Consider the following 56,057-nt stretch of genomic DNA (forward strand, 5'->3'; position numbering starts at 1 on the left):
CAGCACGGCTCGACCGGCGGAGGGGCCGGCGGAGGGCCGGAGGCGGCTACGCCTCCGGCTGGCACCTCGGGCACCACTGCACCTGCCGCAGCATGCCGTCCTCCATGCCGAGCATCGCGTCGCGGATGCGCGTGCCGCACCGCAGGCACGGCCGCCCGCCCCGCCCGTAGACCCACGTGCGCCGGCCGTTCCGCGTGTCGCCCGTGAAGGTGCGCTCGACCCGGTCGCGGTTCGCGACCATGAGCCGCCGCGCGAGCGCGACGAGCGGCTCGACCGCGACCTCGGCGATGGGCGTCGTCGGGTGCAGCCCGCGCAGGAAGCACAGCTCGCCTCGGTAGACGTTGCCGAGGCCTGCGACCGCGCGCTGGTCGAGCAGCGCCACTCCGACGGGCGCGCCCGTGGCCCGCAGCCGGCGCGCGGCCTCGACGGCCATCGCGTCGTCCCACGCGGGGTCGAGCAGGTCGGGCCCGAGGTGCGCCACCGCATCCCAGTCCCGCTCCCTCGGCAGCAGCTCGAGCACCGGCAGGCTCGACCCGACGATCTCGTGCTCGGCGGTCGCGAGCACGACGCGGATGGTGTGGGTCGCGACGGGCGCGCGGCGTCCGGGCTCGAGCACGTGCCAGAGGCCGTCCATGCCGGCGTGCGAGTGGATCGTCCACCGCTCGCCGCGCATGAGCAGGTGCTTGCCGACGCTGCGCACCTCCTCGATGCGCTCGCCGGCGAGGTCGGCGGTCGCGAGCGCCGGCACGCGGAAGTCGCTGCGGGTCAGCTCGCGGCCGGCCATCACCGCGCCGAGCCGCACGGCGGCGCGGTGGATCGTGTCGCCCTCGGGCATCAGCGGCCCCCGCCAGCCGCAGCGGCAGCGGCGCTCACGGCCCGATCCTGAAGCCGCGCGGCGTGCGCCGCAGCCCCGCGCGCTCGAGCAGCGCGGCGACGTCGTGGTCGAGCGACGAGCGGCCGTCGACCTCCTCGATCACGCGTCGCTTGCGGCTCACGCGCAGACCCGCGTCGACGAGGCTCTCGAGCGCGCGCACGAGCGTCGCCTCGTCGTCCGTGAAGGTCACGAGCGAGCGGCCGCCGCGCTCGAGGTGCAGCACGGCGCGACCGCCGACGATGGTGGTGAGCGCGCCGACGCGCCGGGCGGGCCGCTGGTCGCCGCGCGGCTCGGGCCAGGGGAGCGACGCCCCGAACGGGTTGGCCGGGTCGACGGCCGGCACGGTCGCCACCGCATCCGACGGGCCGCTCGACTGCCGCGCCCGCAGCGCGTCGACGACCGGCGAGTCGGCGAACTGCGCGGCGCCGAGCCCGTTGACGAAGTAGCCGCGGCGGGTGTGGCCGGCCTCCTCGAACGCCTTGAGCACCTGGTAGACGCCGTGGAACCCGCCCGGCACGTCCTCGGCGACCACGCTCCCGCGCGTGACGACCCCGTAGCGCGCGAGCAGCGCATCCGCCGTCTGCGCGGCGCGCTCGGTCGCCGACCCGGCGGGCGCCGAGGCGAGCAGCCAGCGCCCCGCGAGCGTCGGCAGCGCCTCGGTGCGCATGGGCCGCGCGGTCGCGAGCCGCCGGCGGCTCACCGGCGCGGCACGGCGGCTGGGCGCGGGCGCGGTGCGCGCGCGGGCGCCCAGCAGGTGCGCGCGCAGCGGCGCGATCGTGTCGTTCGTGATGCGCCCGGCCCACACGAGCGGCCACAGCACCTCGCCGAGCTTCGCGAGGTCGAAGGCGAGGATGTCGCTCAGCTGCTTGGCGAAGAGCGCGCCCCCTCCGCCGAGCGCCTCGAGCAGGGCGGATGCGTCGGGGTCGTCGTGCGCGGTGTCGAGCCGCTGCTCGACGGTGTCGGCGGGGCGCAGCACGACGCGGCCGTCGCGGCCGGTGAGCGCCCCGGCGCCCGCCCAGGTCACGAGGCCGGCGGCCGTGAGCTCGTCGAGCATCGACGGCCGGTAGTCCTTCACGCGCGAGGGCAGGATGAGCGTCTCGAGCGCGCTGAGCGGCAGGGGCACGCCGTCGAGCCGGTCGATCGCCTCGAGCACCCCGTCGGTGCCGGCGAGCGGGCGCGTGACACGCTGGTGGGCGAGCAGGTGGTCGGCGAAGACGGCGTGGTCGACGGGCTCGACGTCGCTGCGCAGCGCCTGCAGGCTGCGGCGCTTGAGCCTCGAGAGCACCTGCGCGTCGATCCACTCCTCGCCCGTGCCGTGCGCGCGGTAGGCGCCGGGCACGACGCGCCCCTGCGCCTCGAGCGCCCGCAGGGCGGACCGCACGACGGCGGGCGCGAGGGTGAGCCGGGCGGATGCCTCCTCCACCGTGAACGGCCCGTGCGTGCGCGCGTGCCGGGCGACGACGTCGCCGATCGGGTCGGCGACGGTCTCGAGCAGCGCCGAGGGCACGCCCTGCGGCGGCGGCACGCCGAGCGCATCCCGGAGCCTGGCGACGTCCTCGATCGCGGCGTACGGCTCGCGGTCGCCGATCCGCACGCGCACGACGCGGCGGGCGGCGACGAGCCCGTCGGCGAGCGCCGTCGCGGCGGCCTCGTCGAGCGGCCCGTCGTCGCCCTCGAGGCGCTCGGCGAGCTCGGCGGCGGTGAGCGGGCCGAGCAGCCGCAGCAGGTCGGCCGCGCCCTCCGCGCCCTTCGCGCGCCGGTCGGGCGCGAGACGCTGCAGCTCGAGCTCGGTGCGCTCGACGATCGCGGGGTCGAGCAGCTCGCGCAGCGCCGACTGGCCGAGCACCTCGGCGAGCAGCGCCGGGTCGAGCGTGAGCGCGGCGGCCCGGCGCTCGGCGAGCGGCGCGTCGCCCTCGTAGAGGAACGCGCCGACGTAGCCGAAGAGCAGGTGGTGCGCGAAGGGCGACGGGCTCGGCGTCTCGACCTCGACGACGCGGATGTCGCCGTGCTGCAGCCGCTCGGCGATCGACCGCAGCGCCGGCAGGTCGTAGGCGTCCTGCAGCACCTCCCGCAGCGCCTCGAGCACGATGGGGAAGTCGGGGTAGCGCTTCGCGACGTCGAGCAGCTGCGCGGCACGCTGCCGCTGCTGCCACAGCGGCGCGCGCCGGGCGGGGTCGCGCTTCGGCAGCAGCAGCGCCCGCGCCGCGCACTCGCGGAAGCGGCTCGCGAACAGCGCCGTGCCGCCCGCCTCCGTCTCGACGATGCGCTCGAGCTCGTCGGGCTCGAACCGGATGAGGTCGGCGCCGGGAGGCTCGGCGTCGGAGTCGGGGATGCGGATCACGATGCCGTCGTCGGAGGCCATCGCGGCCGCGCCGAGGTCGCGGTCCTCGCGCAGCCGCCGGTCGATGGCGAGCGCCCACGGCGCGTGCACGCGGCGGCCCCACGGGGAGTGCACGATGAGCCGCCAGTCGCCGAGCTCGTCGCGGGAGCGCTCGACGACGAGCTGCGCGTCGGTCGGCACCGCGCCGGTCGCGGTCAGCTGGTCGCGCACGTAGGCGTCGAGGTTGCGGATCGCCCGCTCGTCGGAGTGCGGCAGGTCGATGCCCGTGCCGGCGGCGAGCGCCGCGGTGGCGCGGCCGATGGATGCGCCGAGGTCGGCGGGCCTGCCCTCGGCGTCGCCGTGCCAGAAGGGCAGCTTGCCGACCTCGCCGAACGCGGGCACGACGAGCACGCGGTCGTGGGTGATGTCGACCACCCGCCAGCTCGTCGCGCCGAGCGCGAAGACGTCGCCGGTGCGCGACTCGTAGACCATCTCCTCGTCGAGCTCGCCGACGCGCGCGCCGGGCTTGCCCTCCTGGCCCGCGAGGAACACGCCGAACAGGCCGCGGTCGGGGATCGTGCCGCCGGAGGAGACGGCGACGCGTTGCGCGCTCGGCCGCCCCGTGAGGGTGCCGGCCTCGCGGTCCCACACGACGCGCGGCCGCAGCTCGGCGAACTCGTCGCTCGGGTAGACGCCCGAGACGAGGTCGAGGGTCGCGTCGAACGCGCCGCGCGGCAGCTGCGCGAAGGGCGCGGCCCTGCGCACGGTCTGGAACCACGCGTCGACGTCGAGCTCGTCGATGGCGGCCGCCGCGACCGTCTGCTGAGCGAGCACGTCGAGCGGGTGCCGCGGCATGCGGATCGGCTCGAGCTCGCCGCGCGCCATCCGGTCGGCGACGACCGTCGCGTGCAGCAGGTCGGCGCGGTGCTTCGGGATGATCACGCCGCGCGAGGCGTCGCCCACCGAGTGGCCGGCGCGTCCGACGCGCTGCAGGCCGCTCGCGGTGCTCGGCGGCGACTCGACCTGCACGACGAGGTCGACCTCGCCCATGTCGATGCCGAGCTCGAGGCTCGAGGTGGCGACGACGCAGCGCAGCCGCCCCGACTTCAGCTGGTCCTCGATCTCGGCCCGCTGCTCCTTCGAGACCGAGCCGTGGTGGGCGCGCGCGAGCGGCGGGGCCTCCGCCTCGGGGCTCTCGCCGTGCTCGCGCGCCGCGGCGCGCTCGGCGAGGCGGAGGCGGATGTGCTCGGCCACGTCGCGCAGGACGACGCCGTCCCCGGCGCCCTCCGGCGCATCCGCCGCCTCCGCCTCGAGCGCGTCGAGGCGCTCGGCGTCGAGCTCGTTGAGCTTGGCGGTGAGCCGCTCGGCCGCGCGGCGCGCGTTGACGAAGACGATCGTCGAGCGGTGGCGGTCGACGAGCTCGAGCACCTCGCGCTCGATGTGCGGCCAGATCGACTGCTGCTCGGGCTGGTCGACGGCCCCGAAGGCGCTGCCGGTCGGCGGCGAGCCGGCCCGCTCGCGCTGCTGGGGCGCGCGCAGGTCGGTCATGTCGTCGACGGGCACGGTGATCGTGAGCTCGATGCGCTTGTCGCTGGGCGGTGCGACGACGGTCACCGGCGCCGGCCCGCCGAGGAACGCGGCGACCTCCTCGATGGGCCGCACGGTCGCCGACAGCCCGATGCGCTGCGCCGGCCGCGCGAGCTGCGCGTCGAGCCTCTCGAGGCTGAGCGCGAGGTGCGAGCCGCGCTTGGTCGGCACGACCGCGTGGATCTCGTCGACGATCACCGTCTCGACGGTGCGGAGCGTCTCGCGGGCGCGGCTCGTGAGCAGCAGGAACAGCGACTCGGGGGTCGTGATGAGGATGTCGGGCGGGTGCTTCGCCTGGGCGCGGCGCTCCTCCTGCGGGGTGTCCCCGGTGCGCAGACCGATGCGGATGGGCGGCGGCTCGGCGCCGTCGGCACGACCCTGCGCGGCGATGCCCGCGAGGGGTGCGCGCAGGTTGCGGTCGACGTCGACGGCGAGCGCCTTGAGCGGCGAGACGTAGAGCACCCGCACACCGGGCTCCCGCTCGGCGTGCGGCTCGGCGTCCTCGCGGTGCAGCCGGTCGATCGACCAGAGGAAGGCGGCCAGCGTCTTGCCGGAGCCGGTGGGGGCGACGACGAGCGTGTGGTCGCCGCGCGCGATCGAGGTCCACGCCTCCTGCTGCGCGGGGGTGGGAGCGGCGAAGGCCCCCGTGAACCACGCCCTGGTCGCGGGGGAGAACAGCTCGAGCGCGTCGCCCACCGGCTCAGTACAGCACAGCCGCCTTGGGGGACGACCGGGGGAGGATGGGGGGATGCACGCGCTCGCCCACTCGGCCCCGATCCCGCGCTCCGCCGCCGTCGAGGCGGCCGGCGCCGACCCCTCGCCAGCGGCGGCGGTGACGATCGATCGCGGCACCGGCGCGGCGCTCGCGGCGGATGCGTCGGGTGCCCTCCCGAGCGACGTGGCGGCCGCCCTCGCGGCCGCGCCGGCGCTCGCGGCCGCCGTGCCGCTGCCCGCGGCCGGCGCGACCGCCGAGCGGCTCGAGGCGCTCGCGACGCTCGGCGCCCACGACCTCGAGGTCGCGCGGGCGGTCGAGCCGCACCTCGACGCGATCGCGATCCTCGCGGAGGCGGGCCTCGGGCCGCACCCCGGCGCCTACGGCGTCTTCGCCGCAGAGGGCCCCGGCATGCGCCTCGAGCTCCAGTGCGGCCGGCTGACGGGCGAGAAGCCCTGGTGCTCGCTCGCCGACCGGCTCGACCGCGCGCTCGTGTCGGCGTGGCAGGGCGACGAGCGCGTGCTCGTCGACGTCGACCTGCGGCAGCCCGGCGTCGAGGCCGCCGCCGGCGCCTGGCACGCGCGCGGCCTCGTCGGCATCCCCTCCGGCCCCGTGCGCTTCGACGGCGCCGCGGCGACGCCGGTGGGCGAGCCCGGCTGGTACCTGCGCCGCCCCGGCTTCGCGTGGGGCGGCATCGGCGTCGCCGCGTGCTGGCACGGCGGTGCGGTGGCCGTGGCGCGGCGGCTGCTCGACGGCGCGGGGGATGCGCCGCTGCGGCTCGCGCACCTGGGCGCGGTCGACGAGGCGCTCACCGCCTCCCGCCTGGCGCTCGCCGACGCGGCCCGACGGATCGACGTGGGCGACGTCGACGACCCGGGCGTGCTCGCGCTCCGCACTCGCGGCATCGTCGCGCGCGCGGTCGAGGAGGTGCTCGCGCGCGTCGGCAGGGCGCTCGGCCCCGGCCCGCTCGCGCTCGACGCCGAGCACGCCCGCCGGGTGGCCGACCTGCAGCTCTACGTGCGGCAGCACCACGCCGAGCGCGACCAGGCGTCGCTCGGCGCCGCGCTCGTCGCCGACCGCGCGGGCCGCGCGTGGTGAGCGCGACCGGGCCCGCCGGCAGTCCGCCGCGCTTCGACGGCGCCGACGCCGGCACCGCCCACGCCGACTGGCTCGCGAGCGCGGCGCTCCGCGAGGCGCCGGTGCTCGAGGCCGAGCCGAGCGCGCTGCTCGTCGTCGCCGCGCACCCCGACGACGAGGTGCTCGGCGCCTACGGCTCGATGCTCGCCGCCGCCCGGCGCGGCGCCGCCGTCACCGTCGTGGTCGCGACCGACGGCGAGGGCTCGCACCCGGGGTCCCCTACCGTCGACCCGACCGCGCTCGCGCGGCTCCGGCGCGCCGAGCACGAGGCGTCGCTCGCGGGGCTCGGCGCCCGCATCGTGCGGCTCGGGCTGCCCGACGGCGCGCTGCAGGAGCGGCGGCGCGAGCTCCTGACGGCGATCGCGCCGCTCGTCGCCGCGCTGCCGGAGGACGGCCTCGTCGTCGCGCCCTGGGCGCACGACGGGCATCCCGACCACGAGGCGGTGGGGGATGCGTCGGCCGCGGTCGCGCGCGAGCTCGGCCGCGCGTGCGCGTGGGCGCCCATCTGGTCGTGGCTGTGGGGCGAGCCGGGGCTCTTCGACGGCGCGGCGCTGCGGCGGGTGCCGCTCGACGACGTCGCGCGCGCCGCGAAGGCGACGGCGATCGCCGCGCACCGCTCGCAGGTGGCGCCGCTCTCGCCGCACCCGGCAGACCGCGCCGTGCTCACGCCGACGATGCTCGAGCGGTTCGCGGGCGACGAGTGGCTGCTGCTCGCGCCGCCCGCCGGCGCGACGGCCTTCGACGACCGCTACGCGGGCGAGGGCGACCCCTGGGCGACCCGCGACTCCTGGTACGAGCGGCGCAAGCGGCAGGTCGTGCTCGCCGCGCTGCCCGAGGAGCGCTACCGCCTGGCGCTCGAGGTCGGCTGCGGCACCGCCACGCTCACCGCCGAGCTCGCCGGCCGCTGCGACGGCGCGCTCGGCGTCGACGCCTCGATCCCCGCGCTCGCCGAGGCGCGCCGCACGATCGCGGGCGCGGCGAACGCCTGGGTCGAGCACCGCGCGGTCGAGCAGGGCCTCCCGGCAGCCGCCGTCGACCTCGTCGTGCTCAGCGAGATCGGCTCCTACGTCGAGCCGCGGGTGCTCCGCGGGCTCGTCGAGCAGGCGCGCGACCGCGGCGCGCACGTCGTGCTGTGCCACTGGCGCGGTGAGGGCGACGACCTCCTCGCCTCGGCCGACGAGGTGCACGCGCTCGCCGCCGGCGTGCCCGGCCTCCGCCGCATCGTCGAGCACCGCGACGCGCGCTTCCTCGTCGACGTGCTGGTGCCCGCGTGAGCGCCCCGCGCATCCGCCGCCTGCTCGTCGTCGTGCCCGCGCGCGACGAGGCCGGCACGGTCGCCACGTGCGTCGCGAGCGTTCGCGCCGCAGCGGCCGCGCTCGCCGAGGCGAGGCCCGAGATCGAGGTGCGCCTCGTCGTCGTCGCCGACGCGTGCGCCGATGCCACGGCCGCCGTCGCACGCGCCGCGGGCGCCGACGTGCTCGAGATCGACGCCGCCGCCGTCGGCGTCGCCCGCCAGCGCGGCGTCGAGCACGGACTCGGCGCCGATCCCGCCGACGGTCGCAGCTGGATCGCGACGACCGACGCCGACAGCGTCGTGCCGCGCTCGTGGCTGCTCGACCACGCCGACGCCGCGGAGTCCGGCGCCGACCTGCTCGTCGGACGGGTCGAGCCCGACGCCGCGCACCTGCCGCCCGGTGCGCTCGCCGCGTGGCGCGCGGCGCACGACCACCTCCCGGTGGGTGCGTCGGTGCACGGGGCGAACCTCGGGGTGCGGGCGGATGCGCTGGCGCGCGTCGGCGGGTTCGCCCCCGTCCGCCTGCACGAGGACGTCGACCTCGTCGCGCGCCTCCGCGGGGCCGGCGCCGTCGCCGACGCGGTCGAGCGCGCGCCGGTCGTGACCTCGGGCCGCACCCGCAGCCGGGTGCGCGGCGGCTTCGCGAGCTACCTCGCCGCGCTGCCCGACTGCGCCTGACCGGCCTCGGAGCGCGCGTCCGCGGCCGCCGCGGCGTCGCGGTAGCCGCGCCGCTCCCGCTCGCCCGGTGCGAGGTCGGCTGCGGCGCGGAAGCACGTCGCCGCCTCGGCGTCGCGGCCCAGGCGCGCCAGCAGGTCGCCGCGGGCGGCGTGCAGCAGGGGGTGCGCGTCGAGCGCGGGGCGCAGGCCGTCGAGCGCGTCGAGACCGGCGGCGGCGTCGCCCGCGTTGGCCTGCGCGATCGCGCGGTTCAGCGTCACGTGCGGCGAGGGGTCGATCCGCTCGAGCACGCGGTAGAGCTCGACGACGCGCTCGTGGTCGATCCTCGCGGCGAGCAGCGGGCGCATGTGCTCGGCGGCGATCGCCGCCTGCACGAGGTGCCTGCCGCCCGGCACCCCGCCCTGCGCGGCCGTCGCGAGCGCGCCGTCGACGAGGGCGAGGCCCTCGGCGGCCGCCTCGGCGTGCCAGAGCGCGCGGTCCTGCTCGACGAACGGCACAGGCGTGCCGTCGTCGCTCGTGCGCGCCGCGCGCCGCGCGTGCTGCAGCAGCATGAGCGCCAGCAGGCCGTCGAGCTCGAGGCGCTCGTGGGTGCCCTCCGCCATGAGCGAGCGGCACAGCCGGGTGAGGCGGATGGCCTCGTCGGCGGCGCTGCCGTCGGCGTCGTCGCCGGTCGGCTCGGCGTGCGCGATCGCGTACAGCCCGTAGAGCACCTGCCGCACGCCCTCCGCCCTCGCGGGCAGCTCGGCGGGGCCGGGCACGCGGTAGGGGATGCCGGCGTGCGCGATCTTGGCGCGCGCCCGCACGAGCCGCTTCTGCATCGCGGCCTCGCCGACGCCGAACAGGCGCGCCAGGCGCTCGATCGAGACGCCGAGCACGGTGCGCAGGGCGAGCGCCGCGCGAGCGTCAGGCGCGATCGCCGGGTGGCAGGCGGTGAAGACGAGCGCGAGCCGCTCGTCGCCGTGCGGGAACGCCGAGCGCTCGGTGGGCTCGTCGTCGAGCGCCGGCTCGGCCGCGAGCCGGGCGGCGGCCCGCTCGGCCGCCCCGCGCGAGCGCAGCAGGTCGATGGCGCGCCGCCGCGCGACGGTGGTGACCCACGCCGCGGGATTGCGGGGCACGCCGTCCTCCGGCCACCGCGCCAGCGCCCGCTCGAGCGCGTCCTGCACGGCGTCCTCGGCGATCGCCCAGTCGCCCGTCGCGCCGATCACGGTCGCCAGGATGCGGCCGTGCTCCGAGGCGGCGACCGCGCGCACCGCGGCCGCCGCGTGGTCGGCGCCTAGAACGGCCACACGGGCCGCACCTCGACGCGGCCCAAGCGCGCCATCGGGTGGCGCGCGGCGACCGCGACGGCCTCGTCGAGGTCGTCGGCCTCGATGATGTCGAAGCCGGCGATCCACTCGCGGCTCTCGGTGAACGGGCCGTCGGTCACGACCGTCTCGCCGCCGCGCACGCGCACGGTCGTCGCGTCCTCGACCGGCCGCAGCCGGTCGCCGAGCACGTACTTCCCGTCGGCCTCGAGCGCCTCGACCCACGAGCCCGGGTCGTCGGTGTCGGGGTCGTACGGCTCGCCGTCGGGATCGGTGCAGATGAACAGCACGTAGCGCATGGGTCCTCCTCGTGGTCCGGTGCCTTGCATGCAAGTGCACGACGGATGGGCGCGGCCTGGGAGGACACCCGGCCGGCCCCGAGTCGGGATCAGTCCGTGCCGAGGTCCATCGCGGCGCGGTCGTTCCACTGCTCGAGCGCCTCGGGGTCGGCGTCGGGGGAGACCATGATCTCCTCGGCGCGACCCGCCTCGAGCGCGCCGAGCAGCGCCTTCGTCTCGCCCTCGATGAGGCCGGCCGCCGCGTAGCCCTCGAGCCGCGAGCGCGAGTCGGCGATGTCGAGGTTGCGCATCGTCAGCTGCCCGATGCGGTCCTCCGGGCCGAAGGCCGCGTCGCCGACGCGCTCCATCGACAGCTTGTCCGGGTGGTACGAGAAGCCCTCGCCGCGGGTGTCGAGGATCGTGTAGTCCTCGCCGCGGCGCAGCCGCAGCACGACCTCGCCCGACACCGACGACCCGACCCAGCGCTGGATCGACTCGCGCAGCATGAGCGACTGCGGGTCGAGCCAGCGGCCCTCGTACATGAGCCGCCCGAGCCGGCGGCCCTGCTCGTGGTACGTCGCGACGGTGTCCTCGTTGTGGATGGCGTTCAGCAGGCGCTCGTAGGCGATGTGCAGCAGCGCCATGCCCGGCGCCTCGTAGATGCCGCGGCTCTTCGCCTCGATGATGCGGTTCTCGATCTGGTCGCTCATGCCGAGGCCGTGGCGACCGCCGATCTCGTTGGCCTCCTGCACGAGCGCCACCGCATCCGGGAACTCCTGGCCGTCGATCGCGACGGGGCGTCCGGCCTCGAAGCGGATCGCGACGTCCTCGGTCGGGATCTCGACCGCGTCGTCCCAGAAGCGCACACCCATGATGGGCTCGACGATCTCCATCGACGTGTCGAGGTGCTCGAGCGTCTTCGCCTCGTGCGTCGCGCCCCAGATGTTCGCGTCCGTCGAGTAGGCCTTCTCGGTCGCGTCGCGGTAGGGGTAGCCGTGCGCGACGAGCCACTCCGACATCTCCTTGCGGCCGCCGAGCTCCCGCACGAACCGCGCATCCAGCCACGGCTTGTAGATGCGCAGCGCCGGGTTGGCCATGAGGCCGTAGCGGTAGAAGCGCTCGATGTCGTTGCCCTTGTAGGTGGAGCCGTCGCCCCAGATCTCGACGTCGTCCTCCTTCATCGCGCGCACGAGCAGCATGCCGGTCACGGCGCGGCCGAGCGGCGTGGTGTTGAAGTAGGTGCGCCCGCCCGAGCGGATGTGGAACGCGCCGGTCGCGAGGGCGACGAGGCCCTCCTCGACGAGCGCGGCCTTCGCGTCGACGAGGCGCGCGGCCTCGGCGCCGTACTCGCCGGCCCGGCCGGGCACCGCGTCGATGTCGGGCTCGTCGTACTGCCCGATGTCGGCGGTGTACGTGAAGGGCACGGCGCCGTTGTGGCGCATCCACGCGACGGCGCACGACGTGTCGAGGCCGCCCGAGAAGGCGATGCCGACGCGCTCGCCGACGGGCAGGGAGGAGAGGACCTTGGACATGCCTCAATCCTACGTTCGGGGCGGATGCGCGCGGTGCCGCCGGTCCCCGCATGCCCGCCCCGGTCGAGCGATGCTCACGGACACGCCGAGAAGTGCCCTCTGGAGACGTTCAGGATCCGGTGCCATGGTGGGGCCTTGGGGGACAACGGACGTTCCCGGGCCGAGCGCCACGGGCGGCTGGTTGGAGGAAGCGATGCTGCAGGTCGACGAACGACTGGAGATCGACGCCCCGCGCCACGAGGTCTTCCGCATGTGGACGGACTTCGAGCGCTTCCCGAGCTTCATGACCGGCGTCGACTCGGTCTTCGCCGAGACGAAGGAGCGGCTGCGCTGGCGCGTCTCGATCGATGGCGTCGAGCCGAGCTTCTACGCGCTCATCACCGAGCAGGTGCCCGACCGCCGCATCGCGTGGGTGAGCGTCGACCTCGCGACGATGGGGTGGTGGGTCGACCTCACCGACCTCGACGACGGCCGCACCTGCATGATGGTGCGCGTCGTCTGGGCCCCGCGCGGCGACGACCGCGCGCCGGCGGATGCGAAGCCGCTCGACGAGCGCACCATCCGCTGCGATCTGCTGCGCTTCCGCACGCTCGTGCAGGAAGCGTTCGAGAAGGCGGCCTAGCCTGCCTGCACCACCCAACGAGAGGAGCATCACCATGCCCCAGGTCACCGACAGCATCGACGTCAAGGCGCCGATCAGCGCCGTGTACGCCCTCTGGACCCAGTTCGAGGACTTCCCGAAGTTCATGAGCGGGGTCGAGTCCATCACGCAGCAGACCGACGACCGCCTCCACTGGGTCGTGTCGATCGCCGGGGTCGAGCGCGAGTTCGACGCCGAGATCACCGAGCAGCACATGGACGAGCGCGTCGCATGGCGCAGCCTCGACGGAGAGACGCACGCGGGCGTCGTCACCTTCCACCGCATCGACGACGACACCACGCGCGTCAACGTGCAGATCGACTGGAAGCCGCAGGGCATCGTCGAGCAGGCAGGCGCGCTGCTCCAGGTCGACGACATCCAGATCGGCCACGACCTCAAGCGCTTCAAGGAGCTCGCCGAGGCAGCCCCGGCCCGTCACGCCGCGGAGAAGGGCTGGGAGGGCGACATCGAGCGCCCCGCCGACAGCTCGGGCCTCTAGCCCCACGGGCGCCCGGCGCCCACCTCGTCGAGCCTGTGCTCCGCCGCGCGGATGCACAGGCTCGACGCGTACCGTGCGGCCATGGGCATCGAGCACTCCAGCACGGTCGACGCGGGCGTCGACGAGGTCTTCGCCTGGCACGAGCGCCCCGGGGCCTTCCCGCGGATGCTGCCGCCGTGGATGCCCGGCCGCGTGCAGCGCGAGGCGGAGTCGCTCGCCGACGGGCGCGCCGAGCTCGCGCTCCCGGGCGGGCTGGTCTGGGTCGCGCAGCACGACCCCGCTGGCTTCGTGCCCGGCCGCGCGTTCGTCGACGAGCGCGTGCCCGATGGGCTCGCCTCGATGCCGCTCGGGCCCATCCGCTGGCGCCACGAGCACCGCTTCGAGCCGGTCGAGACCGCCTCCGGCACCGGCACGCGCGTGATCGACGCCGTCGACACCCAGGTCGGCTCGCGCGCGCTCCGGCCGATGTTTGTCTACCGCCACCGCCAGCTCGCCGACGACGTCGCGGCCCACGCCGCCGCCTCGGCCGCGCCCATGACGGTCGCCGTCACCGGCGCATCCGGCCTCATCGGCACCCAGCTGACCGCGTTCCTCACGACCGGCGGCCACGAGGTCGTGCGGCTCGTGCGCCACGAGCCGGGCGCGGGGGAGCGGCGGTGGGATCCGGATGCGCCGGCGCCCGACCTGCTCGACGGCGTCGACGCGGTCGTGCACCTCGCGGGCGCCTCGATCTTCGGCCGCTTCGGCGACGAGCACCGGCAGCGCATCCGCGACAGCCGCGTCGGCCCGACCCGCAGGCTCGCCGAGCTCGCCGCCGCTGCGGGCGTGCGGGTCTTCGTGAGCGCGTCGGGGATCGGCCGCTACGGCGTCGACCGCGGCGACGAGCCGCTGACCGAGGGCAGCAGCGCGGGCGACGACTTCCTCGCGCGCGTCGTCGTCGACTGGGAGGCCGAGACGCAGCCGGCCGCCGAGGCGGGCGTGCGCACGGTGCAGGTGCGCACCGGGCTCGTGCAGACGCCGCGCGGCGGCGTGCTCATGGTGCTGCGGCCGCTCTACGAGGCGGGGCTCGGTGGCCCGCTCGCGGGCGGCGAGCACTGGCAGTCGTGGATCGACCTCGACGACCTCGTCGACGTCTACCACCGGGCGCTCGTCGACGAGCGGCTCTCGGGGCCGGTCAACGCCGTCGCGCCCGAGCCCGTGCAGCAGGGCGAGTACGCCCGCACGCTCGCGCGCGTGCTGCACCGGCCGGCGCTGCTGCCGACGCCGGCCCTCGGGCCGCGCGTGGTGCTCGGCGAGCAGGGCATGCGCGAGCTCGCGCTCGCCGACCAGCGCGTCGTGCCCGAGCGGCTGCAGGAGCTCGGGCACCGCTTCCGCCGGCCGCAGCTCGAGCAGTCGCTGCGCCACCAGCTCGGGCGCATGCGCGAGGCCGGCAGGTAGCGCGGCGCTCCCGGCGGCGCGGTGCAGACCGCACCGAGCTCGATCGTCAGCGCTCCCGCGCGACCGTTTCGGCGAAGCCGGTCGCGCGCATCCGCAGCTCGTCGATGCGCCGCAGCCGCGCGGCCTCGAGGTCGTAGCCCTCGTAGGCGAGCGGCGGCAGCCGGCGCACGTTCTGCGAGCACTCGAACTCCTCGCACACGAGCGTGCCCACGGTGTTGCCGCTGCGGCCCGCCGCGCCGGCGCGCTTGGCGCTGTAGAAGACGACGTCGTTCGGCAGGCGCACGTCCTGGCACCACGTGCACTGCGCGCGGGCGCGCGGCGCGGCGTCGGCGCGGCGCAGCAGCACGCCGACCGGGTCGCCGTCGAGCGTCGGCAGGATGACGTAGGCACGGCGCGCGATCTTCGGGTCGCGCCACCCGAGGTAGTCGAGCGAGCCCCAGTCGGCGTCGTCGAACCAGTCGGGCAGGGTGATGCTGGAGACCTCCTTGCGGCTCGCGTTCACGAACGCGCCGCGGAGGTCCTGGGCGGTGATGGGCAGCATGAGGGATCGCCTCTCGAGAGGCCGGCGAGCGCTGCGGTCGCCGGCGGATGGGTGTGGGAGGGCACGGCGGGACGGCCCTCCTCGGGAGGGCGGTCGACCGCGGCGCCGCGAGCCGGTCGGCGCGGGAGCGCGTTCCGGGCGCGGCTGCTACCTGCCGCCGGCGGGGGTGCCGCCGACGACCTCCTCACGCCGCAGGGGCGTCGCTGCTGCTGGACGCATGCCGTCATCGTACGCGCGAGCGCGATGCGGAAGAACCCTCGACGCTTGAGCAGATCTTTGGTTGACTCTGGGCCAACGCTGAGCCCGAACCCGCGCCGGCGACCACCGCACCGAAGCAGGCACCCATGCACCACCAGCCCACCTCCACCTCCACCGGCGCCGGCAGGCGCTCCCGCCGCGCCCTCCTGTGGCTCACGACCGCGGTCGCCGCCGCGTCGCTCGCGCTCGGCGGCGCCCAGACCGCGACCGCCGGCCCGCCGTCCGGGGTCGACCACCACGCGGTGCCCTCGTCGCCGAGCTCCACCGCCGCCTACTGGACGGCCGAGCGGATGGAGGCCGCGGTCGACGCCGACGGCCTCGTCACGGGCGGGCAGCACGCATCCGGCCGCCCCGTCGAGGCCGGGCGGCCCGACGCGCGCACCGGCCGCGCCCCGCAGACCAACGCGCGGCCCGCGCCCTCCGGCCCCGTCGCGGTCGCGCACATCGGCAAGGTGTTCTTCACGCTCGGCGGCGTGGACTACGTCTGCTCGGGCAACTCGGTGGTCGCTGCCAACGAGCGCACCGTCTCCACCGCCGCGCACTGCGTGAACGAGGGCCCGGGCGCCTACGCGACCAACTGGGCGTTCGCGCCGGCCTACCAGAACGGCCAGACGCCCTACGGCGTGTGGTCGGCGACCGAGCTGCACGCGCCCACGGCGTGGGTCACGCAGGGCGACATCGACTACGACACCGCCTTCGCGGTCGTCGCGAGCCCTGCCGGGTCGACCAGCACGCTCGCCGACACCGTCGGAGCATCCGGCGTCGCGTTCAACCAGCCGCGCGGCCTGTCCTACACGGCCTACGGCTACCCGGCCGCCCGGCCGTTCGACGGCCAGACGCTGCAGTCGTGCTCCGGCACCGCCACGGCCGACACCATCGGCGGCACGCAGTCGCAGGGCATCCCGTGCAACATGACCGGCGGCTCCTCCGGCGGCCCGTGGTTCATCGGCTCCGGCCCGACCGGCATGCAGAACTCCGTGAACAGCTTCGGCTACCGCTCGGTGAAGGACGTCATGTACGGCCCGTACTGGGGCAGCGTCATCCAGTCGGCCTACCAGGCCGCGCAGGGCTGATCGCCGCTCGGTCCGCCGGGCCGGGCGCACCGCCGCCCGGCTCGGCGGACCCGCTCGTCCCGCTCGATAGGGTGGGGTGTACGCGAACCCGTCGAAGGGATGCCCCATGCCAGGAATCGTCATCGTCGGCGCCCAGTGGGGCGACGAGGGCAAGGGCAAGGCCACCGACCTGCTCGGCAGCCGCACCGACTACGTCGTGAAGTTCAACGGCGGCAACAACGCCGGCCACACCGTCGTCGTCGGCGACGAGAAGTACGCGCTGCACCTGCTGCCGTCGGGCATCCTCACCGAGGGCGTCACGCCCGTGATCGGCAACGGCGTGGTCATCGACCTCGAGGTGCTCTTCCACGAGCTCGAGGCGCTCTCGGCCCGCGGCGTCGACGTGTCGAAGCTGCGCATCTCGGCGAACGCGCACATCATCACCGACTACCACCGCACCCTCGACAAGGTCACCGAGCGCTTCCTCGGCAAGCGCTCCATCGGCACCACCGGCCGCGGCATCGGCCCGGCCTACGCCGACAAGATCAACCGCGTCGGCATCCGCGTGCAGGACCTCTTCGACGAGTCGATCCTCCGCCAGAAGATCGACGGCGCCCTCGACACCAAGAACCACCTGCTCGCCAAGGTCTACAACCGCCGCTCCGTCTCATCTGACGAGATCTTCGACGACCTCACCTCCTACGTCGAGCGCCTGCGCCCGATGGTCGGCGACACGGGCCTCGAGCTCGCCGAGGCGCTCGACGCCGGCCAGACCGTCGTCTTCGAGGCCGGCCAGGCGACGATGCTCGACATCGACCACGGCACGTACCCGTTCGTCACCTCGTCGACCGCGACCTCCGCGGGCGCCGCCGCGGGCTCGGGCGTCGCGCCGAACCGCCTCGACCGCGTCATCGGCATCGTGAAGGCGTACACGACGCGCGTCGGCGCCGGCCCGTTCCCCACCGAGCTCTTCGACGAGTGGGGCGAGCTGCTGCGCAAGAACGGCTTCGAGTTCGGCACCACCACCGGCCGCCCGCGCCGCTGCGGCTGGAACGACACCGTCATCACCCGCTACGCCTCGCGCATCAACGGGCTCACCGACATCGTGCTGACGAAGCTCGACGTGCTCAGGGGCATCGAGTCGATCCCGGTCTGCGTCGCCTACGAGGTCGACGGCCAGCGCGTCGACGAGATGCCCGTCTCGCAGTCCGACTTCCACCACGCGAAGCCGATCTACGAGTCGCTGCCCGGCTGGAGCGAGGACATCTCGGGCGCGCGCGAGTTCTCGGAGCTGCCTGCGAACGCTCAGGCGTACGTGCGCTTCCTCGAGGAGCGCTCGGGCTCGCGCATCTCGGCGATCGGCGTGGGCGCCGATCGCGACGCGATCATCCAGGTGCACGACCTCATCGACTGAGGCGGACTGCAGGGGCCGTCAGGCCGCTTCCGGTTCGAAGCCGATCAGCCAGCGGATCCCGAAGCGGTCGACGACCTGCCCGTCGCTCGCGCCCCACGGGCGCTCCTGCAGTGCGTCGAGCACCATGCCCCCCTCGGCGAGCGCGGCGAACCAGCGGGTCAGCGTCGTCGGATCGGCCGTGCCGAGCAGGGCGACGCTCATGCCGCGCACGCTGACCGGCTCGTCGTCGCCGACCGCATCGGTGCCGAAGAGCGAGACGGGCCCCGACAGCATGCCGTGGCCGATCGCATCGGGTGGGCCGTCGGTGCGCCCCATGTCGACGAGCGTGTGCAGCACGAGCTCGCCGCCGAACACCTGCTGGTAGTGCTGCAGGGCGTCGCGGGCCGTGCCGGGGAACCAGATGTAGAGCGACATCGCCGTCATGGAGTGCCTTTCGGTGGGATGGGTGGGCATGCCCGTTGGGGCGCCTGCGCCCGAGCGGGGCTGGCGCGCCGGCCCCGGTCGGGCGCAGCGGCCCCAGTCGGGCCAAGGCGGGCGCGGGTGCGGCTCAGTGCTCGTGCGCGGATGCCTCCACCGGCGTCGCGCCCGGACGGCTCCACTGCGGCACGGGGCGCCCGTCCTTGCGCCAGCCGTTGAAGGTCGGGTCCTGCGGCCAGCCGGCGGGGGAGTCCTCCCACGCCTCCTGGCGGCCGTAGGCGGTCATGTCGAGCAGTCGCAGCGAGCTCATCGCGAGCTCGCAGCCGCGGTCGGTGATCCAGTTCGTCGCGTACACGCGGTCGCCCCGCCGCAGCAGCGCGACGAACTCGCCCTCGGCCTCCGGCCCGAGGATCGCGTCGTCGACGTCGGCGTTCGAGAACCACGGATGCGTGTAGCCCATGAAGGCGCGGAAGGGCGCGAGCTCGTCCCACGGCCCCTTGCTCAGCACGGCGAACGACACGCCCCGGGCGTTGAGGTACGACGCGTCGTGGAAGTCCCAGATCGATGCGGTGCACCCCTCGCACTGCCCCTCGAACGGCTGGCCCGGGTGCCACATGTGCTTGTAGACGATCAGCTGCGGCCGGCCGTCGAAGGCGTCGAGGAGCGAGACCGTCCCGCCCTCCCCGACGAGCTCGACGCCCGGCACCTCCGTCATCGGCAGGCGGCGCCTCGCGGCGGCGATGGCGTCGCCCTCGCGCGTGTGCGCCTTCTCGCGGTCGAGCAGCGCGAGCCGCGCGGCGCGCCAGCGCTCGCGGTCGACGATCTCGGGGGCGGGAGTGTCGGCATCGATGGTGACCATGCGCGCGATGTTAACGCTGTTCACATCGGAGCGGAACCCCACTGGGGCGGATGCGCCCGACCGGGGCCGGCGCGCCGTGCCCGCTCGGGCGCATCCGCCCCGCTCGACACGAGGAGCGGCTAGATCACGCCGAGCGCGAGCATCGCGTCGGCGACGCGGTTGAAGCCGGCGATGTTCGCCCCGGCCACGTAGTCGCCCGGGCGGCCGTACTCCTCGGCCGTCTCGGCGCACCGGTCGTGGATGCCCTTCATGATCTCGTGCAGGCGCTCATCGGTGTGCTCGAACGTCCACGAGTCGCGCGACGCGTTCTGCTGCATCTCGAGCGCGCTCGTCGCGACGCCGCCGGCGTTCACCGCCTTGCCCGGCGCGAACGCCACGCCGGCCGAGACGAGCACCCGTGCCGCCGCCTGGGTCGTCGGCATGTTGGCGCCCTCGCCGACGACGGTGCACCCGTTGCGCACGAGCGCGACCGCGTCGTCCTCGTCGAGCTCGTTCTGGGTCGCGCACGGCACGGCGATGTCGCACGGCACCGACCAGATCGACCCGCCCTCGCGGAACGAGGCTCCCGGCCGCCGCTCGGCGTACTCGGCGATGCGGCCGCGCCGCACCTCCTTGACGTCCTGCAGCAGCGTGAGGTCGATGCCCGCCTCGTCGACGACGTAGCCGGAGGAGTCGCTGCACGCGATCACCGTGCCGCCGAGCTGGTGCACCTTCTCGATCGCGTAGATCGCGACGTTCCCCGAGCCCGAGACCACGACCCGCTTGCCCTCGAAGCCCTCGCCGCGGGCGTGCAGCACCTCGTCGAGGAAGTAGACGGTGCCGTAGCCGGTGGCCTCCTTGCGCACCTGCGAGCCGCCCCACGTGAGGCCCTTGCCCGTCAGCACGCCCGACTCGTAGGCGTTCGTGAGGCGCTTGTACTGGCCGAACATGAAGCCCAGCTCTCGGCCGCCCACGCCGATGTCGCCCGCGGGCACATCGGTGTACTGGCCGATGTGGCTCGACAGCTCGGTCATGAACGACTGGCAGAAGCGCATGATCTCGGCATCCGACTTGCCCTTGGGGTCGAAGTCGCTGCCGCCCTTGCCGCCGCCGATGGGCAGGCCGGTGAGGGAGTTCTTGAAGATCTGCTCGAAGCCGAGGAACTTGATGATGCCGAGGTAGACGCTCGGGTGGAAGCGCAGGCCGCCCTTGTACGGGCCGAGGGCCGAGTTGAACTGCACCCGGAAGCCGCGGTTGATCTGCACCGTGCCGGCGTCGTCGATCCACGGCACGCGGAAGATGATCTGCCGCTCGGGCTCGACGATGCGGCGCAGGATGTTCGCGTCGACGTAGTCGGGCCGCTTCGTGACCACCGGGCCGAGGCTCTCGAGCACCTCGAAGACAGCCTGATGGAACTCGGACTCGCCAGGATTGCGCTGCAGCACCTCGTCGTACACGGGCGCGAGGTGCGGGTGGAGCTGCGTCACGGGCGTTCCTCCATCGGAATCAGACAACCCGACGATCCTACCGACCGGCGGCCATCACCCCCTCGAGCCCCGTGCTCGGCCGCCGCCCGGTGAGCAGCCGCAGCGCCTCGACGCCGGCGCCGCGGGCGGATGCGTTGGCTGCGGCCAGGTGCAGGGCGTCGAGCACGTGGGCCGGCGGCGGCGCCCAGGCGATGCCGGCCGCGTCGGCGATGTCGATGCCGTGCACCGTCAGCTCGAACACGCGCGTGCGGAGGTACTCGTCGAGCCGCATCGCGGCGTCACCGGCCGCGCCCACGGCGACGATGCGCGCGGGTCCCGCGGCGGCGACCGCGTCCGCCGCCGCGGCCGCGAGCGCCTCGATCGCAGCCGCGGGGTCGTCGCCGAGCTCGGCGCCCGCCGCTCGTCCGCGCAGCAGGATCGCCTCGTCGTCGCCGCGCTGCCGCAGCACGACCTCGAGGTACTCCGCCGCCGACCCGACGGTCGCCTCGGCCGGCGCGGGGAGCGCGAGGTAGGCGCCGACCGTCGAGATCGCGCGCGACGCGTGGCCGATCAGCTCGCGCAGCGTCCACTCGCCGAGGCCGGGCCCGTCGAGGCGGTCGGCAGGCACCCGAGCGACGAGCGCCGCGAGCTCCGACGCGGCGAGCGGGAAGTCGACGGCCATGCGCGCATGCTCGCACGCGGCGGCGGACCGGGCAACGGCCCTCCCGCCAGAATGGGCACGTGAGTATCCTCGAACGACCCGTCCTGACGCATCCGCTCGTCTCGCTCGAGCCTCTGTCGCACGACCACGCCCCGGCGCTCGCCGAGGCGGCCGCCGAGGGGGATCTGTGGCAGCGCGCCTGGTACACGTCGGTGCCCGAGCCGGAGGGCGTCGCGGCCGAGATCGACCGGCGCCTCGGGCTGCTCGCGGCCGGGTCGATGGCGCCGTGGGCGATCGTCGTCGACGGCCGGGCGGTCGGCATGACGACCTTCATGCACATCGACGCCGCGACGCCGCGCGTGGAGATCGGCTCCACGTGGATGGCGCCGTCGGTGCAGGGCACGGGCGTCAACCCCGCGAGCAAGCTGCTGCTGCTCGAGCGCGCCTTCGACGTGCTCGGATGCGTCGCGGTCGAGTTCCGCACGTCGTGGCACAACCGCCAGTCGCGCGATGCGATCGAGCGGCTGGGCGCGAAGCGCGACGGCGTGCTGCGCAGCCATGAGGTCTACAAGGGCACGCTGCGCGACGTGGTCGTCTACTCGATCATCGAGCCCGAGTGGCCCGGCGTGCGGCGCGGGCTCGAGGCGCGGCTGCGCTGGCGCGCGAATTAGGCTGGAGGCATGAGCTCTCCCGACGACCAGCTGCAGCGCCTGCGACGCTCCATCGACAACGTCGACGCGGTGCTCATCCACACGCTGGCCGAGCGCTTCAAGCTGACGCAGGCGGTCGGCGAGCTGAAGGCGGAGCACGGGATGCCGCCGTCCGACCCCTCGCGGGAGGCGACGCAGATCGCGCGCCTGCGCCGGCTCGCCGAGGACGCCGAGCTCGACCCCGAGTTCGCGCAGAAGTTCATCACCTTCGTGATCGCCGAGGTCATCCACCACCACGAGCGGATCGCGGGCGCCGAGTAGGCAGCCGCCCGAGCGGCGCTACGCGCGGGAGCGCGCCTCCGCGGCCGCCGCGATGTCGTCGAGGTCCTGCTGCATCGCCTTCCGCGTCACGGCCATCCCGAGCCGCGCGGTCAGCTTCGCCGCCAGGCGCTGCGCCCACGAGGGCGTCTCGGACCTGCCGCTGAAGCGCATCCGCAGCAGCGTGCCCGCGCCGACCGGCTCGAGCGTGAACTCGGTGCGGTAGCGCATGCCGTGCGCCTCGGCGGCGAGCATCGTCGACCGTCCTGGGTCGATGCCGACGACCTCCAGCTCCTCGGTCGCCTCGCGGCCCATCATCGTGCGCGTCTCGCGCCAGCGCGTGCCGATCGTGTAGCCGGAGCCCGCGAGCCGCTCGACCTTCGTCACGCCCGACAGCACCGTCGGCGCGGCGTCGAGATCCGTGAGGACCTGCCACACCACATCCGTCGGCGCGTCGATCGACCGCTCCAGGGTCAGGACCACGTCGCTCATGCGGGCGGCCAGACGCCGATGACGAGCGCCATCGCGGTGAGCACGAGCACCTCGTTGAGCGCCGTGTGGCCGGTGACGCGGAAGCCGCGCGGGTCGAACGCGTCGTGCACGACGACTCGGGCGAGCGTGAAGCCGATGAAGAGGATCCAGGCGGTGATGAGCGCGTTCCAGAGGAAGCTGCCGCCGTAGAACTCGAACGAGATCCAGGTCGCGCCCGCGAGCACCCACGCGGTGACGAGCGCGCAGACGATGATCAGCGGGTAGACCCAGGGCCGGGGCCCCGCGGCGACGCTCTCGCTCGTGTGGCCGATGGCGCGCATCCAGCGGGTGCCGAGCACCTTCGGGTGGTAGTAGATGGCGCCGACGACCATCGCGGCGACTGCGGCGAGCACGACGGCGAAGACGTTGATCGCCGGCACGGTGAGGTCCATGCCCGAAGCATAGGCTCCACCGCGCCTCACCGCCCGCGCCTGACACGCTCGCCGGGCGCCCGCCTCCGACACGTCGACCCCTCGCCGACCTGTTCCACCCTCACAGACCCGGTGCACCGGGTCGCGATCGGTGGAACGGGTCGGCGGAGCGCGCGGCCGCGCCGCGTTCGGGCGGCCGAGCGTGCCCCGGCGGGTGGCCCCCCGTCAGGCGAAGCGCCCCCGGATGGTCGCGCGGCTCGTGGCCCCCAGCTCGGCGAGCGGCAGCGTCGCCACATCCTGGATCTCGATCGCGCCGGAGGTCGCGTCGGTGACGCCGATCCGCAGCACGGGCACGCCCCGCGCCTCGCACATGCCGGTGAACTTCACCTCGTCCTCGCGGGCGACGGCGACGAGCGCGCGCGCCCCCGACTCCGAGAACAGCGCCGCCGTCTCGTCGATGCCGTCGCGCTCGGTGATGCCCGACAGCCAGATGCGGGCGCCGATCCCGAAGCGCAGCGCGCCCTCGACGACGGCCATGCCGAGGCCGCCCTCCGAGAGGTCGTGCGCGGCGGTCGCGAGGCCCTCGAAGGCGATGCCCTGCATGAGGCCGGCGAGCGCCTTCTCCGCGGCGAGGTCGACCCGAGGCGGCAGACCGCCCAGGTGGTCGTGCACGGCGCCCGCCCACGCCGAGCCGTCGAGCTCGTCGCGGGTGGTGCCGAGCAGGAAGAGCGCCTGGCCGTCGTCCTGCCAGCCGGAGGGCAGGCGGCGGTCGACGTCGTCGATGATGCCGAGCACGCCGACGACGGGCGTCGGGTGGATCTGCGTCTCGCCGGTCTGGTTGTAGAACGACACGTTGCCGCCCGTGACCGGGATCCCGAGCTCGACGCAGCCGTCGGCGAGCCCGTCGACCGCCTCGGCGAACTGCCACATGACGGCCGGGATCTCGGGGTTGCCGAAGTTCAGGCAGTCGCTGACGCCCACGGGCGTCGCGCCCGAGACGGCGACGTTGCGGTAGGCCTCCGCGAGCGCGAGCTTCGCGCCCTCGCGCGGGTCGAGCTGGCAGTAGCGGCCGTTCGCGTCGACGGCCACGGCGAAGCCGAGCCCCGACTCCTCGTCGATGCGCACCATGCCCGCGTCGTCGGGCATCGAGAGCGCGGTGTTGCCGAGGACGTAGTCGTCGTACTGCTCGGTGATCCAGGATGCGTCGGCAAGGTTGGGCGAGCCGGTGAGGGCGAGCAGCTGGTCGCCGAGCGCGCTGCCCGACACCCGCGGCAGCGCAGCGGCGCTGTCGGCCTGCAGCGCGTCCTGCCACTCGGGCCGCTCCATCGGGCGGTCGTAGACGGGGGAGTCGATCGCGACCGTCTTGGGGTCGACATCGACGATCACCTCGCCCGAGTGCGTGATGACGAGCCGGCCGTCGCCGGTGACCTCGCCGAGCACGCTCGTCTCGACATCCCACTTGCCGGTGATCGCGAGGAACTCGTCGAGCTTCTCGGGCGCGACGATCGCCATCATGCGCTCCTGCGACTCCGACATGAGGATCTCCTCGGCCGTGAGCGTGGGGTCGCGCAGCAGCACGTGGTCGAGCTCGACCCGCATGCCCGAGTCGCCGTTGGCGGCGAGCTCGCTCGTGGCGCACGAGATGCCGGCCGCGCCGAGGTCCTGGATGCCCTCGACGACGCCCGCGGCGTAGAGCTCGAGGCAGCACTCGATGAGCACCTTCTCGGCGAACGGGTCGCCCACCTGCACGGCGGGCCGCTTGGCGGGGCCCTCGTCGTCGAACGACTCGGAGGCGAGGATCGAGGCGCCGCCGATGCCGTCGCCGCCCGTGCGGGCGCCGAAGAGCACGACCCTGTTGCCGATGCCCGTGGCGTTGGCGAGGTGCAGGTCCTCGTGGCGCAGCACACCGACGGCGAGCGCGTTGACGAGCGGGTTGCCCTGGTAGACGGCGTCGAAGACGGTCTCGCCGCCGATGTTCGGCAGGCCCAGGCAGTTGCCGTAGAAGGAGATGCCGCTCGTGACGCCGTGCACGACGCGGGCGGTGTCGGGGTGGTCGATGGCGCCGAAGCGCAGCGCGTCCATGACGGCGACGGGGCGCGCGCCCATCGAGATGATGTCGCGCACGATGCCGCCGACGCCCGTCGCGGCGCCCTGGAAGGGCTCGACGAACGACGGGTGGTTGTGCGACTCGATCTTGAAGGTGACGGCCCAGCCCTCGCCGGCGTCGATGACGCCCGCGTTCTGGCCCATGCCCACCATCAGCCGCTCGCGCATCTCGGGCGTGACCTTCTGCCCGAAGGTGCGCAGGTGCTTCTTCGACGACTTGTAGGAGCAGTGCTCGCTCCACATCACCGAGTACATCGCGAGCTCGGCGCTGGTGGGCCGGCGGCCGAGGATCCCGCGGATCTGCTCGTACTCGTCGGGCTTCAGGCCGAGCGCGGCGAACGGCTGCTCGCGCTCCGGGGTGCTGGCGGCGACCTCGACGGTGTCGCGGGGCGGACGAGTGGTGGTCACAGCGCTCCTCAGGAGGTCAGCTCGGCGGTCCCTCGATCCTACCGAGCGGGCGGATGCGCCGGGCCGCGCGGGCGGGCGGCGACGTCAGGCGAACCACTCGTCGGGCGGTCCCGCGGTCAGCAGCGCGGCGAAGGCGGCGGCGACGAGCACGAGGGCGATCGCGACGAGCAGCACGGGATGCGCGATGCCCCACCGGAACGCCCGGTCGAGCGGGCTCGCGTCGCGCGGGTCGTCGGTGGCCTCGGTGCGCCAGGCGCCCTCGAGCGCGCCGCGGCGCTCAAGCCGGCGCTCCCACGGGATGGTCGCGTAGGGCACGACCGCGCTGGCGATGCCGAGCAGCACGGTGCCGGCCGCCCAGCGCTGGTTGCGTCCCACGACGAGCTGCATGGCGCCGTAGGCGAGGAAGACGAACCCGTGGATCGGTCCCGCGATCGGCACGAGCGCATCCACCTGGAAGGCGTACTTCGCCACCATCGCGACGATCAGCAGCGTCCAGGTGACGGCCTCGGCGATCGCGAGGAAGCGGTAGGCGCGCTTCGGCGTGAGACCGGTGGCGGATGCGGTGGCGGGCGTCATGTAGACAGGCTACACCCGCGCCTCGATCGCGTCAGGCCGCGACCGACTCCAGCGCCGACTTGAAGATGTCGAGCCCGTCGAGGCCCGCCTTCATGCGCGTGGTCGTGGGGCCGAAGCCGAGCTCGACCGCGTGCTCGGGGTGCGGCATGAGGCCCACGACGTTGCCCGCGGCGTTCGTGAGGCCCGCGATGTCGTCGACCGAGCCGTTCGGGTTCTCGCCCAGGTAGCGGAACGCGACGAGGCCCTCGTCCTCGATGCGCTTGACCTCGTCGGGCGTCGCCACGAAGCGCCCCTCGCCGTTCTTCAGCGGGATGACGATCTCCTGGCCCGGCTCGAAGCGGTTCGTCCACGCGGTCGAGGTGCGCTCGACGCGCAGCCGCTGGTCGCGGCGCACGAACAGGCCCGTCTCGTTGCGCACGAGCCCGCCCGGCAGCAGCCGGGCCTCCGCCAGCATCTGGAAGCCGTTGCAGATGCCGAGCACGGGCATGCCGCGCTCGGCCGCCTCGACGACCTCGGTCATGATCGGCGAGCGCGCGGCGATCGCGCCGCAGCGCAGGTAGTCGCCGTACGAGAAGCCGCCCGGCAGCACGAGCGCGTCGACGCCGTGCAGGTCGTGCTCCCCGTGCCACAGCGCGATCGGCTCGTGGCCGGCGAGCCGCACGGCCCGCTGGGCGTCGCGGTCGTCGAGCGTGCCGGGGAAGGTGATGACGCCGACCCTCATCGGGTGGCCTCCTCGACGACGTGCACGCCCACGACGTCCTCGATCACGGTGTTCGCGAGCACCTCGTCGGCGACCGTGCGCACCTGCTCGAGCAGCGCGTCCGTCACCTCGCCGTCGACCGTGAGCTCGAAGCGCTTGCCGACGCGCACCTCGCCGACCGCCTCGTGGCCGAGCCGCGCGAGCGCGCGGGTGACCGCCTTGCCCTGCGGATCGAGGATCTCTGCCTTCGGCATGACGTCGACGACGATGAGGGCCATGGGTCGCTCCCTGCGGTAGCAGTCGGGTGGGGGTGCCCTCCCATTCTACGGATGCGCCGCGCGCCGCCGAGGGTCGGAGCACGTTCCCGGCCGACGGGCGGGATCCCGGGCTACTGTGTGCGCTATGACGTTCAGGGGCGATGCCAACTTCGACACCTCCACGGTCAGCCGCGGCGGCGGCGGTCGAGGCGGCGGCGGTGCGATCGCCGTCGGCGGCGGCGGCATCCTCACGCTCATCCTCGTGCTCGCGTCGATGTTCTTCGGCGTCGACCTCACGGGCCTCGCGCCGCAGGACGCGAGCCCGCCCTCGCAGGGCCAGTCGCAGGGAGAGGAGGTCACGGGCTGCACCGGCGAGGACGCCAACGACCCCGCCAACGTCACGTGCCGCATGGAGGGCGGGGCCGACTCCATGTCGCGCTTCTGGACCGAGACGGCGAGCGCCAACGGCATCGAGTACGCCGACCCGCGCGTGATGCTGTTCGACCGGCAGGTCGAGACCGGATGCGGTGCCGCGACGAGCGCGGTGGGCCCGTTCTACTGCCCGCCCGACCAGGCGATCTACATCGACACCACGTTCTTCCAGCAGATGCGCGAGCAGTTCGGCGCCTCCGGCGGCACGCTCGCGCAGCTCTACGTGCTCGCGCACGAGTGGGGCCACCACGTGCAGAACATCACCGGCCAGCTCGAGCGCGTGCAGCAGGGCGACTCCGGCCCGCAGTCGTCGGCCGTGCGCAGCGAGCTGCAGGCCGACTGCTACGCGGGCGCCTGGATCGCGGGCGCCTCGCAGACGACCGACGACGACGGCGGCGCGCCGGTGCTCGTCGAGCCGACCCAGCAGGAGATGAACGACGCCCTGAACGCGGCGCACACGATCGGCGACGACGCGCTGCAGGAGATGGGCGGCGGCGGCGTCAACCCCGAGGGCTGGACGCACGGCTCGAGCGAGCAGCGCATGAACTGGCTGGCGCGCGGCTTCAACGAGGGCGTCGGCGCCTGCGACACCTGGAACGCGCCCGAGGTCTGAGCGCCCGCCCGCTGATCGAGCAGCCCGACGGACTCACTCCACCCCGCTGACCGAGTAGCCCGACGCTCCACCCCGCTGATCGAGTAGCCCGACGCAGTCGGGCGTATCGAGATCCCCGCCGCTCGTCGACGCAGCCGCTACTCGACGCGCGGCGACCCGGTCAACCGCTCGATGAGCTCCCGGTAGCGCGCCGCCGTCCGCTCGACGACGTCGGCGGGCAGCCGGGGAGCCTCGCCCGCACCGTCCCAGTTCGCGGCGAGCCAGTCGCGCACGATCTGCTTGTCGAACGACTCCACGCGGCCCTGATCGAGCGCCGCGGCGTCCCAGTACCGCGACGAGTCGGAGGTGAGCACCTCGTCGGCGAGCACCAGCTCACCGGTGTCCCGGTCGCGGCCGAACTCCAGCTTCGTGTCGGCGAGCACGACGCCCGCCTCGGCCGCGATCGACGCGCCCTGCGCGTACACGCGCAGCGCGAGGTCGCGGATCGCGGCCGCGTCGTCGGCGCCGACCAGCTCGACCGTGCGCTCGAACGAGACGTTCTCGTCGTGCTCGCCCTGCGGCGCCTTCCAGGCCGGCGTGTAGATCGGCTGGGGCAGCGCATCGCCGTCCTCGAGGCCGGCCGGCAGCGCGACGCCCGAGATCGAGCCGACCTGCCGGTACTCCTTGAGGCCCGAGCCGGTGACGCGGCCGCGCACGACGCACTCGACCGGGAGCATGTCGAGCGTGCGCACGAGCATCGCGCGGCCGCGCACAGCGTCCGGGGTGCGGGCGTCGGCGTCGGGCGCGAGCTGCGACGGGAGGGCCAGCCGGTCGATCCACCAGCGCGTCAGCGTCGTCAGCAGCTCGCCCTTGCCGGGGATCGCGGGCTCGAGCACCTGGTCGAAGGCCGAGACGCGGTCGGAGGCCACCATGAGCATCTCGGGCGCGGTCGCGAGCTCGGTGCCGACCGGCACGTAGAGGTCGCGCACCTTGCCCGAGTAGGCGAGCTCCCAGCCGTCGAGCCCGGTCATGCCCGGGCGGCGATGTCGGAGCGCGACTGCCCGCCCTCGAGCGAGATCCTGCCGAGCCCCGCATAGGCGCGCTCGCGCGCCTCGGCGAGCGTCGCGCCGGTGCCGACGACGTTGAGCACACGGCCGCCGGTGGCGGTCAGGCCCTGCTCCCCGCGGCCGGTGGCGGCGTGCAGCACCCGCACGCCCTCGAGCTGCTCGGCATCCTCGACGCCGGTGATGAGGCGGCCCGTGATGGGGTCGCCCGGGTAGCCCTCGCTCGCGAGCACCACGGCCACCGCCGCCGAGTCGCGCCACACGAGCGGCGCGGCCGACCCGAGGGATCCGTTCGCGGCCGCCAGCAGCGCATCCGCCAGTCCCGACTCGATGCGGGGCAGCACCACCTGCGTCTCGGGGTCGCCGAAGCGCGCGTTGAACTCGATGACCTTCACGCCGTCGTCGGTGACGATGAGGCCGCAGTACAGCAGGCCGGTGAAGGGCGTGCCCGCCTCGGCCATCGCGCGGATCGTGGGCAGCGCGACCGTCTCGACGACCTCGTCGACGAAGGCCTGCTCGCTGCCGAAGCGCTCGGCGAGCCACGGCAGCGGCGAGTAGGCGCCCATGCCGCCGGTGTTGGGGCCGGTGTCGCCGTCGCCGAGGCGCTTGAAGTCCTGCGCGGGCGCGAGCGGCACGGCGTGCTCGCCGTCGGTGAGCACGAACAGGCTCACCTCGGGCCCGGCGAGGTACTCCTCGATCAGCAGGGGGCCGTCGGGCAGGAACGCCTCGGCGTGCGCCTCGGCCGCGGCGCGGTCGTCGGTGACGATGACGCCCTTGCCGGCGGCGAGCCCGTCGGCCTTCAGCACCCACGGGGGAGCGGATGCGTCGAGCGCGGCCCGCACGTCGTCGAGCGTCACGGCCGTGGTGTCGGAGCCCGTCGGCACGCCGGCCCGCGCCATGACCGCCTTCGCGAACGACTTCGAGCCCTCGATGGCGGCGGCCGCCCTCGTGGGGCCGAAGACCGGCACGCCTGACTGCTTGAGGGCGTCGGCGACGCCCGCGACGAGGGGCGCCTCGGGGCCGATGACGACGAGGTCGAAGCCGCCGTCGACGGCGAGGTCGGTGACGAGCTGCGGGTCCTTGATGTCGACGCGCACCGCCTCGACCTCGACGCCGATCCCGGCGTTGCCGGGCGCGGCCGTGATCTCGTGGCCGCCCTCCTCGAGGAGTGCCGCGATGATGGCGTGCTCACGCGCGCCGCTGCCGAGTACCAGGATCCGCACGCGCCCATTCTACGAACGCGGCGAGCCCGCCGGGCCGACGGGCTCGATGCATCGGCGATGAGGGAGCCCGGCGGTCACCCGGCGACCACGTCGCCGGCCGCGGCTAGCCTGTCGGACGTGGCCAGGCGCATCCCCGATCTCGACGGCACCGACGCGGTGCGCGCCGCGCTCGCGCCCGACGCCGGGCGCGCCGAGCGGGCGCTCGCGGTGCGCTACACGCTGCAGTGCCTCGCCGAGCGGGCGCCCGGCAAGTCGGTCGAGGTGCGCGTGCCGCCGTTCGGCGCCGTGCAGGCGGTCGAGGGCCCCGGGCACACTCGCGGCACGCCCCCCAACGTGGTCGAGACCGACGCCGCGACCTGGCTCGCGCTCGCGACCGGCGGCGAGGCGTGGGCGGATGCGGTGGGTCGCGGCGCGGTGCGCGCCTCGGGCGTGCGCGCCGACGTCTCGCCGTGGCTGCCGCTCGTGCGCCCGACCGCGGGCTGACCCGCCGGCGAGGGTCGCCACCGACCCGCGCATCCGCCCGTCGCGCGCAGGTGCGGAGGGCCATACTGAACCCATGGCTCAGGTCGTCCGCCCGCAGGGGTTCATCGGTCCCCTCGTCACGATGGTGATCGGCGCCATCCTGCTGTTCAACGGCGTGCCGGGCCTGCTGCAGTGGATCGGCTGGATCGGCCAGTCGGCGCTCGTCGTCGGGATCGAGAGCGCCTTCGACACCGCGTTCATCCCGCTCATCCTGTCGGCGGCCGCATCGATCATCGGCCTCGCGATGGTGCGGGGCGGCTTCACGTCGCTGCGCGGCGTGCTGCGCGGCGCCGGCCAGCGGGCGCGCGAGCAGGTGCGCGGCGGCGTGCAGCAGGTGCGGCGGGAGGCCGGGCAGCGCTACGGCGAGGCGGTCGGGCAGGCCGAGCACCTGCAGAACGCGGTGCCGCAGTCATGGCGCGAGCGCATCGAGGCAGCGGCGCGCGAGGTCGAGGGCGAGCGCGCGCGACGCTCCGGAGCGCAGCCGCAGGTGCACGCGTCGCCGCAGCAGCGGCCGCAGCAGCCGCGCCCGCAGGCCCCGCGCCAGCCGCAGCCGCAGCCTCAGCGGCAGGGCCAGGGGCAGCAGGGCTACCCGGGTCAGGGCCAGCAGGGCTACCAGGGCCAGCAGGGCTACCAGGGCCAGGCCGCGTACCAGGGCCAGCAGCGCCAGCCGCAGCCGCAGCAGGCGCCGGGCTCCGACCGGCTCGCGCGCATCGAGCAGCTGCGGCGCCAGGTCGACTCGCGCGTGCAGCAGCAGGTGGGCCAGCTGCAGGACGCCGGGCGGCAGGCGGCCGACCGCGTGCGCCAGGCGGGGATCGATGAGGCCGCGCGGGTGCAGCAGCGCCAGCTGCCGAACCCCTCCGACGAGGTGACCGCCCTCATCGGCCGCCTCGACCTCGCCGACAACGAGCGCATCCGCCGCCGCGGCTCCTCGCTCACCCGCTCGTCGCTCGCGACCAGCTCGCTCTCGAAGACGTCGCTCACGCTGAACTCGCTGCTGCAGCACCGCCGCTGAGCGCCCGGCGCGCGGCTGCTGCACAGACGCCGCCGGCCCCCTCCGGAGCGGAGAGGGCCAGCGTGCCTCGTCAGCGCGTCAGTGCGTCAGAGCGACCAGATGACCAGCACCGCCGCGAAGACGAGGCCGGATGCGATGAGCGTCACGGTCGTGTAGCCGAGGATGTCGCGCATCTTCAGCCCCGCGATCGCGAGCAGCGGCAGCGCCCAGAACGGCTGGATCATGTTCGTCCACTGGTCGCCGTACGCGACCGCCATGATCGGGATCGCGGGGTCGACGCCGATGCGCTCGGCGGCGTCGAGCAGGATCGGCGCCTGCACCGCGAACTGCCCGCCGCCCGACGGCACGAAGAAGTTCACGAGCCCGGCTGACAGCAGCGCCAGCACGCCGAACGTGACCGGGTTCGCGATCGCGACGAACGCATCCGACAGCACCTGGATGAGCCCGGACGACGTCATCATGCCGAGGATGCCCGCGTAGAGCGGGAACTGCAGCAGGATCTCGCCCACGTTCGAGGCGGCCTCCTTCGTGAGGCGGATGATCTCGAACGGGTTGCGCACCAGCAGGAAGATGAGCGCGAGGAACGACCAGTTGACGATGTCGAGCGTGATCGTGCCGCCCTGCACGAAGTGCACGACGAGGTAGAGCGTGAGCGCGGCGCCGACGATGAGCGTGACGACGCGGCTCGCGTCGATGCGGTCGGCGGGCGTGACGACCTCCTCCTCGTGCTCGACGAGCTGCTCGCGGGCGTCGAACTGCAGCTCGACGATGCGGTCGGAGCCGCGCGGCGCGACGAGCGACAGCGCCACCGCGACGGCGACGATCGTCGCGACCGCGCCGATGATGTTCGGCAGCGCGAAGGTCGTCTCGGAGACCGGGATCACCTGGCCGCCGAGGTGCTCGGCGATGAACGAGTCTGGCGTGGCGGCCGTGAGCGGGCCGGAGCCCGAGTAGCCCATGTGCCAGACGACGAAGCCGGAGAAGCCGGCCGCGACGAGCATCGGGAAGTGGAGGCGCAGGCCCCGCTCCTTGCCCGAGGCCGCGACCTCGCGGGCGAGCAGGCCGCCGACGACGAGGCCGAGGCCCCAGGTGATGAGGGATGCGACGGCGGCGATGACGAAGACGAACAGGTAGGCCTGCACGGGCGTCTGCGGCAGTGCGGCGAGGTGCGTGAGCAGGCGGCGCACGGGCCGGGTGTTCGCGAGCATGTGGCCGAGCAGCAGGATGAGCGCCATCTGCGTCATGAAGGCGAGCAGGCCCGACAGGCCGTCGCCCCAGCCGACGACGAGGTCGACGGGGTTCGTCTGCGTGACCGTCAGCGCGAGCAGCGCGACGACGAGCGTCAGGATGATCGCGAAGACGAGCGCGGAGGGGATCCAGCGCTCGACGACGGTGTTGATGGGCCGCATCGCGCGGGCGAGCGGGGCGCCCGATTCGCGGGTCTCTGCAGGGGCGTTCGGCATGGTTCACCTCGTTGTGTGCATGGGAAGGGCGCGCCGGCGCGCACCGCTTCCGACCATAGCCGCAGGTGAGGGCCGTCAGCGCCCGTGGGCGTGACGCATCCCTGCCCGCCCCCAAGCCCGCACCACGAGCTTGCGCAGCTCGTCGATCCAGAGCACGCAGGAGGCGAGCGCGAGGCACAGCAGCCACTGGCCGGGCGAGAGGGACGCGGTGCCGAAGGCAGCCTGGAGCAGCGGCACGTGCACGACCAGCACCTGCGTGACGACGCCGAAGGCGATCGCCGCCCACAGCCAGCGGTTGGCGAGCAGGCCGCGGAAGGCCGAGGCGGTCTCGGAGCGCGCGTTGAGCGCGTTGCAGAGCTGCGCGAGCACGAGCGTCGTGAAGGCCGCCGTGCGCGCCGTCTCGACGCCGGCGTCGCCGTCGACGAGGCCGCCCGGCAGGTGGATGTCGAGGGCCAGCAGCGTCACCGCGGCCATCGCCGCGCCCATCGCGAGGATCCAGCCCCACATGCGGCCGTCGATCACCCGCTGCTCGGGCCGGCGCGGGGCGCGCGCCATCACGTCCTCCGTCTCGGGGTCGACGCCCATCGCGAGCGCGGGGCCGGAGTCGGTGACGAGGTTGATCCAGAGGATCTGGGTCGCGAGCAGCGGCACGACGATCTCCTCGCCCTGGCCGCTCAGCCCGAGGAACCCGGCGAGCAGCACGCCGAGCAGCATCGTCAGCACCTCGCCCATGTTCGACGACAGCAGGTAGCGGAGGAACTTGCGGATGTTGCCGAAGATCACGCGCCCCTGGCGGATCGCCGCGACGATGGTCGAGAAGTCGTCGTCGGTGAGGATCATCGCGGCGGCCTCCTTCGAGACCTCGGTGCCGGTGATGCCCATCGCGACGCCGATGTCGGCGCGCTTGAGCGCCGGCGCGTCGTTCACGCCGTCGCCCGTCATCGCCACGACGTGGCCGCGCCGCTGCAGCGCCTCGACGAGCTGCAGCTTGTGCTCGGGGGCGACCCGCGCGAAGACCGAGACCTCCTCGACGGCGCGCGCGAGCGCATCCGCGTCGAGCCCGTCGAGGTCGGCGCCCGTGAGCGCCCGGTCACCGCCGATGCCGAGGTCGCGGGCGATGCGCAGCGCCGTGGCAGGGTGATCGCCGGTGATCATGACGACGCGCACACCGGCGCGCCGGGCCTCGTCGATCGCCCGCGCCGCCTCGGCGCGGGGCGGGTCGATGATGCCGACCGTGCCGACGAGGATGAGGTCGCGCTCGAGGGCGAGACCGGCCGCGGCGTCGATCGCGCCGTCCGGCCCGGTCGCGGCCGCGAGCTCGGCGCGCGTGAGCGGCCGGTAGGCGACGGCGAGCGTGCGCAGCGCATCCGCCGACATCGCCGCGACGTCGGCGTGCACGAGGGCGCGGTCCTCGTCGGTCAGCGCCGCCGTCTCGAGCCCCTGCCGCACGCGCGAGCAGCGCTCGAGCAGCACGTCGGGCGCGCCCTTCGCGATGAGCACGGGCAGGGGCCCGCCGGCCCCGTCGCGGTGCTCGCGATCCTCGACGACGACCGACATGAGCTTGCGCTCCGAGGTGAACGGCACCTCGCCGATGCGGGCGAAGCGCTCGCGGCGCCGCTCGGCGAGGCCTGCCTTCCGCTCCGCCACCACGAACGCCGCCTCGGTCGGGTCGCCCACGACCTCCCACGTGCCGTCCTCCGCCTGTCGCACCTCGGCGTTCGATGCGAGCGTGCCGCCCGAGAGCACGACGATGTCCTCCTCCCGCAGGTCGAGCGCCGCGTCCTGCGCGAGCAGCGGGCGGCCGTCGACGAGCACCTCGCCGTCGGGCGCGTAGCCGACGCCCGAGATGTCGGCGACGCCCGAGCGCGTGCGCACCTTGAGCATCGTCATCTCGTTGCGCGTGAGCGTGCCGGTCTTGTCGGAGCAGATGACGGTCGCCGAGCCGAGCGTCTCGACCGACGAGAGCGACTTCACGATCGCGCCGCGCCGGCTCATCGCCTGCACCCCGATCGACAGCACCACCGACAGGATCGCGGGCAGCCCCTCGGGCACCGCCGCGACCGCGAGCGAGACGCCGATGAGCAGCACGTCGACCGCAGCCTGCACCGAGCCGATGCCGCTCGTCGCGCCCACCGCGACCATGACGACGACGGCGATCACCACGACCGCGACCCCGAGGGTGCGGCCGACCCGGTGGATCTCGCGCTGCAGCGGCGTCGGCTCCTGCTCGGTCTCGGCGAGCAGCGCCGCGACCCTCCCCATCTCGGTGCGCATGCCGGTGGCGGTCACGACGGCGCGGCCCGAGCCCTGCGTGACGGCCGTGCCCTTGAAGACGAGGTCGGTGCGGTCGCCGAGCGGCACGGGCGACGGCAGCGTCGCGGGCGACTTCGTCACGGGCGCCGACTCGCCGGTGAGGGCCGCCTCGGCGATCTGCAGCGACGACGCCGCGACGAGCCGCGCGTCGGCGCCGACCGCGTCGCCCTCGGCGAGCACGAGCAGGTCGCCCGGCACGAGCGCCGCCGCCGGCAGCCGCTCGGTGCGCCCGTCGCGCACGACCGTGACGGCGACGGCCGTCATGTCGCGCAGCGCCGCGACCGCGTCGGCCGCCTTCGCCTCCTGCACGACGCCGAGCGCGGCGTTCGCGACCACGACGAGCAGGATCACGACCGCATCCACCGGGACCCCGACCGCGCCCTCGAACGCCCACGCGACGGTCGAGATCGCGACCGCGGCGAGCAGCAGCAGGATGAGCGGGTCGACGAGCTGCGCGACGAGGCGGCGCCAGGCCGGCTCGGGCGGGTCGGCGTCGAGCTCGTTCGGCCCGTGGCGCGCGAGCCGGGCGGCGGCCTCGACGCCGGTGAGCCCGCGCTCGGCCGACGTGCCGAGCGCGCGCACCGCGTCGTCGGCGTCGACCAGCGCCCAGTCGACCTCGACGTCGGTCCCGGATGCGCGGTGCGGCTCAGGCGGTCCCGACGAGATGGTCACGGTGCGGCCTCCTCCTCCGGGCGCCCGTGCGCTGCGGCACGGCCCCGCGCCGCACGCTACCCCGCGGGGCGCGGACCCGCACGGGCGGCGGGTGGGATCATGGTGGGCATGGACGCGCAGCCCGACCCGACCCCCGAGCAGGAGGGCGCTCGCGCGCACCGTGAGACGCACGAGACGCAGCAGATGCAGGTGCGGCGCTCGCCCCGCTACGGGGTCTTCATGGCGATCGGCGCGCTGCTGGCGATGCTCGCGGCATGGTGGATCTCGACGGCGATGCCCCCCGCGGTCAACCAGGCGGGGCAGCCGGTCGACACGACGCCCGTGATCGGCCTCATGCTCGTGGTCGGCTTCGTGGTGGGCGGGGCGCTCGGCGCGCTCGTCGCCGTGCTCATCGACCGCGCGCTCTCGAAGCGCCTGCACACCGTGACGGCCGAGCACGTCGACGTCGCCGAGCGACCCTCGCCCTCCGGCCCGGAGGACGCGGGCGACGCGGCCTTCGAGCCCCTCGGGCCGGCGGGCGACCGCCGCGACGAGCTCGGCGACGGCGACCGGCCCGGCGACGCACGACCGGGCGACGACCGACCGCGCGAGGGCTGATGGCCCGGCGCCTGGCGCTGCACGCGGGCGCGCACGCGCTCGCCTGGGCCGCGCTGGGCGCCGCCGCGGCGTCGACGGCGGCGGATGCGGTGGGTCGCGAGGGCTCGCCCGTCGCGCTCGCGCTCGGCGCCGCGGTCGCGGTCGCCGCAGCGGCGCTCGCGCTGCTCGTGCTCGCGCTCCCGGGCTCGCGCCGGCTCGTGCCGCGGGCGGCGACGGCCGCGGGCGCCGCGCTCGCCCTGGCGGCGCTCGCGGGGACGGCCGCGCTCGCGCTGCTCGAGCAGCCGATCGGGGTGCTGCCGGCGGCCGCGCTCGGGCTCGCCGCCGGGCTGCAGCTGCACGGGCCGGCGGCGGCCGCCGCGACGGAGCCGGCGCTCGCGCCGCGCGTGCGGCCCGCGCCCACGCTGCTCGCCGCCGCGCTCGGCACCGCGCTCGTCGCCGGCGCCGCCATGCTCGGGGTGCCGACCGGCGCGCAGCTCGCGGGCGCCGCGGTGCTGCAGCTCGGGGCCCTCGCGCTCGCGATCGCGGCCGGCCGCGCAGCGTCGCCCGCAGCCGTCGGCGCGGACGCCGACGAGCGGCTGCCCGAGGGCGACGCGCACGGCGCGGACCCGCGGCCCCTCGACCCGCGCCCCCTCGACCCGCAGGCCCTCGGCCTGCTCGCGCTCGCAGCGGCCGGCGCGGCCGCGATCGCGGCCCTCCGTCCCGCGCTCTCGGCCCTCGGCGCCGAGTCGCCGCAGCCGGCATGGCCCGCGGCGCTCACCCTCGCGCTCGGCGCCCTGCTCGGACCGCCGCTCGCGGTGCTCGCCGTGCGGCTGCTCGGCGCCCGCGCGCTCCCGGCCGTCGCGACCCTCGGCGGCGTCGCGGCGCTCGCGGCCCCCATCGCGCGGCCGGGCGCGCTCGACCTCGTGGCCGCCGCGTTCCTCGGGGTCGCCCTCGCCGCATCCGTCGCCCTCGTCGAGCTCGCGCGCCGCGCCGGCGTGCGGCTGGCGCCCGCGACCGGCGCAGTGCTCCTGCTCGCGGGCGGCGCGGGTGCTGCGCTCGCCGCGCTGCTGCTCGCCGCCGTGCCGCTGCCCGACGTGGTGCTCGGCGCCGCGCTCGCGTGCCTGGTCGCGGCGCTCGGCGCGTGGTCGCCGACGCTCGCGCGGCACCCGGTCAGCTCAGCTGCGTCTGCTCCACCCAGGCCAGGTACTCATCGGTCACGTCGCCCGTCACATACTCGCCCGTGAAGCACGACAGGTCGAGGCCCTGGATGTCGGTGCCGTCGAGGATCGCGCGCTGCAGGTCGTCGACCTCCTGGTAGACGAGGAAGTCGCTGCCGAGCGCCTCGTTCACCTCGGGGATGGAGCGGCCGGATGCGATCAGCTCGGCGCGCGAGGGCATGTTGATGCCGTAGACGTGCGGGTAGCGCACCGGCGGCGCCGCCGACGTGAAGGTCACCGTGTTGGTGCCCACCGAGCGCATCATCTCGACGATCTCGCGGCTCGTCGTGCCGCGCACGATCGAGTCGTCGACGACGAGCACGTTCTTGCCGCGGAACTCGCTCTCGAGCGCGTTCAGCTTCTGCTTCACCGACTTCTTGCGCTCCTGCTGCCCCGGCATGATGAAGGTGCGGCCGACGTAGCGGTTCTTGTAGAAGCCCTCGCGGTACTCGATGCCGAGCCGGCGCGCGACCTCCATCGCGGCGGGCCGCGACGAGTCGGGGATGGGCATGACCACGTCGATCGCGCCGGACGGCGTGTACTGCGCGATCGTGTCGGCCAGCCGCTCGCCCATCCGCAGCCGCGACTCGTACACGTTGATGCCGTTCATGACCGAGTCGGGGCGGGCCAGGTAGACGTACTCGAACGAGCAGGGCAGCAGCACGGGGGAGTCGTGCGTCATCGCCGAGGCGAGCTCGCCGTCGGGCGTGATGAAGACCGCCTCGCCGGGCGCCACGTCGCGCTCGAGGTGGAAGCCGGAGCCGGTGAGCGCCACCGACTCGCTCGCGACCATCCACTCGGTGCGGCCCGACTCGGCGACGCGGCTGCCGAGCACGAGCGGGCGGATGCCGAACGGGTCGCGGAAGGCGAGCAGGCCGTGGCCGGCGATGAGCGCGATCACGCCGTACGAGCCGCGGATGCGCTCGTGCACGCGCCGCACGGCGGTGAACAGGCGGTCGGCGTCGAGCTCGCCGCCCTTCACGAGCGACTGCAGCTCGGAGCCGAGCACGTTCACGAGCATCTCGGTGTCGCTGCCGGTGTTGACGTGGCGGTGGTCGACGGTCGCGAGCTCGACCTCGAGCTCGCGGGTGTTCGTCAGGTTGCCGTTGTGCACGAGCACGATGCCGTACGGCGCGTTCACGTAGAACGGCTGCGCCTCGAGCTCGTTCGCCGCCTCGCCGCGGGTCGCGTAGCGCACGTGGCCGAGGCCGAAGGTGCCGAGCAGCGAGCGCATGTCGCGGGTGCGGAACGCCTCGCGCACCTGCCCCTTCGCCTTGCGCACGTGGATCGAGCGGCCCTGGGCGGTCGCGATGCCCGTGGAGTCCTGCCCGCGGTGCTGGAGGAGGGCCAGTGCGTCGTAGACCTGCTGGTTGACGCTCGAGTCGGAGACGATGCCGACGATGCCGCACACAGGCGAGCTCCTTCTGTTGCGAGGGGAGGCCCCCAGCCTACCGAGCGGCGCGCTCCCGGAGCGTCCCGGACGGCGTCGGCGGATGCGCTCGGCCGTCCATGCGACGTCCAGGGAGCGGGAGCACAGTGGGGGACATGAGCTTCGACACCGAATCCATCAAGCACCTGCCCGAGCAGACGCAGGAGTGGCCCGGCTGGACCGAGCAGCTCCAGCCCGTCCCCGACCACGGCGAGACCAGCTACGTCGGCCGCGGCCGCCTCGAGGGCAAGCGCGCCCTCATCACCGGCGGCGACTCCGGCATCGGCCGCGCCACCGCGATCGCCTTCGCGAAGGAGGGCGCCGACGTCGCCATCGCCTACCTGCCGGCGGAGCAGGAGGACGCCGAGGAGACGAAGCGCCAGGTCGAGGCCGCGGGACGGAAGGCGGTGCTCATCGCGTGCGACCAGCGCACCGAGCAGGCCAACATCGACCTCGCGCAGCAGGCGGTCGAGGGCCTCGGCGGCCTCGACGTGCTCGTGAACAACGCCGGCTACCAGATGGCGCAGGAGTCGCTCGCCGACATCACCGACGAGCAGCTGCGGCAGACGTTCGAGACGAACATCTTCGCGATGTTCAACCTGACGCGCGCCGTGCTCCCGCACCTCAAGGCGGGCGCGAGCATCATCAACTGCTCGTCGATCCAGGCGTTCGACCCGTCCGAGACGCTGCTCGACTACGCGTCGACGAAGGCGGCGATCAACAACTTCACCGTCAACCTCGCCGCGCAGGTCGGGAGCGACGGCATCCGCGTGAACGCGGTCGCGCCCGGCCCGATCTGGACCCCGCTGCAGCCGTCGACGAAGCCCAGCGTGAAGGACTTCGGCATGGACGCCCCGCTCGGCCGCCCGGGCCAGCCGATCGAGGTGGCGACCGCGTTCGTCTACCTCGCGAGCGACGACGCGAGCTACGTCTCGGGCACTGTGCTCGGCGTCACCGGCGGCAAGCCGGTCTTCTAGCGCTTCACCCGCTGGTCGAGCCGCCGGCCCTCCGGGCCGGCGAGTCGAGGCCATGGTGGTCTCGAGACGGTCGGCTTCGCCGACCTCCTCGACCAGCGGGGTGACGGTCGGCTTCGCCGACCTCCTCGACCAGCGGGGTGCCGACCTCCTCGACCAGCGGGGGCGGTCAGCCCGCGACGCGCTCCCGCGCCGCCGCGAACGCCGCGACCGCCCGGTCGACGTCGGCGTCCGAGTGGGCGGCCGACAGCTGCACGCGGATGCGCGCCTCACCACGGGGCACCACGGGGAACGAGAAGGCAGTGACGTACACGCCCTCCTCGAGCATCGCATCCGCCATGTCGGCCGCGAGCCGGGCGTCATGGAACATGACCGCGGTGATCGGGTGCTCCCCGGGCAGCAGCTCGAAGCCCGCGGCCTCCATGCCCTCCCGGAACCGCACGGTGTTGCGCTGCAGCCGCTCGCGCAGCTCGCCCGCCCCCGCGACGAGGTCGAGCGCGGCGATCGACCCGGCCACGACCGACGGCGCGAGCGCGTTCGAGAACAGGTAGGGGCGCGACCGCTGCCGCAGCAGGTCGACGATCTCCTGCCTGGCAGCGATGTAGCCGCCCGAGGCGCCGCCGAGCGCCTTGCCGAGCGTGCCCGAGATGATGTCGACGCGATCCTGCACGCCGGCGAGCTCGGGGGTGCCGGCGCCCGTCGGGCCGGTGAAGCCCACCGCGTGCGAGTCGTCGACCATCACCATCGCGTCGTAGCGCTCGGCGAGGTCGCAGATCGCCTCGAGCGGCGCGAGGTAGCCGTCCATCGAGAAGACGCCGTCGGTGACGACGAGGCGGCGGCGCGCGCCCGAGGCCTCCTGCAGGCGCGCCTCGAGCTCGGCCATGTCGCGGTTCGCGTAGCGGTAGCGGGCGGCCTTCGCCAGGCGGGTGCCGTCGATGATCGAGGCGTGGTTCAGGGCGTCCGAGATGACGGCGTCCTCGGCGCCGAGCAGCGTCTCGAAGAGGCCGCCGTTCGCGTCGAAGCACGAGGAGTAGAGGATGCACGCCTCCTGCCCGAGGAAGGAGGCGAGCCGCGACTCGAGCTCGAGGTGCTGGGTCTGCGTGCCGCAGATGAACCGCACCGAGGCCATCCCGAACCCCCACTCGTCGAGCGCGGCCTTGGCCGCCTCGACGATGCGCGGGTCGTCGGCGAGGCCGAGGTAGTTGTTGGCGCAGAAGTTGAGCACGTCGTGGCCGCCGGCCGAGACGGTCGCGGCCTGCGGCGAGTCGATGGCCCGCTCGCGCTTGGTGAGGCCGGCGGCCTCGATCTCGGCGAGCTCTGCGGCGATGGCGTCGCGGACGGAGTACACGGTTCAGGCTCCCTGGAGGTCGGTGAAGTCGAGGATGACCTTGCCCGCGGCGCCGGAGCGGGCGCGCTCGAACGCGCCCTTCCAGTCGGCGAAGGCGAAGCGGTCGGTGATGACGGGGGCGACGTCGAGGCCCGTCTGGGCCATCGACGCCATGGCGTACCAGGTCTCGTACATCTCGCGGCCGTAGATGCCCTGGATGGTCAGCATGTGCGAGACGACCTTGCCGAAGTCGACCTCGATGGGCCGCGACGGCAGGCCGAGCATGGCGATGCGGCCGCCGAAGTTGAGGTTCTCGATGATGCCGACGAGCGCGGTCGGCGAGCCCGACATCTCGAGCGCGACGTCGAAGCCCTCCTGCATGCCCAGCTCGCGCTGCACGGCCGCGATGGGGCTGACGCCGTCGGGGTCGGATGCCTCCTGCGGGTTGAGCGCGCGGAAGCCGAGCGAGCGCGCGAGCTCGAGCCGCGGCTCGGCGATGTCGGTGATCACGATGTGGCGCGCGCCGGCGTGCCGGGCGACCATCGCGGCCATCAGGCCGATGGGGCCCGCGCCGGTGACGAGCACGTCCTCGCCGACCACCGGGAACTTCAGCGCCGTGTGCACCGCGTTGCCGAACGGGTCGTAGATGCCGAAGACGTCGAGCTGCTGCTCGGTGGCCGAGGCGGCGGTGACGCCCGGGTGCACCCAGACGTTCGAGGCGGGGAGCACCACGTACTCGGCGAAGCAGCCGTCGCGCTGCACCCCGAGGTTGGAGGTGCGGATGCACAGGTGGCGGCGGCCGGCGCGGCAGTTGCGGCAGTGGCCGCACACGACGTGGCCCTCGCCGCTCATCAGCTGGCCGACGGCGTAGTCGGTGACGCCCTCGCCGACCTCCACGATCTCGCCGCAGAACTCGTGGCCGACGGTGAGCCCGGGCGTCACGGCCGACTGGGCCCACGCATCCCACGCGTCGATGTGCAGGTCGGTGCCGCAGATGCCGGCGCGCAGCACGCGCACCTTCACGTGGCCCGCGGGCGTCGTGGGCTCGGGGATCTCGACCAGCTCGAGTCCTGGCTTGCCTCGGGTCACGAGTGCGTGCATGGGCGTCTCCGTCGACGGTGGTGGGTGTGCCGCGACCATCCTGCCACCCGCCCGCCGTCACTGATCCCGAGCGGGCCCCGGGGTGACGACGCACAACGCAAGCCCGCCGGCCCCGTTCCGCGGCGGATCCGGGGAAGGACGGTTCCGCGCCCCGGTTCCGGGCCGCGGGGCTTGCGTTGTGCGGGGTCGGGCTGGCGATCGGCGCACCCGGACGGCACCGGCGGCTCGGTAGCCTGGGGTCATGACCGATCCGTATGCGTCCGCCGGCGTCGACACCGAGGCGGGCGACCGCGCGGTCGAGCTCATGAAGGCCGCCGTCTCGCGCACCCACGGCCCCGGCGTGCTCGGCGGGGTGGGCGGCTTCGCCGGCCTCTTCGACCTGTCGGCCGCGGGCGCCTACGCGAAGCCGCTGCTCGCCACCTCGACCGACGGCGTCGGCACGAAGATCGCGCTCGCCCGCGCGATCGACAAGCACGACACGATCGGCCAGGACCTCGTCGGCATGGTGGTCGACGACATCGTCGTGGTCGGCGCGAAGCCGCTGTTCATGACCGACTACATCGCGTGCGGCCGCGTCGTCCCTGAGCGCATCGCCGACATCGTGCGCGGCATCGCCGAGGCGTGCGAGGCGACCGGCACGGCGCTCGTCGGCGGCGAGACGGCCGAGCACCCGGGCGTCATGGAGCCCGACGACTACGACGTGGCCGGTGCGGCCGTCGGCATCGTCGAGGCGGATGCGGTGCTGGGCGCCGAGCGCGTCGCCGAGGGCGACGTCGTGGTCGCCATGGCCTCCTCGGGGCTCCACTCCAACGGCTTCAGCCTCGTGCGCCACGTGCTCGCCGAGCGCAGCATCGCGCTGACCGACCGCGTCGACGAGCTGGGCGGCGTCGCCGCCGAGGTGCTGCTCGAGCCGACGCGGCTCTACACGCTGCCGCTGCTCGGCATGCTCGAGCAGGGCCTGGGCATCCGCGCGATCTCGCACGTCACAGGCGGCGGCATCGCCGCGAACCTCGCGCGCGTGCTACCGCAGCGCCTCGCCGTCGAGATCGACCGGCAGGGCTGGCAGGTGCCTGCGGTGTTCGACGCGCTCGCGCAGCTCGGCGACTTCCCGCTCACCGACGCCGAGGGCACCTGGAACCTGGGCCTCGGCATGCTCGTGGTCGTCGACGAGGCCGACGCCGCGGGCGTCGTCGCGGCGAGCGAGGCCGCGGGCATCCCCGCCTCGACGATCGGCCGGGTCGAGGCGGCCCCCGCCGATCCGAGCGGATGGGTGCAGGGCGCCAAGGGCGTGGACGGCGGCGCGGTGCGCCTGACCGGCAGCTACCGCTGACCCGTGCGGCACCGGTGCGCCGGCGGCCGCTGCGGCGGCGAGGGGACGTCCAGGAGACTCGGACGTTGCGGGCGTACCGTGACGGCAGGTTCGAGCGCGACGGCACCTCCGCCGGAGCGTGACGACCGGTATCGCCGATCGGGGACGCAGACGGGAGGTGCGCGATGACGTCCGACGCGGACCGCTTCCGACCCCGCGACCAGGGCCAGCCCGCCTCGCCGCAGCCCGACCCGTCCTACGGCTCGATCTCGGAGCAGACGCCACCGACGCCGCCGGCTCCCGACCCCGCTCCGCCGGGCCCCAGCGTGCGCAACCTCGCCCCCATGCCGATGCAGCAGGGACCGAGCATCCGCCCGACATCACCGCCCGACGCCCCGCAGCCGACGGCGGCGCCGCCAGGGCCCTGGCAGCGGTCGATGCCGCAGCAGCCGCTGCCGCAGCAGCCCGCGCCCCCGCAGCAGCCGCCGCCTCCGCAGCACCACGCCGCGCCCGGCTCCGTGCCGCGGCCCTCGGCACCGGCCGGGTACGCGCATCCGCACCACGGCGGCCGCGACGCGCAGCTGATCCACCCCGCGGCCGCGCAGGCCTCGAGCGTCACGCCCTACGGCGTGCCGGTCTACCACGCGCCGGTCTCCGCGCTCGCGCCGCCGCCCTCGCGAGGCCTGTCGATCACCGCGATGGTGCTCGGCCTCATCTCGGTGACCTTCGGCTGGACGCTCGTCGTGCTGCCCATCATCGGGCTCGTCTTCGGCATCCTCGCGCTGCGGCGCGAGCCGGCCGGGCGGCCGCTCGCGATCACCGGGCTCATCACCTCGATCGGCGGCATGCTGTGGGTGCTGCTGTTCTACCTGCTGCCCCTCGCCGGGGTGGTCGCGGCGCTGCTCTTCGCGGTCAGCACGACCTGACCGTCGGCCGCCGCTCCCGATCCGTTCGGCGCGCGTTCACCGTCCGGCCCTAGGCTGTGCGCGACGCAGAGCGTCCCCGCACCCGCACATGAGGAAGCCGCCATGACCTACACGCCCCCCGAGCAGCCCCAGCAGGGCGGCTACCAGCCCTACCAGCCCGCCACCGGCAACCAGTACGGCGGCTACGCCGCAGCGCCGGCCTCGACGACGAAGAAGCTCTCGATGTGGGGCCTCATCCTCGGCATCTCCAGCATCATCATCCCGATCTTCCTCAACGCCATCGCCGGCGGCGTGCTCTCGGGCATCGGCCTGGCGAAGGAGCCGCAGGGCAAGACGCTGGCCATCTGGGGGATCGTGACCTCGGTGCTCGGCTTCATCTGGGGCTTCATCTTCTGGCCGATCGTCGTGTTCGGCCTGCTGTTCGCCGCGATCGCGGAGTCCGGCGCCTACTGAGCCGCAGACGCACGACGAGGGGCCCGCCGATCGGCGGGCCCCTCGTCGCATCCGCGGCGCGCAGGCCGCGCGGTTCAGGTCTCCTGCGAGTGGCCGAGCTGCTCGGGCTCGCCCGTGCGGGCGAGGATCTCGGCCTCCTGCCGCGCCCGCCGCTCGCGGTCGCGGCTCACGCCGAAGATGTAGACGGCGTCAAGCACGCCGAGCGTGTTCGAGACGAGCAGCGTCGCGAACCACGCCTTGTCGCGGTGCTTCGCCGCGCGCCACAGCGACGCACCCTTCCACGCCAGGCTCCAGGCGACTGCGGCGCCGAGGGCCGCGCGCAACCCGGGACGGTCGAGCTGCTCTGCCTTCATGGCCCGACTGTCCCACGGAAGGGGCCGCGCCGCCAGACCGCAGTCCGGCGGCGGTCAGCACTCGATGAACGCCACCGCGAGGCCGCCGAGCGCGGTCTCCTTGTACTTGTCGCTCATGTCGGCGCCCGTGCGGCGCATCGTCTCGACGGCGGTGTCGAGGCTCACGTAGTGCGTGCCGTCGCCCTGCTTCGCCATCCGCGCGGCGTTGATCGCCTTCACCGACGCCATCGCGTTGCGCTCGATGCAGGGGATCTGCACGAGGCCCTTGATGGGGTCGCACGTGAGGCCGAGGTTGTGCTCGATGCCGATCTCGGCGGCGTTCTCGATCTGCTCGGGCGTCGCGCCCAGCACCGCGGCGAATCCGGCGGCGGCCATCGCGCACGCGGAGCCCACCTCGCCCTGGCAGCCCACCTCGGCGCCCGAGATCGAGGCGCTCGACTTGATGATGATGCCGATCGCGCCCGCGACCAGCAGGAAGCGCACCTCCCACGGCACCTCGTCGTCGACGCAGTTCGCGAAGAGGTCGGCGTAGTGCATGACAGCGGGGATGATGCCGGCGGCGCCGTTCGTCGGGGCGGTGACGACGCGGGCGCCCGCGGCGTTCTCCTCGTTGACGGCGAGCGCGTAGAGGTTCACCCACTCCATGCCTTCGAGCAGATCCGGGCGGCCCGCCTTCGGGGCCGCGTCGCGCTCGATGAGCTTCGCGTGCCAGTCCTTCGCCCGGCGCTGCACGTCGAGCCCGCCCGGCAGGATGCCGTCGGTCGCGATGCCGTGCGCGACGCACTCCTGCATGACCTGCCAGATGCGCTCGAGCTGCGCGATCGTCTGCTCGCGCGAGCGCCAGGCGCCCTCGTTCTCGAGCATGAGCTCGGCCACCGACAGGCCCGTGCGGCGGCAGAGCGCGACGAGCTCGTCGCCGTGCGTGAACGGGTAGGGCACCGGGTGCAGCTGCTGCGCCGGCGCCGGCACCGGCGAGAGCACGTCGCCCTCGTCGTGGCGCATGACGAAGCCGCCGCCGATCGAGTAGTAGCCGGCGGTCGCGATCTCGGCGTCGGATGCGTCGTAGGCGGTGATGCGCAGGGCGTTCGGGTGCTCGCGGCGCACGGTGAGCGGCCGGAAGACGAACACCTTCGCCTCGTCGAAGGCGACGGGCAGGCGGCCGCCGAGGCGCAGCTCGCCGGTGGCGCGAATGCGCTCGAGCGTCTCGGCGATCTGCGGCGTCTCGACGGTGTCGGGCGCGAGGCCGGAGAGGCCGAGCATGACGGCGGTGTCGGTGCCGTGCCCCGAGCCGGTCGCGCCGAGCGATCCGAGCAGGTCGACGCGGAGCCGCACGACCTCGTCGAAGCGACCCGACGCATCCGCCTGCGCGACGAAGTCGAGCGCGGCGCGCATCGGACCGACGGTGTGCGACGACGACGGGCCGATGCCGATCTTGAACAGGTCGAGCACTGACAGCGACTCGAACACCGGCGCGGTCGCGGTGGCATGGCTGCCGATCGCGGTCGGCTCCTGCACCTGTCCGTTGGTGATGGCGTGCGACGTCACGATCGGCTCCTTCGCCTCAGGCAGCGGAGCCAGGGGTGGCGGCTCAGTGCTGCGTCGTCAGGCGCTGCGCCCCTGCTGACGCTCGTCAGCGTACTCGTCGTCCTCGGTGGAGTACTCGGCGTAGTCGGCCCACTTGTCGACGAGCTCGTCGTTCGAGGGGCCACCGCCGAGCTCCTGCTGGAGCACGGAGTAGTTGATGTTCGGGCTGAATGACTTCAGCTCACGTGCCAGCTTCGTGTGCTTGGCCTTCTGGCGACCACGACCCATGCTGGACCCCCCTTGCGGACGGCGCCGACGATGAGCCGGCGAACGATGTGAGAACTGCGATGCTACGTCCAACCTCGATCGTAGCATCGAGGGGGCCTGGCGACTGTGCGCGGGCCATGGCTGGGGAGTGCGCGCGGCAGGGATCAGGCCGGGAGCGCGGGCGCGAGCGCGGCGCCCAGGAGGAGGCCTGCGGATGCGGCGATCGCGCCGCCGACGACGGTGGCCGTGAGCGTCGCGAGGGCGGGGCCGCTGCGGCGCCCGTCGAGCTGCTCGACCGCCTGCACCGCGAACGCCGAGTAGGTGGAGAGGCCGCCGCAGAAGCCGGTCACGAGGATCGCGCGCATGGCATCGTCGGCGACCAGGCCACCCGCGAGGGCGCCCGCGAGCAGGCTCGCGGCGAGGTTGACGAGCAGCGTCGCCCGCACGGGCCGCCGGTGGGGGAGCGCGCCCGCGAGGAAGCGCACCACGGCGCCCGCGCCTCCGGCCGCGGCGACGGCGAGCAGCTCGAGCGCGCTCACGCGGCCCGCCGCCTCGCGACGCGGCGGCCGAGCAGCAGCCCGGCCCACGCGGCGAGCAGGCACACCACGAGCGTGCCGAGCGCGAGCGCGATGCCGGGCAGGGCCGGCACGAGCGCGCTCCAGCCGCCCGCCGCCGGGGCCGCGGCGCTCGCGACCGCCACCGCGCTGAAGGTCGTGAAGCCGCCGAGCACGCCCGCGCCGATGCCGTGCCGCAGCCAGTCGGGCGCCGCGGCGAGCGCCGCCGTCGAGACGCCGAGCAGCAGGCTGCCGAGCGCGTTCACGCCGAGCAGCGCCCAGCCGTCGCCGAGCGACGACTCGATCGTCGCGCGGGCCGCCGTGCCCAGCGCGCCGCCGAGGGCGACGGCGAGCACGGAGCGCAGCAGCTGCATGCGACCAGCGTAGGCACCCGCGCGGCGCGGGCACCGCCCGCCCGGCCGTCGACCAGCTCCAGCGACCCGTTCCACCCTGCGCGACCCGGTGCACCGGGTCTGGCCGGGTCGACGGGGTCGTGGGAGCGGACGCGGGCCGCGCCCCGCTTCGACGTCGACGCGGCGGGCCGAAGCCGGGCGGATGCGGGGGCTGGCCCCACAGGGAGCCCACACCGGGCGATGGGAGGATCGGCGGGTGCATCTGCTCTCGCTCGCCAGCCTCAAGAACCGCGCGCTGGTCGCCCTCGCGACCATCTGCATCGCCATCTTCGGCGGCGTCGCCCTCTCGAGCCTGAAGACCGAGCTCACGCCCGAGCTCGAGCTGCCCGCCGTGGTCGTCACGACCACGCTGCCGGGCGCGAGCCCCGAGATCATGAGCGAGGACGTCACGGGGCCCATCGAGCGGGCCATCCAGTCGGTGCCCGGGCTCGAGGGCACGAGCGGCACGTCGTCGACGAGCTCGAGCGTCGTCTTCGCCGAGTTCACGTACGGCATCAACATCCCCACGACCGAGCAGCGCGTGCAGCAGGCCGTCAACCGCATCGTGAGCCAGCTGCCCGAGGGCGCCGAGCCCACGGTGCTCACCGGCTCGATCGCCGACTTCCCGGTGCTGCGCATCGCCATCTCGGGGCCCGGCGAGCAGGCCGCGCTCGTCGACCGGATCGAGACGATCGCGGTGCCGCAGCTCGAGCGCGTCGACGGCGTGCGCGCCGTGCAGCTGCAGGGCGCGCCTGGCCAGCGCATCACCATCGCGCCCGACGACGCCGCGCTCGCGGCCGCGGGCCTCACGAGGCTCGACATCAGCGAGGCCATCGACGAGCACGGGCAGCTGCTGCCCGGCGGCACCGTCGACGACGGCGACCAGACGCTGAGCGTGCAGATCGGCGAGCGCCTCGGCTCGGTCGACGACGTCGCGAGCCTGCCGCTCAGCGCCGAGCAGACGACCGAGCCTGACCCGGCCAACCCGCCGAACGCCCCGCCCGCTGCCGAGACCGTGGCGATCGGCGACGTCGCCGAGGTCGTGCTCGAGCAGGACCCCGTCACGTCGATCGCGCTCGTCGACGGCGAGCCGGCGATCATCCTCTCGATCACGAAGACGCAGGCGTCGAACACCGTCGACGTCTCGCACGCGGTGCAGGAGATCCTGCCGGGCCTGCGCGACGAGCTCGGCGAGGGCGTCACCTTCACGACGGTGCTCGACCAGGCGCCATACATCGAGCACTCGATCGAGGCGCTCGCGGTCGAGGGGGCGCTCGGCCTCGCCTTCGCGATCCTCGTCATCCTCATCTTCCTCTGGTCGCTGCGCTCGACGATCGTCACCGCCGTCTCCATCCCCATCTCGGTGCTCATGACCTTCATCGGCATGTGGGGCGCCGGCTACTCCCTCAACGTGCTCACCCTGGGCGCTCTCACCATCTCGATCGGGCGCGTCGTCGACGACTCGATCGTCGTCATCGAGAACATCAAGCGGCACCTCGCGTTCCAGGCGTCGCGGTCGAAGGCGATCGTGGATGCGGTGCGCGAGGTCGCGGGCGCCATCACGGCGTCGACGGTCACCACGGTCATCGTCTTCCTCCCGCTCGCGTTCGTCAGCGACATCACCGGCGAGCTGTTCCGGCCGTTCGCGCTGACGGTGTCGATCGCGCTGCTCGCCTCGCTCGTCGTCTCGCTCACGATCGTGCCGGTGCTGGCGTCCTGGCTGCTCCGGCGGCCGCAGCACGCGGTCGCGGCGGAGGAGGCGGCCGCGGCGCAGGCCGCCGCTGCGGCGGATGCCCCCGCGCGGCCGACGCGACGCGCGCCCTTCTGGCGCCGCCGCGCATCCGCCCCCGAGCGCAGCGCGCCGGTCGCGCAGCCCGCCCCGCCCGCGCCGATCGAGGAGGAGCGGCCCGACCGCCTGCGCCGCGGCTACCGGCCGATCCTGCTCGCGACGCTGCGGCGGCCCTGGCTCGTGCTCGTCGGCGCCGTGCTCGTGCTGGCCGCGAGCGGCGCGGCGCTGCCGTTCATGGCCACCAACTTCCTCGGCGACGACGGCCAGACGACCGTGCAGGTCTCGCAGGAGCTGGAGCCCGGCGCCTCGCTCGACGCGCAGCTCGCCGCCGCCGAGGCGCTCACCGCCGACCTCGAGGCCATCGACGGCGTCGAGACGGTCTCGGCGACCGTCTCGAGCGGCGCATCGTCGTTCGCGGCCTTCACGGGCGGCGGGGGCGGCGGCGCGATCTCGTACGGCGTGATCGCCGCGGAGGGCACCGACATGCCCGCGCTCCGCGAGCGCATCCGCGAGGCCGCCGACGCGGCCGACGGCGAGGTGACCGTGGGGCAGTCGGCGGGCCTCGGCGGCAGCGACATCGAGATCGAGGTGCAGGCGCCCACGCCCGACGCGCTCGAGGCGGCCACCGCATCCGTCGTCGACGCGGTCGGCGACGTCGACGGCGTCGCGCAGGTCACCGACTCGCTCGAGGGCGCGCAGCCGCTCGTGCAGGTCGCGGTCGACCGCGAGCTCGCCGCGAGCCTCGGGCTCAGCGAGGCCGCCGTCTCGGGCCTCGTCGCCCAGGCGATGCAGCCGACGCCGGCGGGCGAGATCCAGCTCGACGGCTCGCTCGTGCGCATCTGGCTCGACGCGATCGCGCCGGCCGCGACCCTCGAAGAGCTGCGCGAGCTCGAGCTCCCCACGCCGAACGGCCCGCTGCCGCTCGCCGACGTGGCCGAGGTCACGCAGATCGAGGGGCCGGTGTCGATCTCGACGAGCGACGGCAGCCGCACGGCGACCGTCACCGTCACCCCCGACGCGGCCGACGTCGGCGGCGTCTCGGCCGGCGTGGGCGAGGCGCTCGCGGGGCTCGAGCTCGCCGACGGGGCCGAGGCCTCGGTGGGCGGCGTCGCCACCCAGATCACGGATGCGTTCACCCAGCTGGGCATCGCGGCGCTCATCGCGATCCTGCTCGTCTACGTCGTGATGGTCGCCACCTTCAAGAGCCTCCTGCAGCCGTTCCTGCTGCTCGTGTCGGTGCCGTTCGCCGCGACCGGCGCGATCGCGATGCAGCTCATCACCGGGGTGCCGCTCGGCGTCGCCTCGATGGTCGGCGTGCTCATGCTCGTGGGCATCGTGGTGACGAACGCGATCGTGCTCATCGACCTCGTCAACCAGTACCGCGACCGCGGGCTCGGCGTGCGCGAGGCGCTCGTCGAGGGCGCCGAGCGGCGACTCCGGCCCATCCTCATGACCGCGGCGGCGACGATCTTCGCGCTCGTGCCGATGGCGGCGGGCCTCACCGGGCAGGGCGGCTTCATCTCGCAGCCGCTCGCGATCGTCGTGATCGGCGGCCTCATCTCGTCGACGCTGCTGACGCTCATCGTGCTGCCGGTGCTGTACCTGCTCGTCGAGGGCGCCATCGAGCGCCGTCGGGTGCGCCAGGGCACCGGCACGCGCGCCGAGCGCCGCGGCGAGCTCGAGGCGGCCAGCCTGCGCTGACCGGGTTCACAGCGGATGCGCGGTCGCGCGTTGGTTGAATGGGCGCGCCCGAGGAACCCGTGATCCCGAGGAGGACGCATGCCCAGCTTCCTCATCGTGCACTCCGCCATCCAGGACGGCAGGTTCGACGCCTACCGGCAGCCCCCGACCCTCGACATCGGCGGACTGCGCGCCCCGCTCGACTGGGGCGACATCACGCTGCACGTGCCCGCCGGCGACCTGCCGGTCACCGTCTACGTCGTCCGCACCGACGGGCAGATCGAGGGCGCCAAGATCACGGTGCGCGCGCCTGCGGGGACGGGCACCAGGCTCACCTTCATCCCGCCGCTGCAGCCCGGCGGCACCTCCCAGCTGCGCATCGACGGGCAGTGGGCAGCCGACTCGTCGATGCACTACTACGCGGCGCGCGACGCGCGCGTGCTGGCCGCGCCGACGCATCCGCTCCCGCCCGTCGGCGAGGGGCGCCCGCGCGCGGCCTCCGGCGTGCGGATCGTCGCACCCGCCGCGGCGCCGCTCGCGCCGCCCGCGCAGGCCGTCGGCCCGACGCCCGGCTCGACGGCCTCGGTGCCGCCGTCGCCATCGAGCTTCGGGCACGAGCAGGGCGCCCGCGTCGATCCCGTGCAGGCGAGCCCCGCGCATCCGGCGCCCGGGCCCGCAGGCCCCGCGCAGCCCCAGCCGTCGTTCGGGCAGCGGCGGCCGCCCGCGGTCCCGACGCCCGAGGAGTTCGACCGCCTCGAGCGCGAGGCGGGCGCCGCGCAGGCGCGCGCCTATGAGGCGTGGGCGGCGCAGCAGCGCGCGACGTCGCACGAGCCGCCCGCGCAGCACGACGGCGCGCCGCGGCCCATCGGGCTCGTGCCCGCGAACGCGGGGCAGGCGCAGCCGGCCTGGTACCCCGACCCCTTCCGGCGCGCGGAGCTGCGCTGGTTCGACGGCCAGCAGTGGACGTCGTCGGTCATGCGCGGCGGGGCCCGGGCGCACGACCTGCCCGGCTGAGGCCGTCGCCGATTGCCACTGTCGCCCCGGCAGGGGATGCCGTAGTGTGGACAGGTCGGCTCGGGACAGGCGCGGTTGTGCGCGCCACATGGAGTGTCGCCGCGGCCGGAGTTCCCGCGAGCACCCTCGCGGACGAACCAGATGATCCCGCGATGAACTGCGGCTCTACCAGCGCAAGCCTTCGTCTTGCGCGCGATCACGAGACGAGCGATGGCACGTAACGACCAGCGTCCCCAGGGCGCCCACCGACCGAACGACCGCAGCGGCAGCCGCCCCGGCTCCCGCAGCCCCGGCCACCGCGGCCACCGCGAGGAGCAGCCCGGCAAGAACCGCTGGAGCCGCGACGACCGCGACCGCCGCGACCAGGGCGGCCAGCAGGGCGTCTCGCGCCGACCGAACTGGACCCCGCCGGAGGAGCGCAAGCACGACGAGCGTCGCGCCCCCGCGTTCCGCACCCGCGGCGGCCACCAGGCCGGCCGCGACCAGCAGCGCGACGACCGCCTCCACCGCGGCGAGCGCCCGCGCGGCTTCGACCGCGCCCGCGACGACCACCGCGGCCGCGGCACCGACGACCGCCGTGGTGGTGACCGTCGCTTCGACCGGGACGACCGTCCGCAGCGGTCGTTCGGCGACCGCGATGCACGCGGTGGTGACCGTCGCTTCGACCGGGATGACCGTCCGCAGCGGTCGTTCGGCGACCGGGATGCGCGTGGCGGCGACCGCCGCTTCGATCGCGACGAGCGTCCGCAGCGGTCGTTCGGCGACCGGGACTCGCGTGGCGGCGACCGCCGCTTCGATCGCGACGAGCGTCCGCAGCGGTCGTTCGGCGACCGGGATGCGCGTGGTGGTGACCGTCGCTTCGACCGGGATGACCGTCCGCAGCGGTCGTTCGGCGACCGCGACTCGCGTGGCGGCGACCGTCGTCCGCAGGGCGACCGCCGCGACGACCGCTTCGGCGACCGCCGCCGCGACGACCGCCCGCAGCGCTCGTTCGACGACCGCGGCAGCCGGGGCGGCGAGGGCCGCTTCGACCGGGATGAGCGCCCGCAGCGACGTTTCGACCGCGACGAGCGCCCGCAGCGCCGCTCCGACGACCGCACCGAGCGCCCGCAGCGACGCTTCGACCGCGACGAGCGCCCGCAGCGCTCCGCCGGCGGCCGCGACAGCCGGGGCGGCGAGCGCCGCTTCGACGACCGCCCCCGTCGCGACAGCACCTACTACCCGGCCAAGGACGCGAACCCGTTCACGCCCAAGGAGGACGTCGTCCTCGAGCGGCTCGAGGCGCAGTCCACGAGCGCCGCGGACGTCGAGGGCATCAGCTTCGGCGACCTCGGCCTCGGCGACAGCATCTCGGCGGCGCTGGCCGCGATGGGCGCCGAGTCGCCCTTCCCGATCCAGGCCGCGACCATCCCCGATGTGATCGCCGGCCGCGACGTGCTCGGCCGCGGCCGCACGGGCTCCGGCAAGACGATCGCGTTCGGCGCGCCGATCGTCGAGCTGCTCACGCGCAACCGCCCCGACCGCCGCGAGATCGGCCGCGCCCCGCGCGCGCTGATCCTGGCGCCGACCCGCGAGCTCGCGCAGCAGATCAACCACGTGATCATGACCCTCGGCCGCTCGGTCGGCATCTTCACGACCGTGATCGTCGGCGGCGTCAAGCAGGACCGCCAGGTCGAGGGCCTGCGTCGCGGCGTCGACATCGTCATCGGCACCCCCGGCCGCATCGAGGACCTCGTCGAGCAGCGCAAGCTGAACCTCGGCAGCGTCGAGATCGCGGTGGTCGACGAGGCGGACCACATGACCGAGCTCGGGTTCCTCGAGCCCGTGCAGCGCATCCTGCGGCAGACCCGCCCGGGCAGCCAGAAGCTGCTCTTCTCGGCGACGCTCGACGCCGAGGTGCAGACGATCGTCAAGGAGTTCCTGCCCGAGCCCTCGGTGCACGAGGTCGCGGGCGAGGAGCAGTCGACGTCGACGATCGACCACCAGGTGCTCGTCGTCGACCGCTACGACAAGGACGCGGTGCTCGAGCAGATCGTGCGCAACCCCGGCCGCATCGTGGTCTTCACGCGCACCCGCGCCTACGCCGAGCGGCTCGCCGAGCAGTTCGACGACGCGGGCATCGCGGCGGTGAGCCTCCACGGCGACCTGACGCAGGCGAAGCGCAACCGCTCGCTCGACAAGGTCAAGCGCGGCAAGGTCGACGTGCTCGTCGCGACCGACGTCGCCGCGCGCGGCATCCACATCGACGACATCGCGCTCGTCGTGCAGGCCGACCCGCCGGACGAGTACAAGACCTACATGCACCGCTCGGGCCGCACCGGCCGCGCGGGCAACGACGGCCGCGTCGTCACCGTGATCGCACCCGCGCGCCGCAAGCGCACCCAGCAGCTGCTGGACCGGGCCGAGATCGAGGCGCCGATGATCCCGGTCGTCCCCGGCGACGACCTGCTCGACACCCTCACGATGCCGCCGTCGTCCGGCCGCGCGGAGGCTGCCGAGGCGGTCCCCGCCTCGTAGCGGCTCGCGCACGACGCACGCCCGCAGCGCCCGCAGACGGCCCGGATCCCCGCGATCCGGGCCGTCTGCCGCATTCGAGCCCCGTCGGGCTCGCGCTGTGCGGCCGCTGGCGTAGCGTGAGGGCATGCGCGTCGTGGTCGTCGGTGGTTCGGGGAATGCGGGCTCGGCGATCGTGCGGGCGCTCGGCAGGCGCGGTGCCCAGGCGGTGCCCATGTCGCGCTCGGGCAAGGCGATCGCGGGAGCGCCCGGCGTCAAGGCCGACATCGTCACGGGCGAGGGGCTCGACGAAGCGCTCGCGGGCGCCGACGTGCTCGTCGACGCCGCGAACTCGCGCAACCCGCTCGACCTGAAGCCCTTCACGATCGGCGCGCGCAACCTCGTCGCGGCGGCCGAGCGCGCCGGCGTGCGGCGGGCGGTGCTGCTGTCGATCATCGGCGTCGACCGCTCGAAGCTGTCGTACCACCGCCGCAAGCGCGAGCAGGAGCTCACCTACCTCGGCTCGTCGCTCG

The 56,057-nt window shown here is 74.4% G+C and carries 51 protein-coding genes (1 of these 51 running past the window's edge); 23 read left to right on the forward strand and 28 right to left on the reverse strand.

What is annotated here, in order from left to right; translation table 11 throughout:
• Window positions 1–46: 46 nt before the first annotated feature.
• Together AC1RNL_RS03140 and AC1RNL_RS03145 are read right to left on the reverse strand one after the other, a co-directional pair.
• The gene (locus tag AC1RNL_RS03140) at window positions 47–835 is read right to left on the reverse strand and encodes a DNA-formamidopyrimidine glycosylase family protein (protein ID WP_492934402.1); all 789 of its coding nucleotides are present in this window, start codon (window positions 833–835) and stop codon (window positions 47–49) included.
• Between the two features lie 34 nt (window positions 836–869).
• Entirely contained in the window at window positions 870–5,477 is a 4,608-nt protein-coding gene (locus tag AC1RNL_RS03145; protein WP_492934403.1) for an ATP-dependent helicase, read from the reverse strand.
• Window positions 5,478–5,529: 52 nt separating this feature from the next.
• Between AC1RNL_RS03145 and AC1RNL_RS03150 the strand changes: the two genes are divergently transcribed.
• The 3 genes from AC1RNL_RS03150 to AC1RNL_RS03160 are packed head-to-tail and all read left to right on the forward strand — an operon-like array spanning window position 5,530 to window position 8,602.
• Entirely contained in the window at window positions 5,530–6,591 is a 1,062-nt protein-coding gene (locus AC1RNL_RS03150; protein WP_492934404.1) for an acyl-CoA dehydrogenase family protein, read from the forward strand.
• A complete protein-coding gene (locus tag AC1RNL_RS03155) occupies window positions 6,588–7,904 on the forward strand; it encodes a PIG-L family deacetylase (RefSeq protein ID WP_492934405.1) in 1,317 nt (438 codons plus the stop codon). Before AC1RNL_RS03150 ends, AC1RNL_RS03155 begins: the two co-directional genes overlap by 4 nt.
• The gene (locus AC1RNL_RS03160) at window positions 7,901–8,602 is read left to right on the forward strand and encodes a glycosyltransferase family 2 protein (protein ID WP_492934406.1); all 702 of its coding nucleotides are present in this window, start codon (window positions 7,901–7,903) and stop codon (window positions 8,600–8,602) included. The genes AC1RNL_RS03155 and AC1RNL_RS03160 overlap by 4 nt, the downstream gene beginning before the upstream one ends.
• On the opposite strand, the gene AC1RNL_RS03165 is transcribed toward AC1RNL_RS03160, so the two are convergent.
• From AC1RNL_RS03165 to argG, 3 genes are all read right to left on the reverse strand, one after another.
• Window positions 8,572–9,885: an RNA polymerase sigma factor gene (locus AC1RNL_RS03165; protein WP_492934407.1), complete on the reverse strand. Its 1,314-nt coding sequence runs from the start codon at window positions 9,883–9,885 to the stop codon at window positions 8,572–8,574. The genes AC1RNL_RS03160 and AC1RNL_RS03165 overlap by 31 nt on opposite strands.
• Entirely contained in the window at window positions 9,873–10,202 is a 330-nt protein-coding gene (locus AC1RNL_RS03170) for a YciI family protein (RefSeq protein ID WP_492934408.1), read from the reverse strand. Before AC1RNL_RS03170 ends, AC1RNL_RS03165 begins: the two co-directional genes overlap by 13 nt.
• Before the next feature lie 89 nt (window positions 10,203–10,291).
• Window positions 10,292–11,713 carry an argininosuccinate synthase gene (gene argG / locus AC1RNL_RS03175; protein ID WP_246992476.1) on the reverse strand — a complete coding sequence of 474 codons (1,422 nt, stop codon included), beginning with the start codon at window positions 11,711–11,713 and terminating at the stop codon, window positions 10,292–10,294.
• Window positions 11,714–11,906: 193 nt separating this feature from the next.
• On the opposite strand from argG, the gene AC1RNL_RS03180 reads away from it, so the two are divergent.
• From AC1RNL_RS03180 to AC1RNL_RS03190, 3 genes are all read left to right on the forward strand, one after another.
• Window positions 11,907–12,335 (forward strand): SRPBCC family protein, encoded by a 429-nt coding sequence (locus tag AC1RNL_RS03180; protein WP_492934409.1) that lies wholly within the window; start codon window positions 11,907–11,909, stop codon window positions 12,333–12,335.
• 34 nt (window positions 12,336–12,369) lie between these two features.
• Window positions 12,370–12,852, forward strand: a complete 483-nt coding sequence (locus AC1RNL_RS03185) for an SRPBCC family protein (protein ID WP_128190126.1) — start codon at window positions 12,370–12,372, stop codon at window positions 12,850–12,852.
• 81 nt (window positions 12,853–12,933) lie between these two features.
• On the forward strand, window positions 12,934–14,289 hold the full coding sequence (locus AC1RNL_RS03190) for a TIGR01777 family oxidoreductase (protein WP_492934410.1): 1,356 nt from the start codon (window positions 12,934–12,936) through the stop codon (window positions 14,287–14,289).
• 46 nt (window positions 14,290–14,335) lie between these two features.
• Here the strand turns inward: AC1RNL_RS03190 and AC1RNL_RS03195 are convergent, their stop codons facing one another.
• On the reverse strand, window positions 14,336–14,830 hold the full coding sequence (locus AC1RNL_RS03195; protein WP_492934411.1) for an FBP domain-containing protein: 495 nt from the start codon (window positions 14,828–14,830) through the stop codon (window positions 14,336–14,338).
• Between the two features lie 344 nt (window positions 14,831–15,174).
• Between AC1RNL_RS03195 and AC1RNL_RS03200 the strand changes: the two genes are divergently transcribed.
• Together AC1RNL_RS03200 and AC1RNL_RS03205 are read left to right on the forward strand one after the other, a co-directional pair.
• Window positions 15,175–16,161 (forward strand): trypsin-like serine peptidase, encoded by a 987-nt coding sequence (locus tag AC1RNL_RS03200; RefSeq protein WP_492934412.1) that lies wholly within the window; start codon window positions 15,175–15,177, stop codon window positions 16,159–16,161.
• Between the two features lie 106 nt (window positions 16,162–16,267).
• A complete protein-coding gene (locus AC1RNL_RS03205) occupies window positions 16,268–17,554 on the forward strand; it encodes an adenylosuccinate synthase (protein WP_492934413.1) in 1,287 nt (428 codons plus the stop codon).
• A gap of 18 nt (window positions 17,555–17,572) precedes the next feature.
• Here the strand turns inward: AC1RNL_RS03205 and AC1RNL_RS03210 are convergent, their stop codons facing one another.
• The 4 genes from AC1RNL_RS03210 to AC1RNL_RS03225 all read right to left on the reverse strand — a co-directional run bounded on the left by AC1RNL_RS03210 (window position 17,573) and on the right by AC1RNL_RS03225 (window position 20,957).
• Window positions 17,573–17,977, reverse strand: a complete 405-nt coding sequence (locus AC1RNL_RS03210) for a VOC family protein (protein WP_492934414.1) — start codon at window positions 17,975–17,977, stop codon at window positions 17,573–17,575.
• A gap of 124 nt (window positions 17,978–18,101) precedes the next feature.
• Window positions 18,102–18,830 carry a DUF899 family protein gene (locus tag AC1RNL_RS03215; RefSeq protein ID WP_492934415.1) on the reverse strand — a complete coding sequence of 243 codons (729 nt, stop codon included), beginning with the start codon at window positions 18,828–18,830 and terminating at the stop codon, window positions 18,102–18,104.
• 119 nt (window positions 18,831–18,949) lie between these two features.
• Complete coding sequence (gene gdhA, locus AC1RNL_RS03220; RefSeq protein ID WP_492934416.1) at window positions 18,950–20,296, reverse strand: NADP-specific glutamate dehydrogenase; 1,347 nt, start codon at window positions 20,294–20,296, stop codon at window positions 18,950–18,952.
• Window positions 20,297–20,333: 37 nt separating this feature from the next.
• Entirely contained in the window at window positions 20,334–20,957 is a 624-nt protein-coding gene (locus AC1RNL_RS03225) for a maleylpyruvate isomerase family mycothiol-dependent enzyme (RefSeq protein WP_492934417.1), read from the reverse strand.
• 59 nt (window positions 20,958–21,016) lie between these two features.
• Between AC1RNL_RS03225 and AC1RNL_RS03230 the strand changes: the two genes are divergently transcribed.
• A complete protein-coding gene (locus tag AC1RNL_RS03230; protein WP_492934418.1) occupies window positions 21,017–21,607 on the forward strand; it encodes a GNAT family N-acetyltransferase in 591 nt (196 codons plus the stop codon).
• Between the two features lie 9 nt (window positions 21,608–21,616).
• Window positions 21,617–21,907: a chorismate mutase gene (locus AC1RNL_RS03235; RefSeq protein ID WP_128190476.1), complete on the forward strand. Its 291-nt coding sequence runs from the start codon at window positions 21,617–21,619 to the stop codon at window positions 21,905–21,907.
• Between the two features lie 18 nt (window positions 21,908–21,925).
• On the opposite strand, the gene AC1RNL_RS03240 is transcribed toward AC1RNL_RS03235, so the two are convergent.
• From AC1RNL_RS03240 to purS, 6 genes are all read right to left on the reverse strand, one after another.
• On the reverse strand, window positions 21,926–22,396 hold the full coding sequence (locus tag AC1RNL_RS03240; protein WP_492934419.1) for an SRPBCC family protein: 471 nt from the start codon (window positions 22,394–22,396) through the stop codon (window positions 21,926–21,928).
• The gene (locus AC1RNL_RS03245; protein ID WP_246992456.1) at window positions 22,393–22,827 is read right to left on the reverse strand and encodes a DUF1761 domain-containing protein; all 435 of its coding nucleotides are present in this window, start codon (window positions 22,825–22,827) and stop codon (window positions 22,393–22,395) included. The genes AC1RNL_RS03240 and AC1RNL_RS03245 overlap by 4 nt, the downstream gene beginning before the upstream one ends.
• Before the next feature lie 204 nt (window positions 22,828–23,031).
• Window positions 23,032–25,320 (reverse strand): phosphoribosylformylglycinamidine synthase subunit PurL, encoded by a 2,289-nt coding sequence (purL, locus tag AC1RNL_RS03250; protein ID WP_492934420.1) that lies wholly within the window; start codon window positions 25,318–25,320, stop codon window positions 23,032–23,034.
• An 84-nt stretch (window positions 25,321–25,404) separates the two neighbouring features.
• Complete coding sequence (locus AC1RNL_RS03255) at window positions 25,405–25,896, reverse strand: DUF3817 domain-containing protein (protein ID WP_492934421.1); 492 nt, start codon at window positions 25,894–25,896, stop codon at window positions 25,405–25,407.
• Between the two features lie 31 nt (window positions 25,897–25,927).
• Window positions 25,928–26,617 (reverse strand): phosphoribosylformylglycinamidine synthase subunit PurQ, encoded by a 690-nt coding sequence (gene purQ / locus AC1RNL_RS03260; RefSeq protein ID WP_492934422.1) that lies wholly within the window; start codon window positions 26,615–26,617, stop codon window positions 25,928–25,930.
• Window positions 26,614–26,874, reverse strand: a complete 261-nt coding sequence (gene purS, locus AC1RNL_RS03265) for a phosphoribosylformylglycinamidine synthase subunit PurS (RefSeq protein WP_128190482.1) — start codon at window positions 26,872–26,874, stop codon at window positions 26,614–26,616. Before purS ends, purQ begins: the two co-directional genes overlap by 4 nt.
• 124 nt (window positions 26,875–26,998) lie before the next feature.
• Here purS and ypfJ point away from each other — a divergent pair, with 124 nt between their 5' ends.
• Entirely contained in the window at window positions 26,999–27,898 is a 900-nt protein-coding gene (ypfJ, locus tag AC1RNL_RS03270; RefSeq protein ID WP_492934423.1) for a KPN_02809 family neutral zinc metallopeptidase, read from the forward strand.
• A gap of 137 nt (window positions 27,899–28,035) precedes the next feature.
• Here ypfJ and AC1RNL_RS03275 read toward each other — a convergent pair whose 3' ends face one another.
• Window positions 28,036–28,908: a phosphoribosylaminoimidazolesuccinocarboxamide synthase gene (locus tag AC1RNL_RS03275; RefSeq protein WP_492934424.1), complete on the reverse strand. Its 873-nt coding sequence runs from the start codon at window positions 28,906–28,908 to the stop codon at window positions 28,036–28,038.
• A complete protein-coding gene (gene purD / locus AC1RNL_RS03280) occupies window positions 28,905–30,164 on the reverse strand; it encodes a phosphoribosylamine--glycine ligase (RefSeq protein WP_492934425.1) in 1,260 nt (419 codons plus the stop codon). Before purD ends, AC1RNL_RS03275 begins: the two co-directional genes overlap by 4 nt.
• A 117-nt stretch (window positions 30,165–30,281) precedes the next feature.
• Between purD and AC1RNL_RS03285 the strand changes: the two genes are divergently transcribed.
• Both AC1RNL_RS03285 and AC1RNL_RS03290 read left to right on the forward strand, forming a co-directional pair.
• Window positions 30,282–30,647, forward strand: a complete 366-nt coding sequence (locus AC1RNL_RS03285; RefSeq protein ID WP_246992448.1) for a sterol carrier family protein — start codon at window positions 30,282–30,284, stop codon at window positions 30,645–30,647.
• A gap of 73 nt (window positions 30,648–30,720) precedes the next feature.
• Window positions 30,721–31,698 (forward strand): hypothetical protein, encoded by a 978-nt coding sequence (locus AC1RNL_RS03290; protein WP_492934426.1) that lies wholly within the window; start codon window positions 30,721–30,723, stop codon window positions 31,696–31,698.
• Between the two features lie 86 nt (window positions 31,699–31,784).
• Here the strand turns inward: AC1RNL_RS03290 and AC1RNL_RS03295 are convergent, their stop codons facing one another.
• Both AC1RNL_RS03295 and AC1RNL_RS03300 read right to left on the reverse strand, forming a co-directional pair.
• Window positions 31,785–33,161, reverse strand: coding sequence for a short-chain fatty acid transporter (locus tag AC1RNL_RS03295; protein ID WP_492934427.1), 1,377 nt, complete (start codon window positions 33,159–33,161; stop codon window positions 31,785–31,787).
• A 75-nt stretch (window positions 33,162–33,236) separates the two neighbouring features.
• Window positions 33,237–36,146 carry a cation-translocating P-type ATPase gene (locus tag AC1RNL_RS03300; protein ID WP_492934428.1) on the reverse strand — a complete coding sequence of 970 codons (2,910 nt, stop codon included), beginning with the start codon at window positions 36,144–36,146 and terminating at the stop codon, window positions 33,237–33,239.
• A 108-nt stretch (window positions 36,147–36,254) separates the two neighbouring features.
• Here AC1RNL_RS03300 and AC1RNL_RS03305 point away from each other — a divergent pair, with 108 nt between their 5' ends.
• Together AC1RNL_RS03305 and AC1RNL_RS03310 are read left to right on the forward strand one after the other, a co-directional pair.
• Complete coding sequence (locus AC1RNL_RS03305) at window positions 36,255–36,743, forward strand: hypothetical protein (protein ID WP_492934429.1); 489 nt, start codon at window positions 36,255–36,257, stop codon at window positions 36,741–36,743.
• Window positions 36,743–37,966, forward strand: coding sequence for a hypothetical protein (locus AC1RNL_RS03310; RefSeq protein WP_492934430.1), 1,224 nt, complete (start codon window positions 36,743–36,745; stop codon window positions 37,964–37,966). Before AC1RNL_RS03305 ends, AC1RNL_RS03310 begins: the two co-directional genes overlap by 1 nt.
• Here AC1RNL_RS03310 and purF read toward each other — a convergent pair.
• A complete protein-coding gene (purF, locus tag AC1RNL_RS03315; RefSeq protein WP_128190512.1) occupies window positions 37,893–39,350 on the reverse strand; it encodes an amidophosphoribosyltransferase in 1,458 nt (485 codons plus the stop codon). The genes AC1RNL_RS03310 and purF overlap by 74 nt on opposite strands.
• A gap of 134 nt (window positions 39,351–39,484) precedes the next feature.
• Between purF and AC1RNL_RS03320 the strand changes: the two genes are divergently transcribed.
• The gene (locus AC1RNL_RS03320) at window positions 39,485–40,345 is read left to right on the forward strand and encodes an SDR family oxidoreductase (RefSeq protein ID WP_146355058.1); all 861 of its coding nucleotides are present in this window, start codon (window positions 39,485–39,487) and stop codon (window positions 40,343–40,345) included.
• Window positions 40,346–40,511: 166 nt separating this feature from the next.
• Here the strand turns inward: AC1RNL_RS03320 and AC1RNL_RS03325 are convergent, their stop codons facing one another.
• Together AC1RNL_RS03325 and tdh are read right to left on the reverse strand one after the other, a co-directional pair.
• Window positions 40,512–41,690: a glycine C-acetyltransferase gene (locus AC1RNL_RS03325; RefSeq protein ID WP_492934431.1), complete on the reverse strand. Its 1,179-nt coding sequence runs from the start codon at window positions 41,688–41,690 to the stop codon at window positions 40,512–40,514.
• Between the two features lie 3 nt (window positions 41,691–41,693).
• Window positions 41,694–42,770 (reverse strand): L-threonine 3-dehydrogenase, encoded by a 1,077-nt coding sequence (tdh, locus tag AC1RNL_RS03330; RefSeq protein WP_492934432.1) that lies wholly within the window; start codon window positions 42,768–42,770, stop codon window positions 41,694–41,696.
• A gap of 241 nt (window positions 42,771–43,011) precedes the next feature.
• Between tdh and purM the strand changes: the two genes are divergently transcribed.
• The 3 genes from purM (at window position 43,012) to AC1RNL_RS03345 (ending at window position 45,458) form a co-directional block, all read left to right on the forward strand.
• A complete protein-coding gene (gene purM, locus AC1RNL_RS03335; RefSeq protein WP_492934433.1) occupies window positions 43,012–44,100 on the forward strand; it encodes a phosphoribosylformylglycinamidine cyclo-ligase in 1,089 nt (362 codons plus the stop codon).
• A gap of 164 nt (window positions 44,101–44,264) precedes the next feature.
• Window positions 44,265–45,005 carry a DUF4190 domain-containing protein gene (locus AC1RNL_RS03340; protein ID WP_492934434.1) on the forward strand — a complete coding sequence of 247 codons (741 nt, stop codon included), beginning with the start codon at window positions 44,265–44,267 and terminating at the stop codon, window positions 45,003–45,005.
• Window positions 45,006–45,107: 102 nt separating this feature from the next.
• Window positions 45,108–45,458: a hypothetical protein gene (locus tag AC1RNL_RS03345; protein ID WP_492934435.1), complete on the forward strand. Its 351-nt coding sequence runs from the start codon at window positions 45,108–45,110 to the stop codon at window positions 45,456–45,458.
• Between the two features lie 74 nt (window positions 45,459–45,532).
• Here AC1RNL_RS03345 and AC1RNL_RS03350 read toward each other — a convergent pair whose 3' ends face one another.
• From AC1RNL_RS03350 to AC1RNL_RS03370, 5 genes are all read right to left on the reverse strand, one after another.
• Window positions 45,533–45,811: a DUF5652 family protein gene (locus AC1RNL_RS03350; RefSeq protein WP_492934436.1), complete on the reverse strand. Its 279-nt coding sequence runs from the start codon at window positions 45,809–45,811 to the stop codon at window positions 45,533–45,535.
• Window positions 45,812–45,865: 54 nt separating this feature from the next.
• The gene (locus AC1RNL_RS03355) at window positions 45,866–47,278 is read right to left on the reverse strand and encodes an L-serine ammonia-lyase (RefSeq protein ID WP_492934507.1); all 1,413 of its coding nucleotides are present in this window, start codon (window positions 47,276–47,278) and stop codon (window positions 45,866–45,868) included.
• Window positions 47,279–47,413: 135 nt separating this feature from the next.
• Window positions 47,414–47,623, reverse strand: a complete 210-nt coding sequence (locus AC1RNL_RS03360; protein WP_128190376.1) for a DUF3073 domain-containing protein — start codon at window positions 47,621–47,623, stop codon at window positions 47,414–47,416.
• Between the two features lie 143 nt (window positions 47,624–47,766).
• Entirely contained in the window at window positions 47,767–48,141 is a 375-nt protein-coding gene (locus AC1RNL_RS03365) for a CrcB family protein (RefSeq protein ID WP_164877187.1), read from the reverse strand.
• Entirely contained in the window at window positions 48,138–48,530 is a 393-nt protein-coding gene (locus tag AC1RNL_RS03370; protein WP_492934437.1) for a CrcB family protein, read from the reverse strand. Before AC1RNL_RS03370 ends, AC1RNL_RS03365 begins: the two co-directional genes overlap by 4 nt.
• Before the next feature lie 235 nt (window positions 48,531–48,765).
• Here AC1RNL_RS03370 and AC1RNL_RS03375 point away from each other — a divergent pair, with 235 nt between their 5' ends.
• The 4 genes from AC1RNL_RS03375 to AC1RNL_RS03390 all read left to right on the forward strand — a co-directional run.
• Window positions 48,766–52,038: an efflux RND transporter permease subunit gene (locus AC1RNL_RS03375; RefSeq protein WP_492934438.1), complete on the forward strand. Its 3,273-nt coding sequence runs from the start codon at window positions 48,766–48,768 to the stop codon at window positions 52,036–52,038.
• Between the two features lie 78 nt (window positions 52,039–52,116).
• A complete protein-coding gene (locus AC1RNL_RS03380) occupies window positions 52,117–53,031 on the forward strand; it encodes a DUF2510 domain-containing protein (protein ID WP_492934439.1) in 915 nt (304 codons plus the stop codon).
• 210 nt (window positions 53,032–53,241) lie between these two features.
• Window positions 53,242–55,548, forward strand: coding sequence for a DEAD/DEAH box helicase (locus tag AC1RNL_RS03385; RefSeq protein ID WP_492934440.1), 2,307 nt, complete (start codon window positions 53,242–53,244; stop codon window positions 55,546–55,548).
• Between the two features lie 124 nt (window positions 55,549–55,672).
• Window positions 55,673–56,057 carry the 5' portion of an SDR family oxidoreductase gene (locus tag AC1RNL_RS03390; RefSeq protein WP_492934441.1) on the forward strand. The gene runs 374 nt beyond the window's last position, so only the first 385 of its 759 coding nucleotides appear in the window; its start codon is at window positions 55,673–55,675; its stop codon lies beyond the right edge, outside the window.

The organism is Agrococcus sp. GW821-FHT14H11 (assembly GCF_058803545.1).

What these genes read in the sequence shown, in the direction of transcription:
- AC1RNL_RS03215 (WP_492934415.1), bottom strand. Translation starts at nt 18,830, where the DNA reads ATGGTCACCATCGATGCCGACACTCCCGCCCCCGAGATCGTCGACCGC.
- AC1RNL_RS03305 (WP_492934429.1), top strand. Translation starts at nt 36,255, where the DNA reads ATGGACGCGCAGCCCGACCCGACCCCCGAGCAGGAGGGCGCTCGCGCG.
- argG (WP_246992476.1), bottom strand. Translation starts at nt 11,713, where the DNA reads ATGTCCAAGGTCCTCTCCTCCCTGCCCGTCGGCGAGCGCGTCGGCATC.
- AC1RNL_RS03225 (WP_492934417.1), bottom strand. Translation starts at nt 20,957, where the DNA reads ATGGCCGTCGACTTCCCGCTCGCCGCGTCGGAGCTCGCGGCGCTCGTC.
- AC1RNL_RS03140 (WP_492934402.1), bottom strand. Translation starts at nt 835, where the DNA reads ATGCCCGAGGGCGACACGATCCACCGCGCCGCCGTGCGGCTCGGCGCG.
- AC1RNL_RS03340 (WP_492934434.1), top strand. Translation starts at nt 44,265, where the DNA reads ATGACGTCCGACGCGGACCGCTTCCGACCCCGCGACCAGGGCCAGCCC.
- AC1RNL_RS03200 (WP_492934412.1), top strand. Translation starts at nt 15,175, where the DNA reads ATGCACCACCAGCCCACCTCCACCTCCACCGGCGCCGGCAGGCGCTCC.
- AC1RNL_RS03180 (WP_492934409.1), top strand. Translation starts at nt 11,907, where the DNA reads ATGCTGCAGGTCGACGAACGACTGGAGATCGACGCCCCGCGCCACGAG.
- AC1RNL_RS03190 (WP_492934410.1), top strand. Translation starts at nt 12,934, where the DNA reads ATGGGCATCGAGCACTCCAGCACGGTCGACGCGGGCGTCGACGAGGTC.
- AC1RNL_RS03385 (WP_492934440.1), top strand. Translation starts at nt 53,242, where the DNA reads ATGGCACGTAACGACCAGCGTCCCCAGGGCGCCCACCGACCGAACGAC.
- AC1RNL_RS03255 (WP_492934421.1), bottom strand. Translation starts at nt 25,896, where the DNA reads ATGACGCCCGCCACCGCATCCGCCACCGGTCTCACGCCGAAGCGCGCC.
- AC1RNL_RS03205 (WP_492934413.1), top strand. Translation starts at nt 16,268, where the DNA reads ATGCCAGGAATCGTCATCGTCGGCGCCCAGTGGGGCGACGAGGGCAAG.
- AC1RNL_RS03320 (WP_146355058.1), top strand. Translation starts at nt 39,485, where the DNA reads ATGAGCTTCGACACCGAATCCATCAAGCACCTGCCCGAGCAGACGCAG.
- ypfJ (WP_492934423.1), top strand. Translation starts at nt 26,999, where the DNA reads ATGACGTTCAGGGGCGATGCCAACTTCGACACCTCCACGGTCAGCCGC.
- AC1RNL_RS03350 (WP_492934436.1), bottom strand. Translation starts at nt 45,811, where the DNA reads ATGAAGGCAGAGCAGCTCGACCGTCCCGGGTTGCGCGCGGCCCTCGGC.
- AC1RNL_RS03170 (WP_492934408.1), bottom strand. Translation starts at nt 10,202, where the DNA reads ATGCGCTACGTGCTGTTCATCTGCACCGATCCCGACGGCGAGCCGTAC.
- AC1RNL_RS03150 (WP_492934404.1), top strand. Translation starts at nt 5,530, where the DNA reads ATGCACGCGCTCGCCCACTCGGCCCCGATCCCGCGCTCCGCCGCCGTC.
- AC1RNL_RS03185 (WP_128190126.1), top strand. Translation starts at nt 12,370, where the DNA reads ATGCCCCAGGTCACCGACAGCATCGACGTCAAGGCGCCGATCAGCGCC.
- AC1RNL_RS03235 (WP_128190476.1), top strand. Translation starts at nt 21,617, where the DNA reads ATGAGCTCTCCCGACGACCAGCTGCAGCGCCTGCGACGCTCCATCGAC.
- AC1RNL_RS03370 (WP_492934437.1), bottom strand. Translation starts at nt 48,530, where the DNA reads ATGCAGCTGCTGCGCTCCGTGCTCGCCGTCGCCCTCGGCGGCGCGCTG.
- purQ (WP_492934422.1), bottom strand. Translation starts at nt 26,617, where the DNA reads ATGAGGGTCGGCGTCATCACCTTCCCCGGCACGCTCGACGACCGCGAC.
- AC1RNL_RS03310 (WP_492934430.1), top strand. Translation starts at nt 36,743, where the DNA reads ATGGCCCGGCGCCTGGCGCTGCACGCGGGCGCGCACGCGCTCGCCTGG.
- AC1RNL_RS03345 (WP_492934435.1), top strand. Translation starts at nt 45,108, where the DNA reads ATGACCTACACGCCCCCCGAGCAGCCCCAGCAGGGCGGCTACCAGCCC.
- AC1RNL_RS03195 (WP_492934411.1), bottom strand. Translation starts at nt 14,830, where the DNA reads ATGCTGCCCATCACCGCCCAGGACCTCCGCGGCGCGTTCGTGAACGCG.
- tdh (WP_492934432.1), bottom strand. Translation starts at nt 42,770, where the DNA reads ATGCACGCACTCGTGACCCGAGGCAAGCCAGGACTCGAGCTGGTCGAG.
- AC1RNL_RS03295 (WP_492934427.1), bottom strand. Translation starts at nt 33,161, where the DNA reads ATGCCGAACGCCCCTGCAGAGACCCGCGAATCGGGCGCCCCGCTCGCC.
- AC1RNL_RS03210 (WP_492934414.1), bottom strand. Translation starts at nt 17,977, where the DNA reads ATGACGGCGATGTCGCTCTACATCTGGTTCCCCGGCACGGCCCGCGAC.
- AC1RNL_RS03245 (WP_246992456.1), bottom strand. Translation starts at nt 22,827, where the DNA reads ATGGACCTCACCGTGCCGGCGATCAACGTCTTCGCCGTCGTGCTCGCC.
- AC1RNL_RS03275 (WP_492934424.1), bottom strand. Translation starts at nt 28,908, where the DNA reads ATGACCGGGCTCGACGGCTGGGAGCTCGCCTACTCGGGCAAGGTGCGC.
- AC1RNL_RS03360 (WP_128190376.1), bottom strand. Translation starts at nt 47,623, where the DNA reads ATGGGTCGTGGTCGCCAGAAGGCCAAGCACACGAAGCTGGCACGTGAG.
- purS (WP_128190482.1), bottom strand. Translation starts at nt 26,874, where the DNA reads ATGGCCCTCATCGTCGTCGACGTCATGCCGAAGGCAGAGATCCTCGAT.
- AC1RNL_RS03380 (WP_492934439.1), top strand. Translation starts at nt 52,117, where the DNA reads ATGCCCAGCTTCCTCATCGTGCACTCCGCCATCCAGGACGGCAGGTTC.
- AC1RNL_RS03290 (WP_492934426.1), top strand. Translation starts at nt 30,721, where the DNA reads ATGGCTCAGGTCGTCCGCCCGCAGGGGTTCATCGGTCCCCTCGTCACG.
- AC1RNL_RS03240 (WP_492934419.1), bottom strand. Translation starts at nt 22,396, where the DNA reads ATGAGCGACGTGGTCCTGACCCTGGAGCGGTCGATCGACGCGCCGACG.
- purM (WP_492934433.1), top strand. Translation starts at nt 43,012, where the DNA reads ATGACCGATCCGTATGCGTCCGCCGGCGTCGACACCGAGGCGGGCGAC.